This window comes from Paenibacillus sp. F024 (assembly GCF_057814255.1).
Map to the genome: position 1 here is coordinate 1 of NZ_JBVASZ010000022.1, position 57671 is coordinate 57671.

A 57671-nucleotide genomic window follows, 5' to 3' on the forward strand; every position below is an offset into this window, starting at 1 on the left:
GACGCTTTTGTAAATCGCATGCGCATGAATGACGAACATCGGAAAGCCGTATGAGGGAAAACTTCACGTACGGTTTGATGAGGAGGGGCTGAAAAAAAAAAAAAAAAATTCAGTCCTTTACTCTAGAAGTGAATGGTTTAAATAAGCAGCAGAACCAATGCCAAAAAGAGAAAAAAGCTCAACGTATATAGAAGGTTCCATGCTGCGATACGAAACGTGCCTTGACGGATAATAATGGAGAACATATTCAATGTTCCGCTAAAAGGACCGATGGAAAACGTCATAACGGTACCTCCGACCAAAGCAATGGCCAAGTGCTCGGCCGAAATGCCCAATGCCAAGGGATTCATCGATTCCGCCAAAAGGGTGATCGCTGTGATGGGATGCATTCCCATAAAACCGAATCCGAGTGTGATCAAAGGGAGGATGAGCAAAAAAATGTCGGATCCGACCCCGTGATTGAACTGCAGCAAATACTCGGTTACGTAATGATTGTATCCGGAATATTGAAGCGCTTGAACGAAAAAACCGGTGCTGAGAAAAATAGCGAACTGATCCGCCATACCGGGCATTTTATGGATGATGTAAGATTTGCTTTCTCTCAAAAAAGCATTCCCCTGCTTTAAAGCCAAAGCCCAAAAGAGTGCACAGGGAAAAGCCAGAATCGATGTTGTCACTACAAGCCCCAGCGACCATATGCCGGTTAGTCCCACGTTAACGGAAATGAGCAGAAGGATCACAAGCACGATCTGCAATATTTTGGCGATAGGCTTTTGAGTAAACGGTTGATGGGAGGCTGTTTTAGGCTCTTGAGCCGAAGCCATTTCGGATAGGGTCTGGTTGTGTTCGTTCGACGGATTTTCCAGCGGCTTGCTTCCCGAACGCCGCTCACTTAACCAGAAAACCAACCAATTGAGGAATAGCCCCAAAAGGCCAATGATGAACAGCTTGTAGAAGATACTGGACCAGGGAACCTTCGTCGTTTCCAAAGCGATGGCAACTCCGCCGGAGAATGGGGACCAGGCAACGGAGACTACAAAACCGTTAATGATGGCCAAGCACAAAAATTTATTGGTATTTTTCAATCCGATCTTTTCCACTGCACCTTTAATACTATAGTACATGATAGGAATCGTAGCCAAATTCAAAATACTGCTGAGTAAAAACGAAATGGAACTAATGGTACGGTGTAATTGAGTGACGCTTCGCGTTTTTTTATTTAAGATCTGCTCAATGGACTCGTCGTAACGGCCTAATTTCAACGGAATGGCGAGAAACGGAAGCATGGCTAACAAAGAAAGCAAGTAGAGCATATCTCCGTAAAATAATATGTAGTTATACGGATCGATTCCTTTTTGCAATGCAAGCCAAGACCCTGTTACCAAAAACAAAAGCACAAAAATGTTGGAGGGTAAACTGGAAGTAGGGATCGATAACAAAATCGCAATGATGGACAAAATGGAAAGCATCGGGGCTAGCTGCTGCCAGTCCCCGATCTTATATAGTAAAAAGAATAAAACAGATAGGGTGAAGACAATAGAACGGGCGATTTGACTATAGCGTGATATGGTTCCCACCTCTATTGATGATGAAGATTTCTTGCCGGAAGGCGATAGAACGAACGGGCGTTGTCATAAAAAATCTTTTGCTTTAACGCCTCCGGGAATTTGGACGGGAACGTCAGGTCCGGCGCATCATAATCCCAGTGCGGGTAATCCGTAGCGAACATCAGCATCTCTTCCGAGCCCAAATGCTCGATCACCTGAAGCAGATATTCGGCTGTCGGCGGCTCCTCCATCGGCTGTGTCGTAAAGCGCATATGCCCGCGGATATACTCCGACGGCTTTCGCGTTAAGAAAGGCACCTCCTCGCGCAAGCGTTTCCAATGCTTATCCAGCCGCCACATCAGCGAAGGCACCCAAGCAAACCCGCCTTCGAGCATCACCGTTTGCAGATTCGGGAAGCGTTCAAATACCCCTTCGCATACCATGCTGATCACCTGGCATTGAAACGCCTGCGCCATGTTGGTATGGTCCTCGATGTAGTACGAAGGAAAGCCGGAGGAGGTTGTCGCGTTCCCGCCTAATCCCCCGAAATGAACGGCGATCGGCAGGCCGTGGTTTTCCGCAGCCTCATAGATCTTCCAATATTTCCGCCGGCCCATCGGTTCCCGGGTACGGGGCATCATCAGGACCTGGACAAAGCCGGGATGGCCGGCGACCCGGTTGATTTCTTCCACAGACAGCTCGGCATTCTCGTACGGGATGACAATGGAAGCGCGCAGCCGAGGCTCCTCATCGAGCCATTCGGCGATCTGCCAGTCGTTGACCGCCCGGGCCAGCGCCATCCACCCACCCAGTAGCGCGAAGAGCCGCGGCGCCGTATTCATCGTTAAGCTGCTCCCCGACCCGGTACAGGCAGTTGAGAATGCCATACTCCAAATTCAAGGGATCCAGCAGCTGCTCCCGCATGAAGCTGAGGTCGGAGCCGGGGATCTGGCCGTTAGGGGGCCAGGAGTCCGCCCGCGTTCCACCGGGATTGCCCTTGGGATAAGGAATATGGTTGGCGAATCCATGGTAGCTGCGCAGGCCGACCATGTCCATATACGTTCTCCATCGCGGAGAAAGATACGGCTTCAGCGCTTCGTTGGAGGGAACCTCATTGTGAATATCGCAGTCGATGAATCGGGTTCCGGTTTTTCGTTTAGACTCCTTCACCACAGCATTGAACATCGTCATGCTTCTTCCTCCTTACGGTTCATACTCACTGGACAGCATTAGAAATAGTTCATTGTTATTATATACAATATTATGTATACCTGTATACAACCAAACACATATTTTAGTTTTTTTGTATTGTGCTTTTCATCCACCGGCTCAAGATGGAGGCAGATTATTTTTGGGTAAATGCGTTAATCAAACTTTCCTTTGAGATGGCTATATGATTTTTCAAGACGGTTACAGCTTGTTCCGTATTTCCTTGCTTGATGAGCGTAATTATTTCCTTGTGCTCGTTCTCACGTTCGACAGCCGGCTCTAAAGTCAAAAAATATACGCGAAAACGGGAAATTGTATCATGAAGGGAATCAATGAACCGCTGAACCCGCTGGTTTTCCAGGGCAGATATAATCGAGAGATGGAAATCGGTGTTCATTTCTCCCCTCTTTTGCAGATCCCCCAGTTTACGATACTCTTCAGCCCGCTCGATCGCTTCCTCCATTTTCGGGATCAAGGGATGGTTTGCTGTCATTCTTCGCAAAGCTTCCGCTTCGATGATGGAGCGAACTTCATATACTTCGTGGATATCCTGAAGCGTAGGCATCGTGACAATCACTTTTCTTCCAGGCAAAAACGTGACCAGATTTTCCGTCTCCAGAATCCGGATCGCTTCACGGACAGGCGTACGGCTGACGGAGAGTTTGTCGGCAATTTGGTTTTCGCTTAGAAGCTGTCCCGGCTTTAGCGTACCGTTCAGGATTGCCGTCTTAAGTTTTTGATATACAACTTCGCGAAGAGGAGTGTAAGATGAGGAATAATCCAAGGGCTCCAGAGTGAAGTCGGTTGTAATGAGAGTGATTTGGTTATCCATAGTTATTACCTCTTCCTATAACAAATTGTGTTAAATATTTTACACTACGCAATACGATTGCACAACTTGCATATGATCTTACAATCATCGTTGACAAGGATAGAAGGCTAAGCTATATTCATGTATACAAGTATACTATGTTGTTGAGGTGATGCATATATATGGATCAAACGAAATAAGCATAGATGGGGAACAGGGAATTTTCAACATGCTGCCAAATGGAATGAATTTAGGTTTTCGGCGCAGGAGGAGGATCACTTCAATTGTGAGAGAGTTTAACAAAGAAAGGAGTAAATCCAAGACTAACTCATGAAAGCATTTGCTGTGGTGTCCATGAACTGTAGATCTAGGTGATCTCGGCCATCAAAGGAAAAATCCTTTCGATTATTGAAAACGCTTACTGCCAATTATTTGTTTGAATAGTATCATGGAGAATAACAATAACTGGTTAAAGGGGCATACAGTATGGCAAAACCTATAGAAAATCAGACATTGGAGCTGCAGCCGAAAGGCGGAGGCTTTTTGGAAACGCTGAAGAGCCTAGGACCTGGATTGGTTGTTGCATTTGCTTGGCTTGGAACAGGAGACTTGGTGGATTCATCCGTATCCGGAGCTAATTACGGATATGATTTGATGTGGGTGCTTTGCCTTGCGTTATTTTGTCGTTATTTCTTTGTTAACGCACTGGCAAAGTATCAATTGTGTAATCGTCATGGTGATGAAACGATCTTTCATGGTTTTTACCGCGTGTGGAAAGGATTTCCGCTTTTATTGGGCATCTCGGGTTATCTGATGGGTTTCGTTTATGTATCCTATATGATTCGCGGAGCAGGAGTAGCTTTATATCACATTTTTGGCGAGGTAGGCAATAGTTTTCTTTGGTCTCTGGCCGGAGTAGCTCTGGCGGTTTATGTGACTACCCGGCAGCGCCAATTGAAAGCGCTTGAATTGGTGGCGCGGACGGCTTGCGTCGTGATTATTCTAACTTTTATATTTGCCATATTTGAAACCGGTATTAATTTCGGAGCCCTCTTTGAAGGTCTCACCTTCGGTATACCTGCCAATAATGATGCGTTCGGAGCACTGCTTATTGCCGTCTCGATTATTGGGGCTGTCGGCGGCTCGGCGGCAAATCTCTTATATCCGTATTTAATGAGCGAAAAAGGGTGGAAAGGACCCCAGCAGCGCAAATTACAAATTATCGATCTCCTTACCGGAATTCTCGCGATCATGGTGATCAATTTGTCTATCTGGATTGTTGCTGCCGAAACCATGTACGGCCAAGGGCAGCTCATTCATAACGAGGTCGACCTCGCTTCCATGATGGCCCAAGCCGTGGGCCCGGTTGGACCTCTGCTGCTGTGGATTACCGTATTTTTCGTCTGCTTCACCTCTTATCCCACATTTTCTTTCGGATTTACCAAGCTGCTGCTGCATGGTGTTCATCTCTCGACAAAAAGGGGTGAGAAATATAAAAAACCGGAGGAGGATCCTAAGTTTAAGTGGTTTTCGGTTGGGGGACTTCTTCTCGTGCCGCTTATTTTCTCCATGCCATTCGCTCCCAATTTAGTCACTCTTACGATTGTAGGCAACAGCTTGGCTGTCATTACCGCGCCGGTCATTATCTTGGGAATTATTTTTATGACGTCCCGCAAAAGCATGATGTTACCCGATTATGTGAATAAATGGTGGGAAAATCTCATTCTTGGTATTGTTGGATGTATTGGCTTATGGGCAACTTACAGTTTGTTAAAGGTGTTAATCGAGAAGTTGGGTTAAGTACAGAAAGTGAGCCCATTTTCTGCCTGATGACAGATGGAAAAAACCGCAAAGACCTGTATACAAGTATACTTAAGGCCGTATATATTGATAGTAGACAATGATGATTCTCAAAAGCGAAGGAGCGTGCGTTTACGATGGATGAGCTCATGACGCAGAAACAAGCCGCTAACTCAATCCAAACAGGGATTATCGATTGTGACGTTCACAATGCGGTCCCTTCCATACAAGCCCTGTTCCCGCACTTGACCGATCGTTGGCGCGATTATATCGTGGAGCACGGAATCAAAAGCCTGGAGCCCAATTATTATCCCATGGGTGTGTCCCTTTCGGCCAGACCGGGCTCAGAGCTGCCTTCCGGCAACCCGCCCGGTTCGGATTTGGAGACGCTGCGCCGTCAGGTACTGGATCCGTGGAATGTACAGTATGCTATTCTCAACTGCCTTTACGGAGTACAGATGATTCACAATGAGGATTGGGCGGCAGCGATGGCCTCGGCGGTCAACGATTGGCAGATCGCCGAATGGCTGGATAAGGAGCCGCGGCTGCGCGCCTCGATGGTTGTCGCCAGTCAGAACCCGGAGCAGGCGGCAGAGGAAATTCACCGTTTGGGCAGACACCCGGGCTTCGTGCAGGTGCTTTTGCTGGTTCGCTCCGAAATGCTATACGGCAAAAAGCATTTTTGGCCGATCTACGAGGCGGCTCAGCAGTACGGGCTGCCGATAGGCATTCATGCCGGCGGAGTGACAGGCTACCCGACGATGCCGGTCGGTTGGCCTTCTTATTACCTTGAGGATTATGTCAGCTATTCGCAGGCCTTCCAATCGCAGATTGTCAGCCTGATCACCGAAGGTGTGTTTCAGCGGTTTCCTGACTTGCGGATTGTGCTCTTGGAAAGCGGGTTTACCTGGATGCCTGCGCTGATGTGGCGGCTTGACAAGAACTGGAAGGGCCTGCGTCGGGAGGTGCCGTGGGTGGACCGCTTGCCTTCGGAAATCATCCGTGAGCATTTCCGTCTGACGCTCCAGCCGCTGGACGAAGCGCCGGTGCCCGAGCATCTGCTGCAAACCATGGCCCAACTGCGTTCCGATGACATGCTGCTGTTTTCCACCGATTATCCGCACTGGCACTTCGATACGAAGGAAGAGGCGCTGCCGGCCAAGCTTCCGCCGGGACTGGCGAAGAAGATTTTGGCGGAAAACGCCCGTACGTTGTACCGTTTCTAATGCTGTCCAGTGAGTATGAAACGTAAGGAGGAAGAAGCATGACGATGTTCAATGCTGTGGTGAAGGAGTCCAAACGCAAAACCGGAGCCCGATTCATCGACTGCGATATTCACAATGAGGTTCCCTCCAACGAAGCGCTGAAGCCGTACCTGCCCCTGCGTTGGAGAAATTATATGGACATGGTCGGTTTGCGCGGATACCATGGTTTCGCCAACCATATTCCTTATCCCAAGGGCAATCCGGGAGCAATGCGGTCGGACTCCTGGCCCCCTAACGGCCAGATCCCCGGCTCCGACCTCAGCTTCATGCGGGAGCAGCTGCTGGATCCCTTGAATTTGGAGTATGGCATTCTCAACTGCCTCTACCGGGTAGGGGAGCAGCTTAGCGATGAATACGGCGCCGCGCTGGCCCGGGCGGTCAACGACTGGCAGATCGCCGAATGGCTCGATAAGGAGCCTCGGCTGCGCGCTTCCATTGTCATCCCGTACGAGAATGCCGAGCTGTCTGTGGAAGAAATCAACCGGGTCGCCGGCCATCCCGGCTTTGTCCAGGTCATGATGATGCCCCGTACCCGGGAACCGATGGGCCGGCGGAAATATTGGAAGATCTATGAGGCTGCGGAAAACCACGGCCTGCCGATCGCCGTTCATTTCGGGGGATTAGGCGGGAACGCGACAACCTCCTCCGGCTTTCCTTCGTACTACATCGAGGACCATACCAACATGGCGCAGGCGTTTCAATGCCAGGTGATCAGCATGGTATGCGAAGGGGTATTTGAACGCTTCCCGAACCTGCAAACGGTGATGCTCGAAGGCGGGTTTGCTTGGGTGCCTTCGCTGATGTGGCGGCTGGATAAGCATTGGAAGCGTCTGCGAGATGAAGTGCCTTTCATAACGCGCAAGCCATCGGAGTATATCCGCGGGCATATGCGCTTTACGACACAGCCGATGGAGGAGCCGCCGACGGCAGAATACCTGCTTCAGGTGATCGAGCATTTGGGCTCGGAAGAGATGCTGATGTTCGCCACGGATTATCCGCACTGGGATTATGATGCGCCGGATATGACGTTCCCGCCCAAATTCCCGGAGGCGTTAAAGCAAAAGATTTTTTATGACAACGCCCGCTCGTTCTATCGACTTCCGGCTAAGGAGGAACGTAACGATGCAAACTAAAGTACAAAAATATGTAGTCGCAACGGTAGATGAAATCCCTCCTGGAGAACGAAAAATCGTGAATGCTGGAGGACGGTCGATCGGTGTATTCAATGTAAACGGCGAATTTTTCGCTTTGAGAAACCGCTGTCCGCATGGAGGCGCACCGCTTTGTGAAGGGGTTTTGAGCGGATTTGTTCAATCCCGGGGCCGAGGCGACTACACCTATGCCCGAAAAGGAGAAATTATCCGCTGTCCGTGGCACCAATGGGAGTTCGACGTCAAAACCGGCCAATCCTGGTTCGATCCGGTAAAAACCCGGGTCCGTACTTATGAGGCCAAGGTAGAGGCGGGATGCTCGCTGACAGGTCATGCCGGAACTGAAATGCAGGAAGGGCCTTATATAGCGGAGACCTTCTCGGTTTCCCTGGAAAAAGATTATATCGTTATTGAAATCGAGTCTTAAGCGATGAAGGAAACAACTTGGGGAATTAACCGGTTGTTTCCTTCACTTATGAAAAGAAGCTATCGAATATTGGCGGCGTAGGAAAACCGCTTGCCCTTCAGTCTGCCGCAGGTTACTATAATAAAGAAACAAAATCCAATTTGGCGGTTGAAGGGGGAAAAGCGAATGGAGTCTATCGTTTTCAACCAGATCGAACTACATCGAAGCCGTACCTTAGCACTCATTACAGAATTGACCGAAAATCGGGCGGATATTGTCCCCCAGGGATTTAACAACAATATACGCTGGCATCTGGGGCACATTTTGACCACTCAAGAGAGGTTTGCTTACCGTTTGATTGAAGAGCCGCTCGGATTACCTGAGGATTTGATGAATTTGTTCCTCAACGGTACGAAGCCGGCAGACTGGCAGACCACCCCTCCGGATTTGCCGTCCCTGATCAAGCTTTTGCAGGAACAGCCGGGCCAAATCCAGAATCGTCTGCAAGGAAGGCTGGAGAAAGAAATCACGGTTCCATTTAAAGACTTCAAGCGGCTTGATGAAGTGCTTTTGTTTGGAACATGCCATGAAGCGATGCATGCAGGCTATATCATGGCTTTGAAAAAAGCGGTGGCCGCTCAAATGTAACAGATGACCAAAGCCCGGGAGAGCAGCAGCTCTGTCGGGCTTTTGCTGTGCGATGACATTTCCGGGTCCTGCAAGAGGCAGGCCTAATATCCTCTGCCGGAATGGAGAACATTGCTCATTTCGTTAGTTCTGCTTTGTACAAACTTGTTCACATTTGCCAGAAAATCCGCAGTGAACCGTTGATATCGTTGATCGCCCCCGGCAGCGCTGTGCGGGGTAATGATGACATTATCCAAATTCCAGAACGGACTCGTCTCAGGCAGCTTGCCTAAGGTGAATTCTTCAACAAATACGTCTAAAGCAGCTCCGGCAATTTTGCCCTGACGGAGAACCTCAAGCAGAGCTTCCTCGTTGATAAGAGCCCCTCTGGAAATATTGATAAGAAACGCGGACGGTTTCATCAGGTCGAATTGTTCGCGGTTGAGCAGCATGTGGGTTAGGGGAGTAAGCGGCAGCGTCATCACGATATAGTCGCTGACTTCAATGAGCTCATTCACTTTCCCGGCAGGCCGCACATGGTCGAAAGGGGGAACCTGCCTTCCTGTAGTATTCAGGCCGACTACGGTCATACCGAATGCCTTTGCGCGAATGGCTGCTGCGGTCCCGACATCTCCGGTGCCCAGTAGTCCGAGCGTCTTGCCGGAGAGGTTGACCATGCCTCCCGGATCTCTCCATATTTTTTCTCTCTGCTGTTCCATACAGGTTCGGCTCTTTCGGGAAAGCATCAGCATTTTGCAGAGAATGTCTTCTGCGATGGCGACGCCCATCACGCCACGAGCATTCGTCACCAGTATTGAGCGCTCCTCCAATCTTTCAATCGGCAGCCGTTCGATTCCGACAGAAGTGACCTGAACCCATTTTAATTCCCGGCAACGCGCGAGGAGCTCCGGCTGTAGCGTACGCTGATTTACCAACAGGATATCCGCATCAACGATATCCGTGCAATGCGCGAGCTCCTGTTCCATCTTTTGGACAACCTCGACATTCATCGCATAGAGATGCTCCAGCTCCGCTTGCTCCAATGGGTAAGTCGTAACTAATTTCATAAGGTATCCTCCTCCGAAAGAAAGGGAATGAATGACGAGTTAAAAAAAGACTGGACAAAAGTTGATTGACGGTTATATACTTTACTCAGCTAATGAATACGTATTCATGGATTATGATACCACATCAAGAGAGATTTTCAACTCCTATTATGTCAGGAGGGAATGAAAATGTAACCGTTTGCCTGGATGACTTTAAAGATTATTCCTGTAGTATATGTCAATATTTTTATAGCACCTACTTTACAAAGTATGGAGGTTTTTTCGTATGACAACAGGTAAAAAAATCTTAAGCGTCGCCGTTGCTATGACCTTGTTTAGCTCCCTAACCATTGCGTGTTCTCAATCCAAATCAGCGCCTGCAGGGACTTCCGCCAATGGCCAGGAAGCGCAAAAAGTAAATTACCCGACCAAACCGATTGAAATGACGATCGGCTTTGCTGCCGGCGGTCAGGCGGATATTGGAACCCGGCTAGTTGTAAACGCTGCCAATAAGCATCTTCCCAACGGCCAAACGATCGTTGTCTCCAACAAGACGGGGGCTAGCGGATCCATTCAGTTAGCGGAAATATTCCAGTCCAAGCCGGACGGTTACAAGATTGGTTCCGTAACGACAGGCAACCTCATTATTCAACCCAATTTCGGCAATACACCTTATAAGTCCGGCGATTTTGAGCCGATCTCTCTTTTAAATTCAGCCCCCAATATGTTAGTGGTTCAAAACGATGCACCATGGAAAACCTTTGACGAGTGGCTTGCTTATGTCAAGGCGAATCCGGATAAATTCACCTACGGAACGGCAGGCTCGGGAGATACGAAGCATGTCGCTATGGAAACATTAAATGTTACATTTGGAGTGAAGACCAAGCAGGTCGGATTCGACGGCTCTGCGCAATCCATTACGGCACTCCTCGGCGGACATGTCATGGGCTCCATCATTTCGCCACAGGAGGCTAAGCCTCATACCGATGCCGGCAAGCTTCGCGTGTTGGCGAATCTGGGGTCTACAAAGACGGATTTTTATCCGGATGCTCCTTTCTTGAAAGAATCCGGCAGCGGTTTTCCGGGATTTGATACATGGACGGGAATATTGGCCCCCAAAAATACGCCAAAAGAAATCATAACGATCTTGGATGATGCATTCAAAAAGGCCATGCAGGAGCAGAGCGTGATCGATGAATTCAAGAAAATGGGCACGGTTCCGACTTACGCCGGACCTGAAGACTTCAAGAAAGTGATTGAAGAAGCATCGAAAACAAGTGCTGAGATCATGAAGAAGGCGGGACTTATAAAATAACGCAAGCCATTTCGCGGATTCGGTTCAACCTCGAATGCGGGCTTATAGGTTGACCTTGTCGAAGCTCATGTGATGGAAAGCGGGGAATAAAATGAGCAAACAATATGCAGGAGTATGGGGCGGAGCTTTTTTTGCAGTATTTGGAATCGTCATTTTTGTTCAGTCTTTTTCCTATACCTATTCGAGCATGATGGGCCCGGGACCGGGAATGTTCCCGTTATGGTTAAGCGGAATGTTAATTGTACTCTCCATATGGAGCATCCTTCAATCGATCACCAAAGAGAAAACGACACTGGCGGAAATCTTGCCTAAAGGAAGAGAATTAAGGAAATTGGTCATTATTTTTGCCACCTTGGCCGGTTTCATTCTTGTGGTATCGTTTTTAGGTTTTGTTATTGCGGGGACCCTTTTTCTCTTTGCTCTGCTGGCCCGTGAATATAAGTGGTATATCAGTTTAGGCATTTCATTAGGATCATCCATTGTATTGTTTGTGGTATTCAATGTGATATTGGGCGTTCCGCTGCCAATGAACAGCTTAGGCTTTTAAGACAAAAGGGGGAAGGAAATGGAAACATTTCTCCAACTGCTGCAGGGATTTGAGACGGCTGCCACCTGGTCAAACCTGCTGTATTGCCTATTGGGAGTTACCGTAGGAATGCTGGTCGGCGTAATGCCCGGGCTGGGTCCGACGGCGGGGACGGCGATTTTGCTGCCCATTACGTTTGGAATGGAGCCGGTGCCTGCCATTATATTGCTGTCGGGTATTTTTTACGGCTCGATGTATGGGGGGACGGTAACCTCGGTCTTAATTAATACTCCCGGAGAAGCCGCCTCAGTGATTACATGTATTGACGGTCATCAAATGGCAAAGCAGGGCAGAGCCGGTACAGCCTTGGGAATTGCGGCGATCGGTTCATTTATCGGAGGGACCATCGCCATTATCGCACTTAGCTTTATCGGTCCTCCGCTTGCCCAATATGCATTAAGCTTCGGACCGCCCGAGTTCTTCGCACTTATGATGATGGGACTCATGATGTTAGTAGGATTGATGGGGAAATCATTAATACGTGGCTTGGTGGCGGCCGTTTTTGGATTGATTTTGTCTTTGATCGGCATGGATCCGGTTTCCGGAACGATCCGTTTTTCCTTTGGTCATCTGGAATTGATGAACGGATTGGATTTTGTCGTCGTGGCTATGGGACTGTTCGGGATTTCCGAAATACTGATCAGCGCTGAGAATGCGGCCAATGCGGGCAAAATACCGAAAATCAAGGGGTTGCTGCCGGCTAGAGACGAATGGAAGCCTGCGATGAAGTCTATCTCAAGAGGAACCGGCATAGGACTTTTCCTTGGATTGATCCCGGGGGCGAATGCGGTGATTGCCTCTCTCCTCTCGTATTCGGCTGAAAAGAAATTCGCGAAGGACCCGTCCCGATTCGGGAAAGGGGCCATTGAAGGGGTTGCCGGACCGGAAACGGCCAACAACGCCTACAGCGGTGCGGCGCTGATTCCGCTGTTTACCTTGGGCCTGCCGAGCTCCCCTACGGTAGCTGTGCTGCTGGGTGCATTTATTATGCACGGATTAACGCCGGGACCGACGCTTTTTCAAAGCAGCGGAGACTTTGTATGGGCCGTCATTGCCAGCATGTTTATCGGGAATTTGATTCTTCTGATTATGAATCTTCCGTTAGCGGGATTTTGGGGCAAAATCGCATTAGTCCCGTATCAGCTTTTATTTCCTTTCATTCTCGTCGTTTCGATGATCGGAGCTTACAGCGTGAACAACGATTTGTGGAACGTCGGCGTCATGCTGACCTTCGGGATCATCGGATACTTTATGAAAAAGTTGGACTACCCGCTGGCTCCTGCGGTACTGACCTTTGTTCTGGGTAAAGAAATCGAATCCTCGTTGCTAAGGTCCTTGAAAATCTCTGAAAACGGATTTTTAATCTTTTTCGAAAGGCCGATTTCCGCAGCTCTGATTTTGGTCACCTTAGTCATTCTGGCTTTTAGTATCATTACGGAGATCAGGAAAAAGAGATCCATGCTTGCAAGCGATGTTGAGATTTGAGGTTCAGCTCGGGCGAAAGAAGAAAAGCCGGGTCTTTCGCCCTTTGAATGAATACGTATTCATATCTATATAAACAAAATTCGATAAGGAGTGTTCAGAAATGGAATTATTCGGTAAATATGATGTGGTTGTTGTCGGCGCCGGAGTCACAGGGATTGTCGCCTCCATTAAGGCAGCGCGTCAAGGCGTAAAAACGCTGCTGGTAGAAGGCAGCGGAGTTTTAGGGGGGCTCGTAACGGGAGGCCGACTGACGAAACCTACGGGGTTGATTGAAGGCGGTGTTTTTAAAGAGCTTCTTAACCGTGCTGCGGCATATAAAGGGGCGGACGATCAAGTCCGAAGCTCCTATTGGGGGAAATATACGGGAGTATTCGATGCTGAGGTCATGCAGCGTGTGATCATAGAAACAATCGAGGAGGCCGGTGTTGAGGTTCTCCTTCATGCGGCGGTTACGGACGTCGTGCGTGAAGGGAACAAGGTGAAGGGAATTCATATTCGCACCAAATCGGGAAATCAGCTGATCCTGGCTGACGTAGTGATTGATTCCTCCGGAGACGGAGATGTGGCGGAGCTGGCAGGGGCTGAATTTATGCTCGGCCGGCCGCAGGACGGACTTACCCAGCCGATTACCTCTTATTTTAGAGTACTGAACGTAGATATTCCTGCCGTAGCCCAGGACTTTAAAGAAAACATGGATGATATGTGGGAGCTGGTCGTTCCGGAAAAAGAGGGGGCAACCAACGAAGACTATGCCTTGGTCTTTTTTGCCACCGGCTTAACGAAACGAATCGAAAAAGCCATAGAAGACGGCTTCAACTGGATTGTTCCCAAGGACCATATGACCCTTAAAGGTGCGCTTATTCCGGGTGAATTAAGCATCAACGTGACCCGGGTGCATGGCAACGGATTAGACGCGCGTGACCTGACTCGGGCCGAAATCGAAATCCGCAAACAGGCATACAGTGTGTTTGATTTCTTGAAAAAATACGTACGGGGCTTCGACAACGCGATTTTCCTTGAAGTGGCTCCTAAATTGGGCATAAGAGAAACGCGCAGAATCGTTGGCGACTATATTTTGACGGAACATGATGTAAGAAATGAAGCGCGGTTCGAAGATGCGATCGGTCTTTGCAACAGCCCGGTTGACGTTCATGAGCCTGGTGGTGTTAGGGCGATTATGGATAACGTCGGAAGAGGGTATGGCATCCCGTTCCGCTGCCTTGTTCCGAAAGGCATTGAGGGGCTGATCGTTGCCGGCCGCTGCATTTCGGTAGACGAGATCGCCTTTGGCTCCACACGAAATGTTCCTGCTTGCACACTGACAGGAGAGGCGGCGGCTATAGCGGCGGCGTATGCAGCCAAAAACGGTGTCCTGCCGCGCGAAGTTCCGGTGGAAGAAATTCAACGCGAAATATCCCGGAATCATATTCCGTTGGGAACTCCGGAGCAAATCCCGAATCACAGTTAATATAAGCTTCTTGTATGTAAACCGCTCATTCCAACGAGCGGTTTTTCATAAGAAGCGAGCAGTCGGAACCTGTCGAAATGAATAGACAATTCGATGGACAAGAGATATACTTTCAAGTATTAATACGTATTCATTTCTGATCGGCAGGGGGAAGATGAAAGGCTAATGGTATCATCAAAAGACGTTGCAAAGGTTGCTGGTGTTTCCCAATCTACCGTTTCACGTGTACTCAATAATCCTGAAAGCGTTAAACCGGAAACACGCGATGCCGTTATGCGTGCAATGGCGGAATTGAATTATCAGCCGAACCTGATCGCACGCAGTCTTGTCACCAACAGCACAAGAACGATCGCATTGATCACGGGAACCCTCTATAACGGTTTCTATGTCGAGACGACCACCTCGATTGTCCATTTGGCCACCAACCGAGGGTATAAGACGATGGTTTATTTTGAAGAGGCGATGACCTTGGGCGATGTGATGAATTCGATTAGAGGCAACACGGTAGATGGCATTTTGATGTCATCCATTAGGCTGGACGACCCCATATTTGAGGAGATGGAGAGGTCCGGAGTTCCTTATATGCTGTTTAACCGACGTCCCCGAAACGGGGGGAATTATGTCGTTCTGGATAATGAAGCGGCGGGGCAAATGATTACCCGTCATATCCTTGATTTGGGTCACAAAAAAGTGGCCTATATTTCTGGGGATATCAATGTTTCGACACATTATGAGCGGAAAATCGGGTTCGAAAAGGTCATGGACGAGGCGGGGATTCCGGTTGAGCCGCGGATGGTCCATATCATTGACACGAAACCGTTGGAGGTCGAAAAGGCTACGCTTAAGCTCATGCACATGAATGATAGGCCAACAGCAATCATATGCGGATCGACTGCGATTGCGTTTTCCTGTATGGACGCCATATTATCCATGGGGCTGCGGATCCCCGAGGATATAAGCCTGGCAGGCATGGACCACATCAGTATGGCTGCTCATCATGCCATTCAATTAACGACAGTGGGTAATCTTCGATTTGCTATGGGTGAAATTGCAGCCGAAAACCTGATTGAAATGATCGAACAAAAGGGAATGCCGAAGCAGCCGATCCAGATTGTGCTTCAGCCGGAACTGAATATACGTAAAACGACAGGCAGACCGCCCAAGTGAATAATATAATATAGGAAGTGAAACCATCCACTTCCATAATAATGGAGGCGCAGACCGTGGCGAAATATTTGAAAACCGGTAAAAGCAAAGAAGAGCAGATCAAGGCTCAAGCCCAAGTCGTTGAGACGGTGCAAAAAATCATTGATGAAGTTGCGGTCAACGGTGACGCGGCGGTTCGGGAGCTATCTTTGAAATTGGATCAATGGTCTCCGGCCAGCTTTCGCTTATCCGAGTCGGATATCGGGGAAATCATGAAAAAGGTTCCGGAGCAAACCATACATGATATTACCTTCGCTCAGACTCAAATCCGCCGGTTTGCCGAGGAGCAGCTGGCTTCCATGAAAGACATTGAAGTGGAAACGATTCCAGGAGTGATCTTAGGCCATAAGAATATTCCCGTCAACAGTGCGGGCTGTTATGTCCCGGGCGGCCGTTATCCTTTGGTTGCATCGGCACATATGAGTATTTTGACGGCCAAGGTTGCCGGAGTCCAACGTGTTATTGCTTGCACTCCTCCAATCAACGGCGAAATTCCTGCGGACACGGTGGCCGCCATGGTGTTGGCCGGTGCAGATGAAATCTACATTATCGGAGGGGTTCAGGCCATGGCGGCCATGGCGCTGGGGACGGAAACCATAGCTCCTGTCGATATGCTGGTTGGTCCCGGGAATGCTTATGTGGCGGAAGCCAAAAGACAGCTTTTTGGACATGTCGGAATAGACCTGCTGGCCGGACCGACGGAAATCTTAGTGATAGCGGATGAGACAGCCGATGCGGAAATGGTGGCATGCGACATCCTGGGTCAAGCGGAACACGGTCCTACTTCTCCGGGAGCTGTTATCACCACATCGGAAACACTGGCCAAGGAAACGCTTAAGGAAATTGAAAGGCAATTAGCCGTCCTTCCAACGGCGGATGTTGCACGAGTCGCTTGGGAGGATCATGGAATCATTATTCTGGTGGAAAATGAAGAAGAAGCCCTGCATGAGGCGGATAAATTAGCCTATGAGCATGTGGAGGTTCTCACCAATAACCCGGATTATTTTTTGAAAAATATGACGAATTACGGTGCACTTTTTCTTGGGCCGGAGACAAATGTGGCCTATGGTGATAAAGTAATAGGTACCAATCATACACTTCCCACCAAAGCGGCGGCACGCTACACCGGAGGACTTTGGGTAGGGAAATTTTTGAAGACCTGCACTTATCAAAAATGTACCCCGGAAGCCAGTGTATACATTGGAGAATATGCCGCCCGGCTGTGTCATTTAGAAAACTTTATGGGACATAAAGAACAGGCGCTTTTACGGGTGCGTCGCTATCAGCAAGCGGTTAGCAAGGAAGAAACCGGCGTAATGTAAAAGAAGCCGTCCGTAAAGCTTCAAATGCTGGAGCCGATGCGGCCGGGTTTGGGAGGAATCATACGATGCCATTGCCAAAGCTTGTGAAGATTAAACAAACCTTCGAAGGTCCGGAGATTGCAGACATTGAGGCGGAAGTCAAAAAACAGCTGGATTTGATCCGTTTATCCGATCGGGTTGAACCGGGAATGAAAGTGGCGATTACCGCCGGAAGCCGGGGGATCGCCAACATTGCGCTGATGATTCGGACGATCGTAAGGGAATTGAGAAGCTTGGGGGCCCAGCCGCGCATTGTTCCGACAATGGGCAGTCATGGCGGAGCTACCGCAGAAGGACAAGTTGAGGTTCTCCACAGCCTGGGGATTACGGAAGAGTATTGTGAAGCTCCAATTTTGTCCTCGATGGAGGTCGCCCGAATCGGAGAGACCCCCGGAGGGATGCCGGTTCATGCCGACCGGAATATCTTGGCCAGCGATGGAGTCATCCTGTTGGGCCGGATCAAAGTTCATACGGATTTCAAGTCCTCCCGGTGGATGGAGAGCGGTCTCATGAAAATGGCGGCTATTGGAATAGGCAAACATAAGCAGGCGCTGCTACTGCATACTCAGGGGATTCATGGCATTCGCGACATCATGCCTGAGGTCGGTCAGGTCGTGCTGGATCAAGTCAATGTATGGTTTGGCATCGGCGTCGTTGAGAACGCCTTCGACCAGACGGCTATCATCGAAGCCATTCCGACCGATCGGATTGCAGTACGGGAAAGCGAGCTGCTGAAGATTTCCAAAGGTCTGATGCCTAAGCTGCCTGTAGAGGATATCGATGTATTGGTTGTCGACGAGATAGGAAAAAACTACAGCGGCACAGGAATGGACACCAATATCATCGGCCGCATCCGAATTTTGGGGGAGCAGGAACCTTCGAGCCCGCGGATTAAATACATTATCGCCAGCGACCTAAGCGAGCCCTCTCACGGAAATGCGCTCGGAATCGGTCTTGCCGACCTTACTACGCGCCGTCTTTTCCATAAAATCGATCTGAAGGCCATGAATGAAAATGTGATCACAAGCTCCTTTTTGCATCGGGCGATGATTCCGATTGTGCTTGATAATGACAGGGAAGCACTGGCTGCAGCGTTAAGATCGACTTGGGGAGTCAATCCTCTTCAAGCGAGGATCGTCCGGGTGCCGAACACGCTTCATTTAAAATATGCTTATGTATCCGAGAGCCTGCTGCCGGAAATCAGTGAACTGCCGCACATCGAGGTGATCAGTGGGCCTCAAGAGATGGCGTTTGACGATGAGGGGTATTTCCCAAAGGATGATTTTGATCATTAAATCATTTGCCGGATATTTCGTATAAAGACTTAAAATCATCGCTGTATGTGAGGGAATGTTCAAGAAAACCCGCCCGCATACGGCGATTTTTTGTTTTGAGGCCGCAGGATTTGATGGGAAAGAATCAAGGTACAAGTGAAGCCGCTTCATTGACTGTCGTGAGAAGCCGTGTTAGGCTTAAAGTAATGATTAGTCAAAATATCGAATGACGTTTATTATACTGAAGGAAGTGAACCCATGGAGCAAAAATATGCCGTACCGGCTCTGGATCGGGCGCATGCGGTGCTGACGCTGCTGACCGAGGAGCCTAATAAATGGAAGCTTTCGGATCTGTCCAAGCATTTGGGCATCAGCAAGAGTACGCTGTACTCTCTTCTTCTGACGATGGAACGCCTGCATTGGATCCATCGGGACCGCAATGAAACGTATGCTCTCGGAAGTGCCGTGGGCGATTTCGGGAGCGCTTATTTCCGACAGTACGACCTTGTGGAGGAATTCCGGCGAACCGCCGAGCCGGTGATGCGCAAGCTTCAAGAATCCGTGCAGCTGGCCCGTTTGGATGGCGGCGATGTTTTGTATCTGGCCAAAATAGAAGCACCGTCGCCGGTACAGATGGTATCCGGGCCGGGTGTCCGTTTTCCGGCCCATGCCACAGGACTTGGCAAAGCCTTGATGATGGATATGGACGATGACCAGGTGCGCCGAATATTTCCGCAGGAAACGCTGCATAAGGTTACGGTGCATACGATTGGATCCCGGGAGGCCTTCCTGCAGGAGCTGGAAACGGTCCGGCGCAGCGGTTACGCTATGGACATTCAGGAAGGCGTAATGGGGTTTTGCTGTGTGGCCGCGTCGGTTCGCCGTCGAAGCGGGGAGATTGTTGCTGCGATCAGCTGTTCCATGCCCATCCATCATTGGGAGGGAAAAAGGGAAGAGGCGATGCGTGAAATTCGCGCCTTGGCAGAGCGCTTGTCAACAAGCATGTGAGGATTCCAATAGACCGATGCCGCTCCCCTCGTTCCGCCCCTTTTCCGGGGATGGGAACGGGGATGATTGCGGTTTATTTTTTAGCCAGAATATCATTGACATAAATCTAAAACTGTGGGAAGATATGGTCAAGGCAAAATACAGAACACTGTTCAAAATAATGAACAAGAAAGGCGGATGCTGATGAAGCTGGTTCGATTTACCTTACCCGACGAAACGGAGATTCGAAAAGGAATAATTGAAAACGATTGCGTACGTGAATATACGGGTGATACGTTCACGAGCAGGACGCTTACAGGGAACACTTTTCCGTTGAGTGATATACGGTTGAAAGCCCCGCTTATGCCCGGCCATATCATCGGCATCGGCAAAAATTTTGTAGGAGACGGGGCAGAAAAGCCGCCCGTTCCGGATATGCCGATCCTGTTCTTCAAGCCTTTGACCACGGTGGTCGGTCCCGAAGATCCGGTGGTGCTGCCGCAAGGAACGGAGAAGATCAAGTTCGAAGCGGAGCTTGCGGTCGTGATCGGGAAAGAGGCGAAGAACATAACCCCCGAGCAGGCCGACGAAGTGATCTTCGGATATACGGTGGCCAACGATTTCGGCGCCGTCAATTATTTTCATCCGGAGGGACACTGGACGATCGGCAAATCCTTCGATACGTTCTGTCCGCTCGGACCGGTCATTGAAACGGAATTCGATTATCGCTCTGCCCGCATTCAAGCGGAAGTGAACGGTATTGTCAAACAGAACGGCCCGATGGAGCGCATCATCATGCCGATCGATAGAATGCTTGCCTATATCAGCAGCTTTATGACCTTAAGGCCCGGAGATGTGATCCTGACGGGAACTCCGGATGGAGCGGACATGGTCGGTGACGGCGATGTCGTGGATTGTAAAATTGAAGGGGTAGGCAGTTTGAGGAATCAAGTGAGAACTCATCAATAAAATGGATAGTAAAGGAGAATGATCATGGAACAATATGTGAAAGTAGGAAATCTGCAGGTTGCTCCGGTTCTTTATCACTTTATAAATTCCGAAGTTCTACCCGGCAGCGGGGTGGACCAAGAACGGTTTTGGTCCGGTTTTGAAGCCTTGATAACGGACTTGTCACCCAAAAACAAGGCTTTATTGAACAAACGTGATGAAATCCAACAGTTAATCAACGAATGGCATAAGGCTCATAAAGCAGGGTTTGATTTTGAAAAATATAAAGCATTTCTTCAAGAAATCGGGTATCTGGAAGCGGAAGCGGAAGATTTTCAGATTACCACGCAGAAGGTCGACAATGAAATTGCCCGTCAGGCAGGCCCTCAGCTAGTTGTGCCGGTCAATAATGCCCGCTATGCGCTGAATGCCGCAAATGCACGCTGGGGCAGCTTGTATGACGCTTTGTACGGAACGGATGCGATAGATGATGAAGGAGGAGCTCAGCGTACAGCGGATTACAACCCGGTTCGCGGAGAGAAGGTCATTGCGTACGCCAGGGATTTTCTCGATCAGGCGGCGCCTTTGGCAGAATCTTCCCATCGGGAAGCTATTAAGTATTCGATCGTTGACGGGCGGTTGACCGTTACGCTTGGCAATGGAGAGACAACCGGACTCAAGGACGCTTCCAAGCTTGCGGGGTATCAGGGAGCTGCTGAAGATCCTTCAGCCGTTCTGCTGCAAAATAACGGGCTTCATTTTGAAATTCAAATCGATCGCAATCATTCGATTGGCCAAAACGATCAGGCCGGCGTGAAGGATATTCTTATGGAAGCGGCGATAACGACCATCATGGATTGTGAGGATTCGGTTACCGCTGTAGATGCGGAGGACAAGGTACTGGTGTACGGCAACTGGTTAGGGCTGATGAAAGGGAGCTTGTCAGCCACCTTCCCGAAGGGGAATACATCCATTACACGGAAGCTTAACCCCGACCGGTCTTACACGTCTCCTGCCGGAGAGGAATTTACCCTGCACGGGCGATCCCTGTTGTTTGTACGTAACGTGGGCCACTTGATGACCATTGACGCCATTCTGGATCATCAAGGACAGGAAATTCCGGAAGGCATTTTGGATGCAGTGGTAACGGGTCTTATCGGCAAGCATGATCTGTTAAGGAACAGCCCGTATCAAAATTCACTCCAAGGCTCGATCTATATTGTTAAACCGAAAATGCATGGATCCGAAGAAGTTGCTTTTGCCAACGAGCTCTTTAATCGCGTGGAGGATTTGCTTGGTCTGGAACGCCATACGATGAAAATCGGGGTGATGGATGAGGAACGCCGTACCTCTCTAAACCTGAAAGCTTGTATCCGTCAAGTGAAGGACCGCGTTGTGTTTATCAATACCGGATTCCTGGACCGCACGGGTGACGAAATGCACACCTCGATGGAAGCGGGACCCATGATCCGGAAAAACGCGATGAAATCGTCACGCTGGCTGCAAAGCTATGAGCAGTCGAATGTGAGCATCGGATTGGCTTGCGGATTGCAGGGCCGTGCCCAGATTGGCAAAGGAATGTGGGCTATGCCGGACCTGATGAAGGAAATGCTGAAGCAAAAAATCGGCCAGCTGCAGGCCGGCTGCAATACGGCCTGGGTGCCTTCGCCCACAGCGGCAACCCTGCATGCCCTTCATTACCATCAAGTGAATGTAAAGGATGTTCAAAATCAACTGAAAGAAACAGTTCATAATTACCGTGATGATATATTGGACATTCCGGTAGCCGAAAATCCTCAATGGAGCCCTGAAGAAATTCAACAGGAGCTGGACAACAATGCGCAGGGGATTTTGGGCTATGTGGTTCGCTGGGTAGAGCAGGGGATCGGCTGCTCCAAGGTGCCGGATATCAATAACGTGGGACTGATGGAGGATCGCGCCACCCTGCGCATTTCCAGCCAGCACATGGCCAACTGGCTGCACCACGGAATTTGTACGGAGGAACAGATCGTAGAGACCATGCAGCGTATGGCTAAAGTAGTGGACGAGCAGAATGCCGGAGATCCCGCATACCGTCCTATGGCCGCCAACTTCGAACAATCCGTGGCCTATCAAGCTGCCTGCGAGCTGGTGTTCAAAGGCTATGACCAGCCTAGCGGCTATACGGAGCCGATTCTGCACCGCCGCCGCAAAGAGTTTAAAGCCAAGGCTGCTGTGCAGAACGCATAATTTGCCTTAGGGTAAAAAAATATTGATGGGTAAACCTAATCCCGATCGTTCATGTTACGAACGATCGGGATTTGTTGTTTGTATCGGTGGGGGCGAATCTATGTTCATACGATGCTTGTTAGATCCATGTTTAATATAAGTAGCGGATGGTTAAAGTATGATTGGGCATGTCACCTAGCCGAAATAATCGAAAGGAGCTGATCATCATGGCAAAGGTAGCCTTTTTGCTGGGGCCGCAATTTGAGGACAGCGAGATGCAAAAGCCGTATGAAGCCGTTCGTGAGGCTGGACACGAAGCCGTTATCATCGGTCTGAAATCCGGTGAACAATTGGAAGGAAAGAAGAAGCAGGTATCTTACAAGACCGAAATGGCTATTAAAGATACCGATCCGGGCAGCTTTGATGCGGTTGTAATTCCGGGAGGCTCTTCACCGGAGGCACTTCGGATGGATTCGGATATTCAGTCGTTTGTCCAGCAGATGGACAAGCAAGGTAAGCCGATCGCGGCAATCTGTCATGGGCCGCAAATTCTGATTAGCGCGGGACTGACCCAGAATCGAACGCTGACCTCCTATCCGCCTCTTCAGGATGACTTGAAAAATGCGGGAGCGACGTTCAAGAATGAAGAGGTTGTGGTGGACCGCAATTTCATCACCTCGCGTACACCTAAGGATGAGCCTGCCTTTATCCGAGAGACGCTGAAAGCGTTGGAAAGCCGCTGATTCGTTGGCATGTAAACCTCGCATATGTAATCAGCACAAAAAACGCTTATCCTCTAAACGTTTGTTTAGGCGATAGGCGTTTTTTTGTCCAGCGCAATATCATCACCGGGTGATGGATTACATAATGTATCATGACATCTTGGCCCTGGACCGCAAAGCGGAGATCGCTTGGATGCGGCTTCTCTTTCTTTAGGCTTCCTGCAATGAAGCCGTCAATAGTTCCATAAACCGGGCGGCGATGAGTGACGGAGAGGTATCGCGTCGCGCGGCGATCCCGACGGTACGCGGCGGGATCGGCTCGACCGGCTTTAAATCGAACAGTGTGCCTGCATCCACTTCTTTGCGGACAAAAGAACGGGTGACGAAAGCGGCGCCGTAGCCGCGTTGGGCCAGCTCGACCAGCATTTCCATGCTGTTGAGTTCTATGTCTGCCTCTACCTTAAAGCCTTGTTCCTGCAGCCACTGCTCCACGAATTGTCTGGTGCTGCTTTCCGAAGACAACAGGAGAAGCGGGATTTTCGCTATTTGCCCGGTTGAAACCGGATGCTCAGCCAGCATACGGTAGGCATTCCCTACGACAAAGCAGTCCTGGATGTCCAGCAGCGGTTTCACATCCAGGTCGGGATCATCCATCGGAAGGTGAACCAGCCCCAGTTCAATCTGCCCATCCTTTAATCTTCTTCCGATATCGGCGGTTTTGCCCTGGGAAAGACGAATACGGACTCCGGGATAATCGGCACGGAACCGATCAAGTGAAGGCAGCAGCAGATGCTTGATAAATGGTCCGCTTGCCCCTATGCGCAGCTCGCCGGCCGTAAGGCGCTTTAGGGACTGAATCCGTTTCTCCCCGGCGTCAAGCAGAGCAAAAGACTGCTCTACATATTCGAACAGAGCACGGCCTTCAGATGTTAAATTTACCCCTTTAGAGAGTCGATCGAAAAGCTTGATCCCGAGTATCTCCTCCAATTGCTTGATCGCATAACTAACCGTAGGCTGGGTAATATGAAGCTCTTGTGCGGCTTTGGTCAAATTGCCAAGCTTGGCGGTATACAAAAATATGCGATACCACTCCATCGTTATCGTTTTGATATAGAACACCTCTATGACATGATGTTGAATTTATGATTTCATTTATTTCATGAGTGAAATTATAATGAAATCTATCGAGAGTGTCAAAAGGATGGAAACGATCAGGAGGTAAAAGCGATGGCAGGAAGCTCGTTTGGTGAATTTCTGAAAATCACCACATTTGGAGAATCTCATGGAGAGTCGATCGGGGTTATTATAGACGGGGTTACGCCCGGAGTGGAAATCGATGAGCAGTATATCCAGGTTCAAATGGATAGAAGAAAGCCGGGGCAGTCCTCGGTGACGACTCCCCGCAAAGAATATGATAAAGTATATATTCAATCCGGGGTTTATGAAGGCAAGACAACCGGAACCCCGCTTTTTATCACGTTATACAATAAAGACATGAGGCCCGAGGCTTATAGCGATATTCAGCATTCCTTCCGGCCGGGACATGCCGATTTTACGTATTTAAAAAAATACGGCATCCGGGATCATCGGGGAAGCGGCAGAGCATCGGGCAGGGAAACGGCCGGCAGAGTGGCCGCGGGCGCCGTGGCGCGCAAGCTGCTTGAGTCAAGGGGCGTTAGCGTTGTAGCCTACACGAAAGCCATCGGCGGGATCGAATGCGCCACCTTTATTGAGGAACAAATCGAGCGCAATGCGGTCAGAGCCTGCGACCCGGAAGCGGCGGTTAAAATGATTGAGAAGATTGAAGCTTTGGCGGCGGTCGGGGACAGCTGCGGCGGCATTGTGGAATGCAGAATTCGAGGCGTCATCCCCGGATTGGGAGAGCCGGTGTTTGACAAAATCGATGCGGATCTTGCCAAGGCCCTGCTATCTATAGGCGCAGTGAAGGGGATCGAATTCGGAGCCGGATTTGAGGCCGCCGGCATGTTGGGCAGCGAGCACAACGATCAGATGAACGCGTCCGGTTTCTTAAGCAACCACTCAGGCGGCATTCTCGGAGGAATCAGCACGGGCGAAGAGATCGTCTTCAGGATCGCTGTAAAGCCGACTTCATCGATATCCGTTCCCCAGCAAACCATTCGCACCAACGGAGAAGAACAAGTCATTGTAACCAAGGGAAGACATGACCCGTGCATCTGCCCAAGAATTGTACCGGTCGTCGAAGCTATGGCCTGCCTCGTCATCGAAGACCATTTTAAACGTCATGCGGCTTTGCATCACTAAAATTACAGCTGCCAAACAAAAAAAGGGATGTCCCTCAGCCGCTTTCATGGCTTTGGGGCAGCCCTTATTTTCCTTCCAGTGACCTATTCACTGGTTTTTTCGCATCCCTAAAATAAATGCCCTCGCCTAATATTTTTGCCGAAAACACTCCGAACACAAGTGACCACACCGGGGCGGCAATTCCCAAAAAAGATACGTTCGATACGGCGATCGCAAACGCAAATACGGTGGAGTAACGATAGGAGGACTCCGAAAAAGCGGCTTGCAGGCTGTTCATGAGTACGCCTAGTAGGGTGAAGCCAGCGACAATAGTTATAAAAGAAGGCGGAAGCGCCTCAATTAAAGCAACGGCTCCCCAGGCCAAAAGACCAAACAAGAGCACAAGCACTGAAGAAACGACTGCCCCCCAATAACGTTGATGTTTGGGACCGGCCTCGTCTTGACTACATATGGCGCTCATCATCCCTCCAACGACGGCGGCATGCCCTCCGACAAAGCCGACAAAGCCGGAAGCTAATCCGGTAAAGACCAGGATCCGGTTGGCGGGCGGCTCGAAGCCGTTTTTTCTTAATGCGGCGAGAGCCACGGCAATATCATTGCTTAAGATAAGGACGGCAACCGGAATCGTAATCGAGATAAACGCATTCACGCTAAAGTCGGGCATCACAAGTTGAGGCCATATGAATGCCGCATCTCCCATCGGTGTATATGAGCCGCTAATCCAAAGTCCGATAACAGCGAATACCAATACACCGATAACCGGCGGGATCTTTTTGGATATTTTGGGCATGACCAAAAATCCTAACAAAGCAAAGCCTCCGATCATCGGAGCTTCCTTGAGAGCGGGCACCATTTTTACGATGTAGGTCAAGACCAACCCCGCTAGCATAGCCTCTAGCATCGGCTTTGGAATGTAACGAAGCCATTTTTCAAATAGCCCGGTAAAACCGATGATGGCAATCATGATTCCGGCCATGATGTAGCTGCCTGCCAGCTCGGACATGGAAAATCCGGCAACCGCCGAGCTGAGGAAAGCGGCCGCTGTGATCGAATGGGCTCCTGCGGTAGGAATTTTGTACGTCAGAGACAGCACGAGATTCAATAATCCCCCCAAAACATAAACGGCGAAGATCCAAGAAATGAGCACGGGCCTGCTGAAGCCTGCGGCGTTCGCCGCATCGATTACTAGAATAACCGGGCCGGTGCAGGCTAAAAGAGCGGTTATGATACCGCTGATAATATTTTGCGAATTCAAGTAAGGCACCTCCGGCATAAACTACGTTCTATTATAATCCTATTGAGCCCAATTTGCATTTATTTGTCAATAAAGGTCGGTGAAAGATCCGGGCATTAGATTATGCCGCTAATAACGGTCTGGCCTGTCTGAATGGACTCCGATAGGAGTTTTTTCTATAATGTTATTAATGTTAATTCATACATAGATAATAGAATAGAACTGAGGGATAACCCATTGGTAGATTTTTTACTCATCATTAAATATGGACTGTTGGGCCTGCTGCAGGGTATCACGGAGCCGATTCCCATATCCTCCAGCGGTCATTTATTGATTGCGCAGCATCTGTTCGGCTTGAAAATTGAAGGTTTGAGTTTTGCGGTCTTTGTTAATTTTGCATCGCTGCTTGCGATTTTGGTTATTTACAAAGAAGATATGCGCAGACTGGCGGTAAACGGATGGAGATATCTTAAGGACCGCAGTCCGGATGCCAAGGCTGACTTTATGTTCATTATGTATTTAATCCTCGCAACCATTCCGGCAGGTGTCCTGGGTGTATTGTTGGGTGATTACATATCGGAGCTGCTGGAAGGCGTGAAGGTTATTGGCGCCACACTTCTGATAACCGGTGTTGCTTTGTGGCTGATCCGTAATCTGAGAGGACGGAAGCAGGATGCGGATTTGACCTGGAAGGACGCATTGATCGTCGGATTGGCACAAGCCGTAGCATTGATTCCGGGCATTAGTCGTTCGGGAGCCACGATCGTTGCCGCGATGGGCATTGGCATGAAACAGGAGACCGCATTGCGCTTTTCATTTTTCCTATATATCCCGGTCAGCATAGGAAGTATGGTGTTGGAGGGAGGGGAGCTGTTGTCCGATCCTCAGTTTAACCAGTTGATTGTGGCTTATATTGTAGCGTTTGTGGTGACATTTATTGCTTCTTATTACTCGTTAAGATGGTTTATGGGCATTATGGCTCGAGGGAATTTGAAGATGTTTTCTATCTATTGCTTCATTGCAGGTACTGCCGTGCTTATATTTCTCTAATGTTTCGGTTAAAAACAGCAGACCAGCGAGGTTTCATCGCCGGTCTGCTGCTTTTATTAAGGCTTCATCCGCCTTATTTGTATCCGTTGATTAACCGATTTTAATTTTATCCATATCGTGTATACAAATAAGTAATATGCCGAATCGGCGAGATAATGGCGGCTCATGAACAAATCTTAAGGTTATATCCTTTTTCTGAGACGTATTCTTTATTCGACAGGACTTGAAGAACAGGAGTATGATCATGGGTGACGGTTCATTTATTGTAAGGTGAGGAGACGAAGCGGTTCATGATTCGATCATATCTACTCCTGCTTTTTTGCGTTACATGCTGGGGAAGCAATTTTGTCATCGGTTCCATATTGGTGAATGAATTTCCCCCTTTGCTTCTTGCGGCACTACGTTTGACCATGACGTCTGTATTTCTCATCACGTACGCCTGGAGCGCAAAAAAACTGAAGTACCTGAATCCGCGGGATTACTTGCTGCTCATTCCGTTGGGCTTTTTCGGCACGCTGCTCAATCAAGCAGCTTTTTTTACTGGGCTTGAAACGGTCAATGCTACAACGGCATCTCTAATTTTATCTCTTGCTCCGGTGACGACGGCATTGCTGGCTTCCGTGTTTTTGAAAGAAATCATTACGGGGCGTATGATCTTGGGGTCTATGGTTGCGATTCTGGGTATTTTTTTTGTAGTGGGTAAATCCGACGGGCTGAATATTTCGATAGGCATCATCTATATCCTGGTGGCTATGCTTACTTTTGCCGTCTCCATCATCCTGATGCGTAAATTGACAGAGCGGATCGACCCATTTGTTGCTACCGTATATTCAACAGTGATCGGTTCGAGTATGGTGATCCCGGTGGCGGTAATCAAGGAGCCCCTAAACCACGTCAGCCCTCATCTGTGGGCTTGGGCACTGCTCGTGGTGACGGCTATTGTGATGCAGGGCTTGTGCGGTTTAATTTGGAACATGCAGCTAAAGCGAGTGGGAGCGGGCAAAGCGTCCATCTTTTTGAATTTGCAGCCCTTTGTGGCGATGATCGTCGGTTTTATACTTTTGGGGACGCCGGTGACTGCGATACAAATCTTTGGATCGATCTTCATTGTTGGGGGTGTGGTGCTGGCCACCGCCTATAAAAAAGGTAAGGCGGAAAGGATGAACCATCCGATGTCTACGCCTGCATCCGCTTCTCTCCCCAAAAGCTCATAATTACCCCTAGATAAACTTAAGCATAGTCAAAGAGCCGTTGTGCAGCTTGACTATGCTTATTTTATTGCCGGGGCTTTGTATGGGTGGTTCGAATATAGGCTGCCCAGTACAGGCCGGAAACAAAAATCGTTCCGCCAACGGCATTTCCGAGGAATACAGGAATGAAATTCATTAGCCAATCTCCCCAACTGGCGTATCCTTCAAAAATCGCTGCTGGAATAATAAACATATTGGCTACGACGTGCTGAAAGCCCGAAGCTACAAAAGCCATGATCGGAAACCAGATGGCCAGAATTTTTCCGGCGATATCGTCGGCGGTATAAGAAAGCCATACAGCCAATCCGACCAGCCAGTTGCAGCCGATGCCTGAGATCAGCGCTTGGATGAAGGGTTCGTGGAATTTAGCTTCAGCTATGGCCACCGTTTTGGCCAAAAATGCTCCCTCCGCCGTCAATCCGACGACATGTCCAAAAAAATAGGCTACAAAAACCGCCCCGACAAAATTGCTGATGCTAATCCAAAACCAGTTTTTCAAAAGATCGGCTGTCGATATTTTCCCGGCCAGCATGGCCATGGTCCCGGACATCATGTTACCGGTCAGCAGCTCTCCGCCGCCAATAATAATAAGAATCAGCCCCAACGGAAAAACCGTCGCTCCCAAAAAAACGGCAAAGCTTCCCCATTCCTTAGGAACATTACCGCTTACGCGGATATCCAGCAAGAAACCTAAAGCAATAAACGCGCCCGCTAAAAATCCTAGAGTGAGTACCGTTGAAAGAGGTAAATTCACTTTTCTCTGGCCCGCTTCAACGCTTAATTCGGCGACCCGCTGCGGAGTATTGAAAGCCATCTTGGTGCCTCCCATTAAGTTTATTACTACTACTTTCTCCAAATGTGGAATGAATATGTAGTGTTAAGCCGGATGGGGTGGGGCGCACTCACTTCAAAATATTAATCTAACCTGGCTTTAACATTTCTTAAATATGTTTATGATATACTGTGAACCGTTGTTGAATGGCAAATGATGGTCTAGGGTGGGGTTTGTACGTGATTGGTCTTTTGCATTTTTTGTTTGTCTTATTTCCTATTTTCACTTACCAGTTTATTTTCCTGGATAAGTTTTACGTTGGCGACTTTAGAGTAAGGCAGTATGCAATGGGATTTCTCGGAGGCGTTTCCGGAATATTGTGTATGACGTACCCCTTGTATATTTCCGATGGATTTTTTTTAGATATGCGTTGGATTTTGTTTATAATTGTCATTTTATATACGGGATTACGAGGATATGCAATTACTGTTTTAATGATCATGGTCTATCGCTTTTATTTAGGAGGCGATGGATTTTTTAATGCGCTCATTGTGATTTTTTTAATGTCTGCTGCAGTGTTTTTCTTTAGAAGGAGATATCTGATTTCGAATCGGCACCAAAAAATAATATGGGGCGCGGGGTTGAGCCTGTATGCCTATATGCTTGTGATCGGCCTGATTTATTTTAGTCTGAATCGACTAGGCCTAAAGGAAGAGCTTCATGATTTTTACAGCTGGGAGCTGCTTTTAGGGACGGCCTTGTTCTCAACGCTGACGATGGTTATCGCCATTTATTTGACGGAATCGGTATATGAAAATTTTGTATTAAGGGGAGAAGTGCAAAACGCTGAAAAATTAAGTTTAATCAGCGAAATGGCCGCTTCCATCGCCCATGAGGTTCGCAACCCGCTGACCGTGGTTAAGGGATTCCTTCAATTATCCAAGCCATCGGTTGATCCAAAGGTTCAAGGGTATTTAAGCTTGGCACTGGCGGAGCTCCAAAGAGCTGAAGGTATCATTAACGACTATTTGAATTTCGCCAAGCCTCATCGGGATAAGCTGGAGGTCTTTGAAGTAACGGCAACGCTGCAAAATGTCCTGAATATCATGTATTCGTTCGGATTAATGTATGCCGTGGAATTAAAGGAACAGAGTGAACCGAATCTTTGGATTCGGGGTGAGAAGGACAAATTCAAACAAGCTCTTTTGAATATTGTGAAGAATGCGATCGAGGCCATGCCGGAGGGCGGAGAAGTCCGGGTTAAGACATTTAGCCGGGCTAATATGGCTGTTATCGTCGTTTGTGACGAGGGAGAAGGAATGAGCAGAGACAAGCTGGAGCGTCTTGGTAATCCCTTTTATTCGACGAAGGAGAAGGGAACAGGATTGGGCGTGGTGGTTACGCGCCGCTTGATCGAAACGATGGGAGGGACCATCAATTTCTACAGCGAATTGGGAAAAGGGACTACGGTACAAATCAACCTGCCTTTGGCGCAATAAACACAGGGAAGAAGCCGGCGGACAATCCGAAGGCTTCTTTTCCCTTCAAGAGGTTTTATTCTTCGTGCTCTATTAAAAGGTCTAAAGGCACATGTTGTTCGTTTTCAGGCTGGTCGAGAGGATAAATTCTGGCCGTTTCATTCTGCTCGTCTACATGCTGTATATAAATGGGAACCCCCTGATAGGTGACATTAGCCATTACAGGCGACGCTGCAATCTCACTGGCTCGAAATTTGTTCATAACCTTAACCTCCATTCGTTTGTTTAATGAATATAATGTGTTCTATAGATGAAATGTTTATTCTTCTAGGTTTTGCAGCCGCCTGTCTTCAATCGTAGATAGCTTCATAAATTACTTAATAGGATGCGGCTATTAGGTTTATTGAATATTAATCTTAGACGAATGGTTTTTATTGGGATTATATTGAGAAGAAATTGAACTTATAGAGAGGAATCCCGGCATGTTTCAGACGGTTATATCCACCTTGTTTCAAGTCATTGTGCCGCTTTCGATCCCTGTCATTGTGGGAGCGCTGCTTGGACGCTACAGAAATTTGGACACGAAGCCTTTATTGACTCTGTATTTATATTTTTTAAGTCCAGCCCTGATTTTAGACACATTGAACCGTGCTGATCTTTCTTTTGACGACATATACAAGACACTGGCTTTTTGCATTCTCTATCTGCTGCTGATGTGGACGGTTGCCAATGGCTTAGGCAAAATGTTGAAATGGTCTTCTCCTGAAATTGCGGGGCTAACTTTGGTTTCCACATTAACGAATGCCGTGAATTACGGTCTTCCGCTTGTATTGCTGGCCTTTGGAGCGCTAGGTTTGGAAAAAGCATCGATTTACGTCATTATTCAAATGATCATCGTGAATACCATAGGTGTTTATTTTGCTGCCCGTTCCCGGTTTTCTGCGAAAAATGCGGTAAAATCCGTATTTTCGCTCCCTTCCATTTATGCAGCGATTTTGGCTGTCCTGCTCCGGATGCTGGACATCCATTTGCCGGCTGGAATTGAAAAAGGAGTATCGCTGGTCGCTGCCGCTTATTCTCCGGTGGTCTTGGTTATCTTAGGGGCTCAAATGGTAAGCGTGAAAAGCACTGAGCTGGATCGCAGGCTGGAGACTGCGTTCAGGGTGGGGATGGTCGTACGATTGTGTGCGGCTCCGCTTATGGCCTGCATTGCTTTGTATGTCCTGAATATTGAAGGGATCTTATTTTCCGTTTTGTTTCTTCTGGCTTCGATGCCCGTCGCCGTCAATGCGGTCATTTTGGCGGAGAGATTTAACGCATCACCCAAGTTTGTTTCGAAGTGTATTTTATGGACGACCCTTGCCTCCTTTATAGTTCTGCCTATTCTTATTGCACTTGTAAAATAAACTTGCATTTTTATCTCTATGTATATGATAATAGATAGTCAGCATTTTTGAGGAAGGTGGTTAATCTTAAGTATGGCAACGTCGACTTCTGAGGCACAGACACAAGAAATGAAGGAAATCCAGATTTGGAAGTGTAAAGATAGTGAATGTAATGCCTGGATCCGTGATGAATATGTAACGGAAGCTGCTCCGAGCTGTCCGCTATGTAATAGCCAGATGGAACAAGCTAAAAAACAGGTTCCGACGGCCGTAAAAAAAATGAGAAAAACGTTTATTATGGGAAGAAGAAGATTCTAGCATTTTCATAATAAAAAAGAAGAAGCCCAATGGCCTGCTGCCCCATTGGGCTTCTTCTTTTTATGGCTGCAGCTGCCGCACATGAATAGCCATGGCAAAACCGTCCGATATTATCATTGTCCCGAAATATCATGTTCTATATGAATGCAGAAAACCATGTTTCATGTGCAGAAAGATGGTAAAATGATTATGTTTTTCAATTCATACCTAAATCAGAGGATGGATAGAAATGTTTCTTAAAAAAGGAATGACTCTGCGATTTATTATCAGTACCTTAGTCATTTTGGCTGTCCTGCTAACCATCATCACAAGTGCTTTTTCGGCGCTTCAAGTGATCAGGGAATCTTTGAGCTCCAGTTATCTGATCAGCAATTACCATTATGCGAAAAAGCTCTCCTTAACTACGCAAAACATGCTGGAATCCATGCAGGACAGCATGAAAGTACTGGCCGGCAAAGCGGACCTTCAACCGATCGGCGAGCTGCAGGATGAATTGGATCTGTTTATGGAATCCCGAAGGGATTTATTTAATACGATGGTCATTGCTGATGTTAACGGGGTGGTTCAAGCTTTTAGTCCGGTGTCACCCGGAATCACGCAAGGCTATCAGCTTAAATCAGAAGCCTCGAAAAAAGCGAATGAACTAAAACGTCCTATGATCTCTGAGCCTTATCGCGGGGCTACAGGACACCTGATGATTTTAATCACGGTTCCTATATCTAATCATTCCGGAACCTATTTAGGTTACGTGGGCGGAACGATTTATTTGGATGAAAAGAATGCGTTGAGCCAATTATTGAATGACCATTATTTTAATAACGGTTCATATGCTTATGTCGTAGACCAATCCGGGCGTCTGCTCTTTCATCCCGATCCAAGCCGGTTAGACGAGAACGTGAGTGACAATCCGACGATTCAAAAGGCTTTGGCAGGTCAGAGCGGCTATGAGCAAATCATAAACATTCAAGGCAGGCCTTTTTTCGCAGGATATGCCTACGAGCCGCTGAGCGGATGGGGAATTTTCACCCAAACACCTGTGTCTGTCATTAAACAACCAACGCAGGAGCTGTTGATGCAAATGATCTACCAGGCGCTTCCGTTTTTTATTCTCATATTATTGGCTGCCTGGGTAGTCGCTTACCGAATTGCCAAGCCGCTGCATACACTGGCAAGATTCTCAAAGGAATTCGGCTTTCGTAAAGGTGAGATCCCCGAACCTATACTCCATATGAGATCGGGAATTTATGAAGTTCAGCATCTTCATCGGGGTACGATGACAGCCATGAAGAAAATAAAGAGTCATATCAGAGATTTAAATATTGAGATCCAAACGGATGGGCTAACCGGTCTGGCCAACCGCAGAACATTCGATTTGGTTGTGAATGAATGGATCTCTGAAGGGACCCCTTTCACCATGATGCTGCTGGATATAGATCATTTCAAACAAGTTAATGATGCGTATGGCCATTTAACCGGAGATGAAGTGCTGCAGTTCTTGTCACAGACGATGCTTGAGTTGTGCAGGGAAGGGGATTTGTGCTTCCGTTACGGAGGAGAGGAGTTTGCCATCCTGGTTTCTTACGGAAGCATGTCTGAAGTAAAATGCATCGGAGAGCGGCTCAGGACGACTCTAATGTCAAAGAAAAGTCCTACGGGTGAATATATTACGTTTTCCTCGGGAATAGCCACTTATCCTTTGCATGGCCGGTCTTTAAAAGAGCTGGTATCTGCTGCGGACATGGCGTTATACCAATCCAAACGAAGGGGAAGAAATCAAAGCACGATTTATTCGATGGAATAAGTATATAGTTTCTTCAGTTACTTGATAAAAGTAAGTTATATATTTATAATAATTCATAACAACTAGCTTTCGATCAGCAGATTATGTTGACAAAAAAGGAGGCATCCATCCATGAACGATAATGGTCACGTATTTCAACGAGATATTCGACGAGTTTGGACTGCGAAGAAAAACCGGATCAGCTCGACTCATCAGAACAGCTTTATTCTGGAGCCGGGTCATTGGGAAGAATTTGATCCGTTCCTTATGCTTGCCGAAGACTGGTTTCAAAGAGGCTCTTTCGACGTGCATCCTCACAGGGGGATCGAAACCGTGACCTATGTGATGAAAGGAAGGCTTGAACATTACGACAACAAAACCGCCGATACGGATGAACTGCTCCCCGGCGACGCACAGTGGATGACGGCCGGACGGGGTGTGATTCATAAGGAGGATCCTGCCGTGGGAGAAACCGTTCACTCCCTCCAGCTGTGGGTGAATTTGCCCAGCGGGGATAAAATGATGGAGCCGCGCTACCAGAATCTCCGGAGCGCGGATATGCCATTGCGGGTGGAGAAAGGATCGACGATCCGCGTATTCTCGGGCTCCTCAGGCGGTATAGCGTCATCTACAAAAAACGTTGTGCCCATCACTATGGTGGAATTGAAGGTAGAAGCGGAAGCAACCGTAAAGCAGGATTTGCCCGGCTCCTACAACGGGTTTTTATATATCTTGGAAGGTGAAGGGGTGTTCGGACGGGAACGCACGAGAGCCGGTGAGGGCCAGGTCTTATGGCTTGGTTCAGCGGAGAACAACCGGAAAAGCGAGGTCGAGATTACAGCTGTAACCAAGCTCCGTGCTTTACTGTATGCAGGACAACCGCTGAACGAGCCTGTCGTCGCCTACGGCCCGTTCGTCATGAACACTCAGGAGCAGATCCGACAAGCCTATGAGGATTTCAGGGACGGCAAATTTGTTTAAAGCACGGCATCCAGTTTTCGATAATGTTCAGTTGTTTGCGTAGCGGACAAAGTCGTCTATAATGAAACAAGTAAGGTAAATCCGAACCAAGCCTCATAGCGTGAAGACAACATGATTTGCCTGACTCAATATTGAGAGGAGAAATGTTATATGCTTTATGAGCTGCGTATTTATCATATTCATCCGGGAAGAATGCAGGCGATCAACGATCGGTTCTCCAATCACACTCTGGGTATCTTCGCCAAGCACGGGATGAAGGTTGCCGATTTTTGGGAGGATATCGACGCAGAGCACAATCGGCTTTATTATGTCTTGGAATTTGCGGATATGGAAGCGCGCGAGGAGGCATTTAAGGCCTTCCAGAGCGATCCCGAATGGCAGAAGGTCAAAAGCGACTCGGAGAAAGACGGCCCGATCGTAGAAAAGATCGAAAGCATTTTCCTTAAGAGGGCGCCTTATTTTTCGAAATAAGCTGCGGCTTTTCATTATATTTAGGAAACGGACATAAGTATATGATCCGCCCTGCTTTTAAAGAGATGGCTTTGGCATATCTTTAGCGCAGGGCGGATTTTTTGTCAGCATGACTTCATCTTCCGATTTGACTATAATAAAGTAAGGAGGCTGATAAAATGACTCAAACCGTAGGGTTTATATATGCTCATCCGGACGATGAAACGTTTTTGAGCGCTTGTCTGATCAGACAGCTGGCGGATCAAGGGCATCGTCCGGTTCTTCTGCTTGCCACGAAAGGGGATGCCGGTAAAAAGAACGGGCACGTAAGCCATTTAAGCAATGAGGAGTTGGCCAAGGTCAGGGTCAAAGAAATGGAGAAGGCTGCGGAAATTCTGGGATTGTCCATCGTTGAGCATTTAGGGTTTCCCGACGGCAAAACGAATACCGTGGACGAAAACCTATTTATTGACGGTATAGTCAGCTTCGTGAATAAATACGAACCATCAATGCTGTTCACCTTTCCGGGAGATGGCGGAAACTTCCACCCGGATCATATGACCATATCCAAAATGACAACGTCCGCGGTATTAAGCGGAAGATGTCCGTCAGTGGGCAAGCTTTATTATTCCATGTCCAATACGTTAATGGAGCAGGGTCACAAGCCCTCGATAGTTGTAAATACGGAAAAACAGTGGCCCATGAAGGCTGATGCGCTAAGAGCGCACCAGTCCCAGATTTTTGCCATTGAAAGATACTTCGGCAAACTGGATTCATTTCCGGAAAACCGTCGATACGAATCGTTTGTGCTAGCTTGGGAGAAAGGAAGGTCGGATCATGCGGGGCTTGTGGAAGGATGATTATAAGATCACTTCGGATTATACCGACTTCAGGGCCCAATGTCGTTTGTCCTCTTTATTGGCTTTAATGCAAAGAGCGGCAGATGCCCATGTGGAGGTTATGGGAGTGCCTTGGCAGGAGATGAAGGACAGCGGCATGGGCTGGATGCTGATTACCTTAGACATCGAGTTCAAGCGGATGCCCCGGATCTTGGACACCATTTCCATTCAAACCTGGAACAGGGGAACAAAAGGGGTGTTATGGTTACGGGATTACCGTGTGCATGCTGCGGATGGAAGCTTGATTTTACAAGCCAGATCCGTATGGGCCCTTGTCGATGTGGCAAAGAGAAAAATCCTTCGTCCTTCAGCGTTTCCGTATGAGCTGGATGTTCACGCGGAGGAATCTGTAGGCGATGTGCCCGAGAAAGTGCAGGTTCCGCCGGAGGTGCCGCTTAACGAGGCTTACCGGATGCAGGTGCGCTACAGTGGAATCGATGCTAACGGACATTTAAACAACGCCAAATACGCAGATATTTGTTTGGATGCTCTTCGCGAAGAAGAAATACACCAGCTCTCTCTGCGAAATTTTCGGATTACATATCATCGTGAAGCGCGAATCGGGGACGAAATGCTGGTGTTAAGGTCGGCTCAGTGCGAAGGAAGAACCATTTATTTTAGAGGGGAATCCAAGGAAGGAAAGCCTATTTTTGAGGCCAGTTTAGACGTCGATCCTCATGACAATCATTACGCTCTATAGTAACGTAAAATGAACCGCCCCACGCTGGTGTTAGACAGGATTAACCGGTAGGGGGCGGTTCATTTCATCTATACACTGCTTTTTGTTGACCCCGGGGGAGTCATAGCGGCGCTGGTCTGCGGGACGGATGATCCTTTGGGGTGGTAGGTTCCAATGACGATGCCCAAAGTGGTCAGCACGAAGGCGAGCCCATGAATCCAGTGGATCTGCTCGCTCAGAAACAGGACGGCGCAAATCATGCTGGCAAAGGGCATCCCGTTAATAAACATAGCTGTTTTATTAGCGCCGATCATTTTGATCCCGTGATTCCAGCCCAGCGAACCAAGGGAAGTGGCCACCCAGGAAGATAGCAGCAGAACAAACCAGCCCATAGCCGAAAACTGGACGTATTCATGTGCGGACGTCCCGTATTGGATAAAGGCGCACACATTCAGCATGACTCCGCCAATAAGCGTTGAGTACGTAGTGATGACAAGAATAGGCATATTCGTGGCAGCCAGTACTTTTATAAATAACACGCCGATAACATAAGCGAGCATGGAGATGAACATGATCAGGTCACCATGTCCGGATACCGAGAGAGAAGAACCTGCAGATCCAAAAAGAAGAACAATCAGAACGCCTGTAAAACCGGCCGCAATCCCAAGAAGCAGCCGAAAATTCATTTTCTCGCCTGCAAATATCGCTGCAAGAAGAGCGGTCGTGAGCGGATTCAACCCGAGAATGAGCGATGCGTTCGTTGCGGTTGTGGCCAAAAGACCGAAAGTAAGAAAGATTTGATGAAAGAATATGGAGGTGGTTCCGATAATCACCAGCAGCAGCCACTGCTTGGGAGTCGGGCGATACCAGCCGTATTTATGCCACACAAACGGAATTAAAAATATACCCGCAAGCGGGATTCGGATGGCAGACAGAAGAAAGGGCGGAACTGTCTCCGCCAAATATTTGATCATTACGACATTGAGTCCCCAAAACATGACGACCAAGGCCAATATGAGATATATCCATTTGTTTTTGTTCACTGATGAGGCATCTCCCATGTTGAATTCAAATAAAAAAAGGCTGCGGTCGCATCACGCCGCATTCCTTTGTCCTTACTTTATTAAAGCACAGTTTCGCTGAAAAGGGAATATTTGAAAGAAAAATAGGGCTCCGTTTACCCTGAAAAAACAATTGACAAAAAATTGAAGTCAGAATATATTGATAATATCGTTAATCGATAATCTATAAAACTCTTTTTGAAAGCGCTTAACAAAAGGTGGTGGTTTGTATTTTAACATATCCTACATAAGGTTTGATGTAAAAACATGTCGGTGACGGATGATTAAAATTATGTGAGGTCAGAAGGGGTGTAACCATTGAAAAAATCGATTCGCGCAATACTGGGCATGTGTTTGGCGGCAAGTATGATTATTGTATCTGCATGTGGAAGCAGCAGCGGGGATAATAACGGAGGCAATGCATCCGGTGGTCAAGGCGGAGTTATAAAAATCGGTATGGTTGCCGACCTGACAGGTAAATCTGCACTCACCGGCGAGTTTAAAAAACGCGGCGCTCAAATTGCGTTAGACGAGATTAACGGAGCCGGCGGTGTAAAAGGCAAAAAGATTGAGCTGGTAATTGAGGATGACCGCGGTTCGAACGACGGTACGGTTTCTGCTTTTCAAAAGTTAATAGCCGATCCGGATATCGTAGCGGTCATCGGTCCGATTACGAGCACCAATGCACTTTCCATTAATGAAATCACCAAAAAAACCGGCATTCCCGTCATGATCGGAGGAACGAATGTCAGTCTGACCACCGATTTGAAGAATAAATGGTTTTTCCGCTTCAGACCAAGCGACGCTTATTCCGCCAAGACCATTGCGGATTTTTCCACAGGCAAATTAGGCAAAAAGAATGTCGCTATTGTTTATGATACCGATGCTTTCGGTACAGCCGGCAAAGACATGCTCATCACCGAATATAAGAACAAGGGAATTACGCCGGTACTTGTTGAAGGCTATACGGCAAATACCAAGGACTTTACTCCGGTGCTTGAAAATATCCGGAAGTCCGGCGCGGATGTGATCAACGGCTTTATGACGGCTTCCGCGGATGTGGCCCAATTGGTGGTACAGATGAGACAGCTTGGCATTAATGCTGAATTTGTTTCTTCCGCAGCGGGTGCCCAGACGACAACCATCAAATTGGCCGGCGACAAATTGGACGGTATTTACGGCGTGAACGATTTTGCGCTTGATCAAACCGAGGAGACCAAAAAGTTCGTTGAAAACTTCAAAAAGCAATATACGGATGCGCCGGACCTATTTTCGGGCTGGGTATATGATGCCCTGCATGTGTTAGCCAAAGTTATGGCGGAAAAGGGGACCTCTCCCGATCAGATTCGCGAAGGTATTTTAGCCGTTAAGGGACATAAAGGGGTCGAAGGGGAGTATAACTTTGACCAGAACGGGGATGGCCTGCACTCCTACACGGTCGTTCAAGTCGTGAAGGGTCAAATTGTTACCGTAAAATAAAGTAATTCAGAAGGTTGAATTCGGCAGGCCGTCCGTGCTGCCGAATTCAACCGTACATGAGGAAGGGGAAGTGTATGGAACTGTTGAATATGCCCCTACAGCTTCTGGTCAGCGGGATGGCGATAGGAAGCATTTATGCGCTTGTGGCATTGGGATTTGTTTTGATCTATGTCTCCGTGAATGTGGTCAACTTTGCTCAAGGCGAGTTTACTATGATGGGGGCGTTTATCGCTTTTACTCTTGTGGTCTCGCTCAATTTGCCGATATGGGTAGGATTGATTCTGGGAACGCTTATCGTCGGTGTCATCGGGTATTTGTTTCAGCTTTCCGTATACCGGCCTTTCGCCAAGCGTAATAAAGCGTTTTTGGCGGTCATGATCAGTACGCTCGGAGCTTCCATGATCCTCCAAAACATTTTCCTGCTCGGTTATGGTGCGGTACCGCTGAAGCTGCCGCCTCTTTTTGCCAGGGATACGATCAATATCGGAGATATCGTCGTTTCCGTTCAATACTTGGCTATACTTTGCTGTGCAATTATTCTGTTGATTCTGCAGTATTTATTATTTGAAAAAACACGACTGGGCAAAATGATGCAGGCTACCGCACAGGACCCGAATACCGCGAAGCTGATGGGGATCAAGGTTTCCTATATGCAAGCGCTGACCTTCATCTATAGTGCGGCATTGGGGGGAGCGGCAGGCATTCTCGTTGCCCCGGTGTTTATGATCAGCCATACGATGGGAGCGATCATCGGCTTGAAGGCTTTTGCTGCTGCGATCGTCGGCGGATTAGGCGATGTCAAAGGAGCCATTATCGGCGGCTTGATGATTGGGGTGGCCGAAACCTTTGCTGCGGCCTATATTTCCGGACCATATAAAGACGGCTTTGCGTTCTTGTTCCTGATTCTTTTCCTGGTCTTCAGACCCTATGGGATCTTCGGAGAAAAAGTCGGAACAAAAGCATAATACCCTGATGCCATTCCATAGTAGGGAGTGTTTCTATGCAAACCAAAACTATACAAACCCAAACGATCCAAGGCGGCAAGAGCATGGACAAAGAATTAAAAAGCTTAAAGCCGACTCAGCCTGTTTTTATCGTTGCGGGTTTATTGCTTGTCGTTCTGGCCTTTATCCTCCCGTTTTTACTGCCTGGGGGACGCCTGGGCAACTACTATATGACGGAAATTCTGAGAACCACCGTATTTTGCTTCGCTACTCTGGGTCTTACGGTAGGGATGGGATATGCGGGACAAATCTCGCTGGCGCAAGCGGCGTTTTTCGGATTGGGCGCCTATTCTCTGGCTTCGACGACGGTGCTGTTCGGGTTGCCTTATTGGGTCGGGGTCGTATTGGCTTTAGTAATTCCGATCGTGACGGGCTTATTCTTGGGGGCGATCTCGCTTCGACTGGTCACCCACTACCTGGCGTTAGTTACAATAGGCTTTCAAATCATCATTCAGCTTGTCCTTCATAACTGGAAAGGGGTTACCGGCGGTGCGGATGGAGTAAGCGGCATTCCGCGTCCATTCGGTATAGAAGATGCAAAGTTTTTCTACTGGTTCTGCTTGGCTATTTTATTGGTGTGTATCTTCTTCGTGTACCGGTTGAAAAATTCAAGACTGGGGCGGGCTCTATTCGCGCTGCGGGAAGATGAACTTGCGGCATCGGTCGCAGGCGTCGATCTGTTCAAAACGAAAATGCTGGCATTTGCCGTTTGTTCCACCTTGGGCGGGATCGGGGGTTCCTTGTATGCATCGGGTTACGGGTATATCAGTCCGGATGTATTTATTTTTGAACAGTCGGTCACGTTTTTCGCCATGCTGATTACCGGAGGAGCGGATTCCATTATCGGCGCGCTGGTAGGCACTATACTGCTAACCTGGCTGCCGGAGTGGCTGAGGTCTTTCAAGGAATTTTATTTGGCGATTTATGGCGGTTTGATTATCGTGTTCCTGATTTTCCTGCCCAACGGGATTTGGGGAGTGGCAAGCGGTCTTTATGATAAGGTGATCAAAAAGAAAGGCCACGGCGGCACGCAGGAGAAGTCCGGCGGAATCAAGTTTGTCGAAGGAAAGCACCTGACTTATCTGGAGGAAGCCAATGCCGTAAATCCGTCGAAGGAAGATCAGGTCATTTTTGAGGTGAAAGGCCTGAAGAAGCATTTTGGCGGCGTTAAGGCGGTCGACGGTGTGGATTTCAAGGTGAAAAAAGGCGATATCCATGTTCTGATCGGACCGAACGGCTCAGGAAAAACGACCGTGATCAATGTATTAAGCGGGATTTACACAGCAACCGAAGGACGTATCCAATATCGCGATAAAGACATCACCAATCACAAGCCGCACATTATTGTGCAAATGGGAGCTGCAAGAACGTTTCAAAATATCCGCTTATTTCCCGAGCTTTCCGTTATCGATAACGTTATGATCGGACAGCATACCAGAACCAAAGCGAATTTGTTGAACGTGATGTTCAATTCCAAATCAACTCGGGAGGAAGAAAGAAAAATCAGGGCCAGAGCGGAAGAAGCACTCGCTTTTGTGGGATTTGAAAACTTTTTTGAGAAAGTGAAGAATCTCTCATACGGACAACAAAGGCTGGTCGAGATTGCCAGAGCTCTGGCAACGGAGCCGGATTTGCTTCTGTTGGATGAACCGGCGGCGGGGATGAATCCGGAGGAAACGCAAGAGCTGATCAAGCTGATCAAGCGAATGAACGAGCTCGGCATCACGATGCTGCTGATTGAACACGACATGCATTTAGTAACCCAAGTGGCGGATTATATTACGGTATTGGATTTTGGTAAAAAAATCAGTGAAGGATCCGTAGAGCAGGTATTGAATGATCCGGAAGTGATCAAAGCTTATCTCGGGGAGGAATTTGTGCGTGCTGAGGCTTAACGGGATCGAAACAAGATATGGTGAGATTGTCGCTCTCCGCAATGTTTCTCTTGAGATCAAGGAAGGAGAAATCGTGGCTCTGCTCGGCATGAACGGAGCCGGTAAATCCACTACGCTCAAAACGATCTCGGGACTGATTCGTCCGAAAACAGGAACGATCGAATTTATGGGCCAAAAGATTGATCATATCGCACCTGAGGAAATTGTTCGCCAGGGACTGATTCATGTGCCGGAGGGAAGAAAAATTTTCCCCGGGCTGACCGTAAAGGAGAACTTAATCTTAGGAGCGACAAGCAGGAAGATTCCTATGAACAAAGTAAATCAGGATATCGAGGAGGTTGTCCAAATCTTTCCCGATCTCATCCCGCTAATGGATCGTCTGGGATGGTCGCTTTCCGGAGGACAGCAGCAGATGTGTGCGATCGGAAGAGGACTGATGGCAAAGCCCAAACTGCTGATGCTGGATGAGCCGTCGCTTGGGCTGGCTCCGGTTATCGTGCAGCATATGTTTCAAGCCATTAAGACCATTAACCAAAGCGGCACGACTGTGCTATTGGTGGAACAGAATGCGAGACAAAGCTTGGCCATCTCTCACCGTGGATATGTGTTAGAGGCAGGTAGAATCGTCGCTAACGATGATGCTTCTAAGCTGCTTGACGAGATTCAGAAAGCCTATTTGGGAGCGCATTAATTTGAAAAATACAGCAAAAAATCATCTTTACGGACAGCCGTAGTTTTGATATGATAAACACATTATAGATTATCGATAATCGATAAAAATAAACAAAAGGTCGTGAACTGATGAATCTCGTGATGGATTCCTTCGAATTTGGTCTGCATACTCAAATTTACTACGGTGTTAATAAAATTAACGAGCTGCCGAGTATCATCCGTAAGTACAATTACAAAAAAGTATTAATTTGTACGGATAAAGGGATCGTGCAATCCGGTAATTTGAAGCGTGTGGAAAGCTTGCTCAGCAGTGCGGGAATTGAATTCTTCACATTCACTGATGTGGAGCCGGATCCTACGGTTGAGATCGTACAGCATGTGAAAAATCTGTACATCGAAAACGGTTGCGATGCGCTCATCGGTATGGGTGGGGGGAGCTCGATCGATACGGCCAAAGGGGTTTCCGTTGCCGTCGCAAATTCCGGAGATCTGACTCAATATGAAGGAAAAGACAAGATTCCAAACAAGGGTCCTGAGATCATCACCATTCCGACAACGGCAGGCACCGGTTCAGAAGTGACGCATGCCACGGTACTAAAAGATAATAAACGCCATTATAAAATGGGAATTTTAAGTCAAAACCTGCATGCAAAAGCGGCTATTCTTGATCCTCAATTATTGACTACCGTGCCAAGAGGTGTTGCAGCGATTACAGGTATGGATGCGTTAAGCCATGCCATTGAATCATATACCTCTAATCAGGCACAGCCGATCACCGAAGCGTTCGGACTGTATGCTATCCGGTTGATCGGGCGGCACCTGCGCCCATTCGTAGCACGCAGGGTGGACCTGAACGCCGCATCGCATATGATGCTCGCGTCTACGATTGCCGGTGCAGCATTCATTTGGGGAAGAATAGCAGCGGTTCACGCAATTTCTCATCCGCTCGGAGGACGTTTGGGAGTTGCGCACGGTTTAGCCAATTCCTTGCTGCTTCCGGTCGTTATGAGATACAACGTAAGCACCAATTACGAAAAGTTCAGAGATATTGCAATCGCGCTTGGCGAGAATGTGGAAGGCTTAAGCTTACGCGAGGCTGCAGAACGTTCCATTACTGCTGTTGAACAGTTGATTCAAGATTTGGAAATCCCTACGACCTTAACCGCTCTTAGTCTGCATCCCTCCGATGAAGAATTGGATGTGATCGCTAAGGAAGCGTTTGAATCAGGAATGACGAGTGCCAATCCAAAGGATTGTACGACGGCCGACTTGCGGAAAATGCTTGAAAAAATCAGATAAGGGGAATCCACAATGGGAAACGCACAGCAAACCGCTATACAAGTTAAAAATTATATCGGTGGACGTTGGGTAGCATCCGAGAGCGGAGAAACCATCCAGAGAGAAAACCCTGCGCATACGGATCAAATCGTTGCCATAATAACCAATTCAACGAAGGAAGAAACGATTCAAGCTGTGGAGTCGGCACACATGGCCTTCCAAAGCTGGTCTAAAGTACCCGCCACGAAAAGAGCGGAGACGATCTACAAATTTATCGATGTACTGGAAAAAAGAAGGCAGGAAGTGGCCGAGCTGCTTACCCGGGAAATGGGAAAGCCAATCAAGGAAGCCCAAGGTGAAATTACGAAAGCGATCAATGAGGCGCGATATTCCGCCGGGGAAGCGCTTCGTCTGACGGGAGAGACGCTTCCAAGCGAACGTCCGGGGATTCAAGTCAGGACGATCCGCGTTCCCAAGGGTGTCATTGCTGCCATTTCTCCTTGGAACTTTCCTTTGGTTACCCCGCTTCGTAAAATCGTTCCGGCACTGGCTGCCGGAAATGCCGTTGTCTTTAAGCCGGCAACGGTTACGGCGGCTATGGGTGCGAAAATCATTGAATTGTTCGAAGAAGCGGGACTTCCCGCAGGTGTTCTGAACCTGATTGTCGGTTCAGGCCGAAGCGTCGGCAATACGCTCGTCTCGCACCCGCTGGTCAAAGGGGTTACCTTTACCGGATCAACGGCTGTCGGTTCAGGGATCTACAAGCTGGCTGCGGAACGTCTCATAGAAGTGCAGCTGGAGATGGGGGGCAAGAATGCCGGCATTATTTACGACTATCCGGATGTGAATGGAGCCGTCGATCAGATCCTGGCCGCAGCCTTCGCGGCAAGCGGACAGCGGTGCACCTCGATCAGCCGGATCGTCGTACAAAGATCCAGGGCCGAAGAGGTCACTCTGGCGTTAACAGAAAAGCTTGCCCATTATGTCATAGGGGGCGGCATATCCGACAAAGTGAATATGGGGCCGCTGGTCAGCCAGGACCAATTGGATACGGTGGAACAATATGTGCGTATCGGACTGGAGGAGGGCGCAACTTTGGCAGCCGGGGGCAAGAAGCCGGCCGGCGTGAGCGGAGGCTACTATTATGAGCCGACGGTTTTTACGAATGTAACGCCGGACATGAGAATTGCCCAGGAAGAAATCTTTGGTCCCGTTCTGGTCGTGATCCCGGTTGACAGCTTTGAGGAAGCCATTCAAGTGGCCAATAACAGTGAATACGGGCTGGCGGTGTCCTGCTTTACGCATCATATGCCGTATGCGGAGCAGGCTGTGGAGGAAATCGAAACCGGTATGATTCACATTAATAATGGAACGATCAGCGAATCGCATGTTCCCTTTGGGGGACTTAAGCATTCCGCCGTCGGCCCGTACTCCATCGGTTCAACCGGAAAGGATTTCTTAACGGCACTCAAAGTCGTTTATTCAAGCTCAAAATAGATTCGGAAGATGAGTCACACATTTACTATTTTTTGGGAGAGTTGATCTATGGGCTACGAATTAACAGCAGAGCAGCTCGAATGGCAGTCGGTTGCGCGGGACTTTGCTTCGCGCAAGCTGACCCCGGCGAAGCATTGGCTGGAGGGCGAGGATTTCTGGATAAACGCGGAGATGCTTTCCGAGCACGGATTTCTGGGCGTTACTTTACCTGAAGAGTACGGTGGGATGAATCTGGACTTGTTCAGTGCCATGCTGATGATCGAGGAGCTGTGCAAGGTATGTCCCACCAGCGGGCGGATGGTGTACCACACAGGTCCCGGTATCGCCAATTTTATTAATCATCTGGGGACTCCGGAGCAGAAGAGTAAATATTTACCGAAAATTGCAGCAGGTAAATACTATGTCGCTTTAGGTATGAGTGAGCCGGATGCGGGGAGTGCGGCGACCGATCTGAAAACGACGGCTGTGGAAAGCGGCGATTATTACAAGCTGAACGGCTCGAAAATCTTTGTCAGCGAAGGGCATCTTGCGAATGCGTTTGTCGTCTACGCCCGGTTCGGCAATTCGGGCAATCCGTCCGATATCGGAGCCATTCTGGTGGAACGCGGTACGCCAGGATTTTCCGTAGGCGTCGCTGAGGAGAATATGAGCGGTGAATTCCAAACCGCACTGTATTTTGATGAGGCGCTCGTTCCAAAAGAAAACGTATTGGTTACCAAAAATGCATTTAAAGCCTTAATGGGCGTGTATAACGGCGTTCGTCTCGGATATGCGGCCCAAACGCTGGGCATTACCCAAGCAGCATTCGATCGTACCTGCCAGTACGTGAAAGAACGCAAGCAGTTTGGCAAAGAGATTTGCGAGTTTCAGGGTGTGCAGTGGATGATTGCCGACATGTACCTGCAGCTGGAAGCGGCCCGAACCTTGCTCTATAAAGCGGCTGCTGAAGTCCTTGACAGTAAAATCGATAAGACGTCGGTAAGCATTGCCAAAGTCTATGTGGCCGAAGCCGCGAAAAAAATTACGGATGATTGCCTCCAGCTGCATGGAGGATACGGTTTTTCAAGGGAATATCCGCTGGAATGGTACTACCGTTGTGTTCGGGCGGCTTCGATTGCCGGTGGAACGCTGCAGGTTCACAAGACTATGCTTGCCGCAACCGTACTCGAGAAAAAATTCGATCAGCGAAAGTAGAAATCAATCTCATGGGGAGATGGCAGAATGATAGATCAAAGCACGACTTCGTTAATCGAACAATTGGCACAATTTGATGCGGCGATTGTTTCCGATTGTTTGGCGGGCAATGAACACGCCATGACGGCAAACATTAAGCCTCTGGATCGTCAATTCAAATTATGCGGTCCGGCCCTGACCATAAAGTGCCACCCCGGTGATAACTTGATGCTGCACCTGGCAGTTGCCCAAGCCAATCCGGGAGATGTACTGGTTGCGACAACGAATCAACACTATGAAGCGGGCTATTGGGGAGAAATTTTAACGATTGCAGCTATGGAACGTAACATTAAAGGGCTCGTTATCGACGGCAGTGTCCGGGATATTGAACAAATTATCGATCTCGGATTCCCGGTATTCACCCATTCGGTATCGATCAAAAAAGCGGAGAAGAAAAATAAAGGCAAGCTGAATGCTCCGATCGTTGCAGGAGGTACGATTGTCCGTCCGGGAGATATTATTCTAGCCGATGCAAGCGGAGTAGCCGTTGTTCCCTCAGAACGGTTGGAAGAGATTGTACGGGCGGCTCAAGAGAAGGTCGAGTTTGAAAAACAGGTCATCGAGCAATTGAAGCAAGGAATGCTCACGGCTGATTTATTCGACCTGCGCAAGTATGATATCTAAAAAGAAGGAGGGGGGAGGAAAACATGTCTGCAAGCCAAAAAAGCTCTGCGAGCCGTTCTAAAGTCATGACGGCCGAAGAAGCCGCAGCGAACATCCCCAATGATTCGACGATTGCCATCGGGGGCCTGATTTCGATTCTTTGTCCGGAGAAAATGATCTCGGCCCTGAGTCATCGGTTTGATTCCTGCGGCAGTCCTTCCAATCTGACGGTCATTACCCCTGTTCGGGTCGGCTGGGATAAAGAGCGAACGACGGGATTGGATCATTTGGCAAAGCCCGGAATGCTAAAAAGGCTGATCAGCGGCAGCTTCAATGTCAAGGAAAGTCCTAGGATTACCGAAATGATTCGAAGCAATCAAATTGAGGCATACAGCTTTTCCATGGGGACGTTATTCCATCTGATCCGCAGCATGGCCGGCGGCAACAAAGGCATGTTCACGCAGGTCGGACTGCAAACCTATGTGGATCCCCGGATGGAAGGGGGGAGGCTGAACGAAAGAACGACGGAGAACCTGAATGAGGTGATTCAGGTGGCCGGAGAAGAGTATCTTTATTACCGTCCGCAGCCGATCCATGCTGCGATCATCCGCGGAACGACGGCAGATGAGGACGGCAACGTATCATTGGAGCATGAACCGGTAACGTTGGCCGGACTGGAGATGGCCATGGCGGCCAAGGCGAATGGGGGCTACGTCATCGTTCAGGCTAAGAGGCTTACGGCCAAAGGCACGATGCACCCGCGTTCGATTGCCGTTCCTGGTATTTTAGTCGATGCCGTCGTCATCGATCCTGAGCAAAAGCAAAGTCTGCTCGATTATAATCCGAGCTGGACGGGAGAAGTCAGAGCTCCGATCGATGACATTGCCGAGCCGCTTCCCTTGGATACCAAGAAGATTATTTTGCGCAGGGCCACAGAAGAATTGGCTTCTGGTTCCGTCGTCAATCTTGGGGTGGGTATTCCGGTTTCTCTGCCGCAATTACTAATAGAAGAACAATTTTTCGATCAGGTTACGTTTTCTTTGGAGCACGGCGCAGTCGGCGGGATTCCGATGGGTGAAGAGGTGTTCGGAGCCCACATCAATCCCACGGCTATACTGACTTCCCCGCAGGCTTTTGATTATTATCACAGCGGAAGCTTATCGGCCAGTCTGCTTGGTTTCGCGCAAATTGACGGAGCCGGCAATGTGAACGTCAGCAAGTTTAACGGCATTTTCCGCGGTTCCGGCGGTTTTATCGATATCGTTCACCGTACAAAGAAAATATTGTTTTGCGGCACGCTCACAAGCGGGGGATTGGAAATCCAAATTCGTGACGGGAAGCTGAACATCTTGAAGGAAGGAAGACATAAAAAGTTTATCCCGCAGGTGGAGCATTTGACGTTCAATGCCCATGCCGCCAGAGAAAAAGGGCAAGCGCCTTTGTACATTACGGAGAGAGCCGTATTTCGATTAGGAGAAGACGGGTTGGTGCTTACCGAATTCGCGCCGGGAATCGATATAGAGAAGGAAATTTTACCTTATATCGATTTTAAAGTAACCATTGACCCGGAAGTCCGCCCGATGTCTTCCCATATTTTTGAGTAAGGAGACCTAAATCATGTCCAAACAAAGGATTGCAAAGCAAATCATTGCGGACGTACTTGTGATCGGAGGCGGCGGAGCGGCAGCCCGTGCGGCGCTTTCGGCGAAACAGGCCGGAGCCGATGTGCGGATGGCGGTAAAGTCCAAATGGTTAAAGAGCGGATCAACGGCTACGGCTTTCTCTGAATTGCTTTCCATCGCTGCGGCAATCGGCCATGGGGATGAGCGGGACCATCCGGAAATTCATTATTCCGATACGATGGAATCCGGGGAAGGCTTCATTGATCCCGAGCTGGTGTGGGGATTGGCGCATGAAATGCCGGACCGGATTTATGACCTCATCGATCTGGGACTGGATTTTGATAAACAGCCGAACGGAAAATTGGTTCAGGGCATGAGCGACTATGCGACGTATCCCAGAACCTGCCGGGTGAACGGGGTTACTGCAAGACATATTCTTAACATTTTGGCTAAAAGAATAAAAGAGCTTGATGTACCCGTGGATGAGGATATGATGATTTTTGACATCTTGACAGATGACCATCAGAAGGTAACCGGGGCTTTGGGCTGGGATCAGGCGGCGCAAGAAATCGTGCTTTACCGGACACCGGCGGTCATCTTTGCTTGCGGCGGTTCCCACGGCATTTATAAATATGGCGTAGGTACGCCGGATATGACGGGCGACGGTTACGCGATGGCCTATCAATTAGGTCTGCCCTTGATCAATATGGAATTTGTGCAGATCGGCCCGGCTTCCTTGTTTCCGTCCATTACGCTGCTCTCCGGCCCGGTATGGAAAACGAATCCCGAGCTTACAAACGGAAACGGGGAATCGATTTTTAAAGATATCCTTCCGGAGGGCGTAACGGTGGAAGAGGTGTATAAGGAAAAAGTGTTTCCGTTCTCCGTATCCAACGTCTCATTTTATCTGGACACCTCGATTCAACGGGAATCAGAAAACCATCCGACCCCCAGAGGCGGGGTGTGGTATACCAAAAAGCCGGGAACCGATGAATTGATTGAATCGAAAATGCCCAAAACCAAACGCGTTCTTAAGAGCAAGGGTACGGATTTGGATAAGGATACATTTGAAATCGGATTAATCTCCCAGTGCAACAACGGGGGAGTTCAGATTTTGAATATGAATTGTGAGACGGCGGTGGCGGGACTATACGTTGCCGGAGAGACGGCAGGCGGTTTGCGAGGACCGGACCGGCCGGGGGGCAACTCGCTGGCGGAAGGACAGGTGTTCGGCCACAGAGCGGGTACAGCTTCTGCACATTATGCCAAACAGCAGACAGCGAAGCCGGATCCGCAGCTTCAAGCCGCGGCCCGGATGGACGGCTACCATGCTTGGCTGCAGAAGAGCGCTCATGGAACGAAAAGCCTGCAGGAAGCCGTGGATGCCGTGAAAGACATGATGCACAAAAATTGTCTGGTTATACGAAATGAGCAGAGGCTGTCGGAAGCATGGGATTTTTTGTCCAGTCTGGAGAAGGACCTGTTAAACGGTGTTTATCAAATCGATGACAGCCGGTTCGCTAAAGCGAAGGAATTACATCATATGCTCATTACGGCAAAAATCATCGTGTTGTCCGCTAGAGAACGAAAGGAAAGCCGGAGCTGTCATTACCGAGAAGACTATCCTAAGAAAAACGATAACGATTGGAAGAGAAGTATTCGTGTTCAATGCAGCAAAGGGAAGATGACAACGGATTTTTATATTTGGCCAACCCAGAAAATCCGGCAAGGGTGATGATCCATGTATGTTCAAATCCATTCGGTTGCTGAGGGGATTGCCAGCATCTCGCTGTCCAATCCCAAAATGAATGTATTGTCCAATCAGGTAAAAAGAGAAATCAAAGATGTGTTTTCGCAAATTTCCAAGCATCCGGACGTACGCGTGATTCTATTTGAGACGGAAGGACCGCATTTTTGCTGTGGCGCCGATTTGAAGGAGTTTCCGGAGCGTATTGAGAACAAGTCCGCCGGCAAAGCCTGGGATGAGGGTCATCTTATGCTGAAATCGATCATGAACGCTCCGCAGCCGACCATCGCTTGCATTCAAGGAAATGCCCTGGGTGGAGGCGCTGAATTGGCCATGGCATTCGATTTCAGGATTTTTGCAGAGAATGCCCAAATCGGGTTTCCTGAAGTCACAAGAGGGGTGTTTCCCGGAAATGGCGGACTGGAACGGATGATGGACATTGCCGGGGCCGGGAATGCCATGAAGCTGATGGTAACCGGCAGCGTGATTCAGGCGACAGAAGCGAAAAGCATGGGCATGGCTACGGAAGTCGTGCCTGCGAACCAATTGCCTGAAGCGGCTGAAGAACTCGCCGGACGGCTGGCTTCCCTTCCTGCCACCGCGGTACAAGCCGCGAAACGAGCGGTAAACCAGTATATTGATTCAAGGAACGATTTTGATCGATTTGGACGAGAGCTTTTTCGTCAGGTTCATGAATCGGATGATGTAAGAGAAGGCATCAATGCTTTTTTTGAAAAACGCAAGCCGGTATTTAAGCATCGTTAATCAGAGAGTATGGGGAGGGAGTCCGTTTGAACATTTGGGTATGTTTGAAGCAAACCTTTGATACGGAAGAGAAGATCAAGCTGGAAAACGGGAATATCGTGGAAGATCAAGCGAATTGGATCATAAATCCATATGATGAGTATGCGGTAGAGGAAGCCGTGAGGCTGCGTGAACAATTCGGAGGAGAGGTTACCGTGGTCACGATCGGTCCGGAGCGTGTGGAAACCGCCCTGCGGCATGCTTTGGCCATGGGGGCCGACAAGGCCGTAAGGATCAGTGGAGTGGAGGGTGACGAATATGTCATCTCCCAGACGTTGACTCATTATTTAAAAGATAAGGACATCGATATCATTTTGACGGGAAATCAATCGATTGATAACGGAGCCGGTCAGGTGGGGGTTCGTCTGGCGGAAGAATTAAAGATCCCTCATGTGACGTCCGTTATTAAGTTAACGATCGAATCGAACCAGGTTCATATGGAGAGAGACGTAGAGGGAGACGTATATAAAATCGAAGGCAGGCTTCCGCTGCTCATTACTTGTCAGCAGGGTCTTAACGATCCTCGATACCCGTCTCTGCCCAATATCATGAAGGCAAAGAAAAAGCCGATCGATACGATCCGCTCAGAGGAGCTCAGCGGATTGGACAGAACTGCAAAGACGGAAACGGTGGGCCGTTACCTGCCGCCCAAAAGGCAGGCTTGCCGGTTCATCGGTCAGAATGAACCGAATGGCGCAGCTGCTGCCTTGGTGAACATCTTATTTGAAAAAACATCCATCTTTTAGAGAGGAAGAAGAGCGATGAACAGAAAAGTGTTGGTTCTTACGGAAATGAAAGGCTCTGTACTCCGTCAGGTATCTTTAGAGGCGCTGTCCATCGGCAAAAAAATAGCCGGTGACGGGAGCTTGATCGCGGCTGTGTTCGGAAGTCAGGCCTCCGGGTATGCTGAGGTGCTGGGGCAGCATGGCGCGGATCAGGTGCTGATGTTTTCCGATTCTCAGTTTGACGGATATCATTCCGATATTTACTATCATGCTTTTCAGAAAGTGATTCAAGAAACGAATCCGGATGTCGTTATCGCGGGTCATACCGTGAATATGAAGGACGTAGCTCCGAGGATCGCTACCCGTTTCGGGTTGGGTTTGATCACAGATTGCACGAATGTGGAGTTTGATAGCCAGGATCCGGTCTTTGTACGCCCAATCTATGCAGGGAAAGCCTTCGAGAAGAAACGATTTACCACAGAGAACATGTTCGTCACGATACGTCCGAACAACTTTAAGGCGGAGACCTCGCCGACGGTACCGGAAGTCATTTCATGTGAGGCGGATAAAGTAGATTTACAAACCGTGATTCGCGACATTGTGTTGAAGTCTACGGGAGCGATTGATTTAGCCGAAGCGAAAATCGTCATTTCCGGGGGACGGGGCGTGAAGAGTAAAGAAGGATTTGGTCCGCTGAATGAGCTGGCGTCCGTTCTCGGTGGAGCGACCGGAGCTTCCAGAGGCGCTTGTGACGAAGGCTACTGCGATTATGGGATGCAGATCGGCCAAACGGGAAAGGTGATTACACCCGATCTCTATATCGCATGCGGGATTTCAGGGGCGATACAGCATGTAGCCGGGATGTCGAACTCCAAAGTCATCATCGCGATTAATAAGGACCCGGAGGCTCCAATTTTTCAGATTGCGGATTACGGGATCGTTGGAGATTTGTTTGAGATCGTTCCTCTGCTGACAGAAGAGTTCCGAAAAAGATTGGCAAACTAAATCAACGACTCCTACCTTAATGTCAATCTCATTAGCAACCCGGGCTGCTTGGAGCGTATTCATGATCTATGAATTTATTAACTGGAAAAACTCCTGTTAATTAGGGCTTCAGTTCATTGGAGACATAAATTAAATGGAAAATCTACTGCAAAATATTCATATATCATTCGTTTTCTAAGGTAGCGGTTGATGCAGCGGGAGGATTTCCAGGTAATCCGGCCCTAACGGGCAGCTCGTTCAAAATACATGGAGGATTTCCCGTTAAATGCAATCGAAGGATCATTGCATCATAACATTTCTTTCCATTCGTTCTATTAGCCGATCTGAGTATAGGGTACCCTGATCTGGCCGCAGCATTTGAATTCACGCGGGAATACGGTAAAATATAGTCGATTGGATGCGCTGCTTGGGAATGGGACAGCTCATCCATAACCGGTATCCCGTGTAAAGGATGTGTCTATGATAAAAAAGAAAGTAGTTTACAAATCACTTGCCGAACAGGTGTATGAGTCCATCAAAGAATCCATTATCCGTTCCGAGCTGAAATCCGGAGACCGGATTGTCGAGCTGGAGCTTGCCAAAACCTTCGGTGTCAGTCAAAGTACGGTGCGTGAAGCCTTAGGGCTGCTTCGCAGGGATGAGCTTGTCGTTACTCATGGGAATAAAGGAACCTATGTTTCGAATTTTTCAAAAAAAGATATCGAGGAAATTTACAGCTTTCGGGAAGTGATCGAAGTATTTGCCATTCGCAGGGCGATAGAGAGAATTACGGATGAGGATGTCGCCGCCTTGGAGGAAATTTATAATGCGATGGTCGAGGCGGGCCAAACGGACGATATCGACAAAATGAGATTGAATGACGTGGCTTTTCACAGCATTATATATAAGATTGCCGAGCATTCCTTCATGTATCAAGTGTGGGAGGATATTACAAATAAGATGAGCAGGGTCTGGTATTTTACCGGACAGTTTTATTTCCATGATTTACAGGAGCTTGCCGAGATGCACAAGCCGATCCTGGAGGCATTCAAAATGAGAAACAAAGAAGAAGCCTGCGAGGCGTTCATGAAGCATTTGAATTACGTCAGACATCAGATCCTGAATCCGTCAAAAAACGCTTAAGCTTGGTTGAACACAAGGAAAACACCATTTTGGAGATACCGGATCATGAGGAGAGATTACGATGTGGGCTCCCATTCATTTTTTTTCGTTTTTAGTGATCACCGGACTAGCGCTTTATTTAGCCTTTAAGGCTGTTTATGTACGGTACAGCTATATTCGTTTAGGCAAGCCCGCATCCATTCCATTGGTTAGCAAAGAACGGCTGAAGGATTTTTTTGCCGAGGTTTTCGGTCAAAGGAAGCTGTTAAAAGACCGGAAAAGCGGATGGATGCATGTCATTATCTTTTATGGCTTTATTATACTGCAGTTGGGCGCTGTCGATTTAATTTACAAAGGGCTTTCCGGGAAGCCGCTGCCTATTCCAGGATATGACGTATTTTCCCTTTTTCAGGAGATCAGCGTACTGCTGGTCCTATTGGCTGCCGGCTATGCAGGATACCGGAGATATATGGAGAAGGTGAAGCGGCTCAAAAAAGGCTGGAAGCCCAGCATTGTGCTTCTGTTCATCTTTTCACTGATGCTTTCCATTCTATTTACGCTATCGTTTGAGCGGGTATTGTTACAGCATGGGTTTTCATGGTATGCGCCGGTCTCATCCTCCCTTTCTCTTCTATTTGAGGGGATGTCTCCGCAGCCGGCTCAGGCTTTATTCTTCACCTTCTGGTGGATTCATCTGCTAATCCTGCTCTCCTTTGCGATTTATGTCCCGCAATCCAAGCATTTTCATATTCTTACGGCTCCGGTCAATATCTGGTTAAAAAGAAGAGAGCCGGCAGGCAGATTGAAAGCGCTTGATCTGGAGGACGAATCGGCCGAATCGTTCGGTGTAGCGAACGTTGAAGAATTTACCCAAAAGCAAATGCTGGATTTCTATGCTTGCGTAGAATGCGGAAGATGCACCAACGTTTGTCCGGCTTCGAATACCGGAAAGTCTCTTTCTCCCATGCATATGATTGTAAAGCTGCGGGATCATTTGACGGAGAAAGGACAGCATTTGACCTCCAAGTCGCCATGGGTTCCCGGCTTTGTGTTTGGTTACGAGGGGACACATTCGTTCCAATCTCCAGATCACTCCGGTGCATTGGCAGAGAATACCGTTACCGATATCGCCCCGACGATGCAGATGCAGAAGCTGGGCTGGACGATTACGGACAAAAAAATTGAAGATGTCCAATTAATAGGCGATGTCATGACTGAAGAAGAAGTTTGGGAATGCACCACCTGCAGAAATTGCGAGGACCAATGTCCGGTAGGTAACGAGCACGTGGATAAAATCATCGATCTGCGCCGTCAGCTTGTCCTGATGCAGGGAAGCATACCCTCGGGCGGACAGCGCGCGCTTCAGAATATTGAAAGGCAAGGAAATCCGTGGGGATTCAGTAAAAAGGATCGGTTTCAATGGAAAGAGGAGGCAGTCGATTTACACGTACCGACCGTGAAGGAAAATCCCGATTTTGAAGTGCTTTATTTTGTCGGATCGATGGGCTCTTATGATATTCGAAACAATAAAGTGACCCGTTCGCTGGTTCAGCTGTTAAACAAAGCGAATGTCCGTTTTGCAGTTCTTGGCGAAGAGGAGAAAAACTCGGGGGATACCGCGCGGAGGCTTGGCAATGAATTTTTATTCCAGGAGCTCTGTAAAGAAAATATAGAGATATTTAAAAAATATGATGTAAAAAAAATAGTGACGGCTTGTCCTCATACCTATAACACGTTGAAAAACGAATACCCTGAATTCGGACTGGAAGCGGAGGTTTATCACCATACGGAACTGCTGGAGCAGCTGGTCAAAGAAAAGAAGCTGATTCCTGTCAGGGAAGCCAAGGAAAGGATTACGTACCACGATTCGTGTTATTTGGGTCGCTATAATGATGTATATGAACAACCGCGAAACATTCTGAGAGCCATACCTGGAGTAGAACTGGTTGAAATGGAAAGAACAA

The 57671-nt window shown here is 48.4% G+C and carries 52 protein-coding genes (1 of these 52 running past the window's edge); 42 read left to right on the forward strand and 10 right to left on the reverse strand.

The annotated features are described in order from the left end of the window. Nucleotides 1-137: 137 nt before the first annotated feature. The 4 genes from ACZYR9_RS19560 to ACZYR9_RS19575 form a co-directional block, all read right to left on the reverse strand. Nucleotides 138-1469, reverse strand: coding sequence for a hypothetical protein (locus ACZYR9_RS19560; protein WP_488980144.1), 1332 nt, complete (start codon nt 1467-1469; stop codon nt 138-140). Nucleotides 1470-1579: 110 nt separating this feature from the next. Continuing rightward, on the reverse strand, nt 1580-2389 hold the full coding sequence (locus tag ACZYR9_RS19565) for an amidohydrolase family protein (protein WP_488980145.1): 810 nt from the start codon (nt 2387-2389) through the stop codon (nt 1580-1582). Next, a complete protein-coding gene (locus ACZYR9_RS19570; RefSeq protein ID WP_488980146.1) occupies nt 2295-2738 on the reverse strand; it encodes a hypothetical protein in 444 nt (147 codons plus the stop codon). The genes ACZYR9_RS19565 and ACZYR9_RS19570 overlap by 95 nt, the downstream gene beginning before the upstream one ends. Nucleotides 2739-2892: 154 nt before the next feature. After that, the gene (locus tag ACZYR9_RS19575; protein WP_488980147.1) at nt 2893-3588 is read right to left on the reverse strand and encodes a GntR family transcriptional regulator; all 696 of its coding nucleotides are present in this window, start codon (nt 3586-3588) and stop codon (nt 2893-2895) included. Nucleotides 3589-4053: 465 nt separating this feature from the next. Between ACZYR9_RS19575 and ACZYR9_RS19580 the strand changes: the two genes are divergently transcribed. The 5 genes from ACZYR9_RS19580 to ACZYR9_RS19600 all read left to right on the forward strand — a co-directional run bounded on the left by ACZYR9_RS19580 (nt 4054) and on the right by ACZYR9_RS19600 (nt 8837). Further along, the gene (locus tag ACZYR9_RS19580; protein ID WP_488980148.1) at nt 4054-5367 is read left to right on the forward strand and encodes an Nramp family divalent metal transporter; all 1314 of its coding nucleotides are present in this window, start codon (nt 4054-4056) and stop codon (nt 5365-5367) included. Nucleotides 5368-5504: 137 nt separating this feature from the next. After that, a complete protein-coding gene (locus tag ACZYR9_RS19585; protein ID WP_488980149.1) occupies nt 5505-6593 on the forward strand; it encodes an amidohydrolase family protein in 1089 nt (362 codons plus the stop codon). 38 nt (nt 6594-6631) lie between these two features. Beyond that, nucleotides 6632-7765 carry an amidohydrolase family protein gene (locus ACZYR9_RS19590; protein ID WP_488980150.1) on the forward strand — a complete coding sequence of 378 codons (1134 nt, stop codon included), beginning with the start codon at nt 6632-6634 and terminating at the stop codon, nt 7763-7765. Beyond that, nucleotides 7755-8210, forward strand: a complete 456-nt coding sequence (locus ACZYR9_RS19595) for a Rieske (2Fe-2S) protein (protein ID WP_488980151.1) — start codon at nt 7755-7757, stop codon at nt 8208-8210. The genes ACZYR9_RS19590 and ACZYR9_RS19595 overlap by 11 nt, the downstream gene beginning before the upstream one ends. A gap of 165 nt (nt 8211-8375) precedes the next feature. Continuing rightward, on the forward strand, nt 8376-8837 hold the full coding sequence (locus ACZYR9_RS19600) for a DinB family protein (RefSeq protein WP_488980152.1): 462 nt from the start codon (nt 8376-8378) through the stop codon (nt 8835-8837). An 83-nt stretch (nt 8838-8920) separates the two neighbouring features. Here ACZYR9_RS19600 and ACZYR9_RS19605 read toward each other — a convergent pair whose 3' ends face one another. Beyond that, complete coding sequence (locus tag ACZYR9_RS19605; RefSeq protein WP_488980153.1) at nt 8921-9883, reverse strand: D-2-hydroxyacid dehydrogenase; 963 nt, start codon at nt 9881-9883, stop codon at nt 8921-8923. A 265-nt stretch (nt 9884-10148) separates the two neighbouring features. Between ACZYR9_RS19605 and ACZYR9_RS19610 the strand changes: the two genes are divergently transcribed. From ACZYR9_RS19610 to ACZYR9_RS19660, 11 genes are all read left to right on the forward strand, one after another. Continuing rightward, nucleotides 10149-11177, forward strand: a complete 1029-nt coding sequence (locus ACZYR9_RS19610) for a Bug family tripartite tricarboxylate transporter substrate binding protein (RefSeq protein WP_488980154.1) — start codon at nt 10149-10151, stop codon at nt 11175-11177. 91 nt (nt 11178-11268) lie between these two features. Next, nucleotides 11269-11724, forward strand: a complete 456-nt coding sequence (locus ACZYR9_RS19615) for a tripartite tricarboxylate transporter TctB family protein (RefSeq protein WP_488980155.1) — start codon at nt 11269-11271, stop codon at nt 11722-11724. A gap of 18 nt (nt 11725-11742) precedes the next feature. After that, nucleotides 11743-13248, forward strand: a complete 1506-nt coding sequence (locus ACZYR9_RS19620; RefSeq protein WP_488980156.1) for a tripartite tricarboxylate transporter permease — start codon at nt 11743-11745, stop codon at nt 13246-13248. A gap of 100 nt (nt 13249-13348) precedes the next feature. Further along, nucleotides 13349-14716: an FAD-dependent oxidoreductase gene (locus ACZYR9_RS19625; RefSeq protein WP_488980157.1), complete on the forward strand. Its 1368-nt coding sequence runs from the start codon at nt 13349-13351 to the stop codon at nt 14714-14716. Nucleotides 14717-14881: 165 nt separating this feature from the next. After that, nucleotides 14882-15883, forward strand: coding sequence for a LacI family DNA-binding transcriptional regulator (locus ACZYR9_RS19630; protein WP_488980158.1), 1002 nt, complete (start codon nt 14882-14884; stop codon nt 15881-15883). 56 nt (nt 15884-15939) lie between these two features. Then, entirely contained in the window at nt 15940-17244 is a 1305-nt protein-coding gene (hisD, locus tag ACZYR9_RS19635) for a histidinol dehydrogenase (protein WP_488980159.1), read from the forward strand. 65 nt (nt 17245-17309) lie between these two features. After that, on the forward strand, nt 17310-18578 hold the full coding sequence (locus ACZYR9_RS19640) for a nickel pincer cofactor-dependent isomerase, group 22 (protein WP_488980160.1): 1269 nt from the start codon (nt 17310-17312) through the stop codon (nt 18576-18578). Between the two features lie 237 nt (nt 18579-18815). Further along, a complete protein-coding gene (locus ACZYR9_RS19645) occupies nt 18816-19565 on the forward strand; it encodes an IclR family transcriptional regulator (RefSeq protein WP_488980161.1) in 750 nt (249 codons plus the stop codon). 183 nt (nt 19566-19748) lie between these two features. Beyond that, nucleotides 19749-20513 carry a fumarylacetoacetate hydrolase family protein gene (locus ACZYR9_RS19650; RefSeq protein WP_488980162.1) on the forward strand — a complete coding sequence of 255 codons (765 nt, stop codon included), beginning with the start codon at nt 19749-19751 and terminating at the stop codon, nt 20511-20513. 24 nt (nt 20514-20537) lie between these two features. Next, nucleotides 20538-22721 (forward strand): malate synthase G, encoded by a 2184-nt coding sequence (locus ACZYR9_RS19655; protein ID WP_488980163.1) that lies wholly within the window; start codon nt 20538-20540, stop codon nt 22719-22721. 206 nt (nt 22722-22927) lie between these two features. Next, nucleotides 22928-23443 (forward strand): type 1 glutamine amidotransferase domain-containing protein, encoded by a 516-nt coding sequence (locus ACZYR9_RS19660; protein ID WP_488980164.1) that lies wholly within the window; start codon nt 22928-22930, stop codon nt 23441-23443. Nucleotides 23444-23632: 189 nt separating this feature from the next. Here ACZYR9_RS19660 and ACZYR9_RS19665 read toward each other — a convergent pair whose 3' ends face one another. Further along, nucleotides 23633-24541: a LysR family transcriptional regulator gene (locus ACZYR9_RS19665; protein WP_488980165.1), complete on the reverse strand. Its 909-nt coding sequence runs from the start codon at nt 24539-24541 to the stop codon at nt 23633-23635. Between the two features lie 108 nt (nt 24542-24649). Here ACZYR9_RS19665 and aroC point away from each other — a divergent pair, with 108 nt between their 5' ends. Further along, nucleotides 24650-25705, forward strand: a complete 1056-nt coding sequence (gene aroC, locus ACZYR9_RS19670) for a chorismate synthase (RefSeq protein WP_488980166.1) — start codon at nt 24650-24652, stop codon at nt 25703-25705. A gap of 64 nt (nt 25706-25769) precedes the next feature. Here aroC and ACZYR9_RS19675 read toward each other — a convergent pair whose 3' ends face one another. After that, nucleotides 25770-26960: a benzoate/H(+) symporter BenE family transporter gene (locus tag ACZYR9_RS19675; protein WP_488980167.1), complete on the reverse strand. Its 1191-nt coding sequence runs from the start codon at nt 26958-26960 to the stop codon at nt 25770-25772. Between the two features lie 216 nt (nt 26961-27176). Between ACZYR9_RS19675 and ACZYR9_RS19680 the strand changes: the two genes are divergently transcribed. Beyond that, the gene (locus tag ACZYR9_RS19680; RefSeq protein ID WP_488980168.1) at nt 27177-27989 is read left to right on the forward strand and encodes an undecaprenyl-diphosphate phosphatase; all 813 of its coding nucleotides are present in this window, start codon (nt 27177-27179) and stop codon (nt 27987-27989) included. 290 nt (nt 27990-28279) lie between these two features. Continuing rightward, a complete protein-coding gene (locus ACZYR9_RS19685; protein WP_488980169.1) occupies nt 28280-29203 on the forward strand; it encodes a DMT family transporter in 924 nt (307 codons plus the stop codon). 61 nt (nt 29204-29264) lie between these two features. Here ACZYR9_RS19685 and ACZYR9_RS19690 read toward each other — a convergent pair whose 3' ends face one another. Then, complete coding sequence (locus ACZYR9_RS19690; RefSeq protein WP_488980170.1) at nt 29265-30053, reverse strand: formate/nitrite transporter family protein; 789 nt, start codon at nt 30051-30053, stop codon at nt 29265-29267. A gap of 599 nt (nt 30054-30652) precedes the next feature. On the opposite strand from ACZYR9_RS19690, the gene ACZYR9_RS19695 reads away from it, so the two are divergent. Continuing rightward, nucleotides 30653-31510, forward strand: coding sequence for an ATP-binding protein (locus ACZYR9_RS19695; RefSeq protein WP_488980171.1), 858 nt, complete (start codon nt 30653-30655; stop codon nt 31508-31510). 55 nt (nt 31511-31565) lie between these two features. Here ACZYR9_RS19695 and ACZYR9_RS19700 read toward each other — a convergent pair whose 3' ends face one another. Beyond that, entirely contained in the window at nt 31566-31751 is a 186-nt protein-coding gene (locus ACZYR9_RS19700; protein WP_488980172.1) for a small acid-soluble spore protein H, read from the reverse strand. 220 nt (nt 31752-31971) lie between these two features. Between ACZYR9_RS19700 and ACZYR9_RS19705 the strand changes: the two genes are divergently transcribed. The 7 genes from ACZYR9_RS19705 (at nt 31972) to ACZYR9_RS19735 (ending at nt 38002) form a co-directional block, all read left to right on the forward strand. Then, nucleotides 31972-32895, forward strand: coding sequence for an AEC family transporter (locus ACZYR9_RS19705; RefSeq protein WP_488980173.1), 924 nt, complete (start codon nt 31972-31974; stop codon nt 32893-32895). A 72-nt stretch (nt 32896-32967) separates the two neighbouring features. After that, entirely contained in the window at nt 32968-33192 is a 225-nt protein-coding gene (locus ACZYR9_RS19710; RefSeq protein WP_488980174.1) for a cold-inducible protein YdjO-related protein, read from the forward strand. 229 nt (nt 33193-33421) lie between these two features. Then, nucleotides 33422-34993: a sensor domain-containing diguanylate cyclase gene (locus ACZYR9_RS19715; protein WP_488980175.1), complete on the forward strand. Its 1572-nt coding sequence runs from the start codon at nt 33422-33424 to the stop codon at nt 34991-34993. 111 nt (nt 34994-35104) lie between these two features. Continuing rightward, entirely contained in the window at nt 35105-35953 is an 849-nt protein-coding gene (locus tag ACZYR9_RS19720; protein WP_488980176.1) for a pirin family protein, read from the forward strand. A 150-nt stretch (nt 35954-36103) separates the two neighbouring features. Continuing rightward, nucleotides 36104-36424, forward strand: coding sequence for an NIPSNAP family protein (locus ACZYR9_RS19725; protein WP_488980177.1), 321 nt, complete (start codon nt 36104-36106; stop codon nt 36422-36424). Nucleotides 36425-36582: 158 nt separating this feature from the next. Next, nucleotides 36583-37263, forward strand: a complete 681-nt coding sequence (locus tag ACZYR9_RS19730; protein ID WP_488980178.1) for a PIG-L deacetylase family protein — start codon at nt 36583-36585, stop codon at nt 37261-37263. Then, the gene (locus ACZYR9_RS19735) at nt 37241-38002 is read left to right on the forward strand and encodes an acyl-[acyl-carrier-protein] thioesterase (RefSeq protein WP_488980179.1); all 762 of its coding nucleotides are present in this window, start codon (nt 37241-37243) and stop codon (nt 38000-38002) included. Before ACZYR9_RS19730 ends, ACZYR9_RS19735 begins: the two co-directional genes overlap by 23 nt. Nucleotides 38003-38070: 68 nt before the next feature. On the opposite strand, the gene ACZYR9_RS19740 is transcribed toward ACZYR9_RS19735, so the two are convergent. Further along, nucleotides 38071-39024, reverse strand: coding sequence for a DMT family transporter (locus tag ACZYR9_RS19740; RefSeq protein ID WP_488980180.1), 954 nt, complete (start codon nt 39022-39024; stop codon nt 38071-38073). Between the two features lie 336 nt (nt 39025-39360). Here ACZYR9_RS19740 and ACZYR9_RS19745 point away from each other — a divergent pair, with 336 nt between their 5' ends. The 15 genes from ACZYR9_RS19745 to ACZYR9_RS19815 all read left to right on the forward strand — a co-directional run. Then, nucleotides 39361-40521, forward strand: a complete 1161-nt coding sequence (locus tag ACZYR9_RS19745; protein ID WP_488980181.1) for an ABC transporter substrate-binding protein — start codon at nt 39361-39363, stop codon at nt 40519-40521. Between the two features lie 74 nt (nt 40522-40595). Further along, nucleotides 40596-41486, forward strand: coding sequence for a branched-chain amino acid ABC transporter permease (locus tag ACZYR9_RS19750; RefSeq protein WP_488980182.1), 891 nt, complete (start codon nt 40596-40598; stop codon nt 41484-41486). Nucleotides 41487-41521: 35 nt separating this feature from the next. Beyond that, nucleotides 41522-43420 (forward strand): branched-chain amino acid ABC transporter ATP-binding protein/permease, encoded by a 1899-nt coding sequence (locus ACZYR9_RS19755; protein WP_488980183.1) that lies wholly within the window; start codon nt 41522-41524, stop codon nt 43418-43420. Then, nucleotides 43407-44111, forward strand: a complete 705-nt coding sequence (locus ACZYR9_RS19760) for an ABC transporter ATP-binding protein (protein ID WP_488980184.1) — start codon at nt 43407-43409, stop codon at nt 44109-44111. Before ACZYR9_RS19755 ends, ACZYR9_RS19760 begins: the two co-directional genes overlap by 14 nt. 110 nt (nt 44112-44221) lie before the next feature. After that, nucleotides 44222-45391 (forward strand): iron-containing alcohol dehydrogenase, encoded by a 1170-nt coding sequence (locus ACZYR9_RS19765; RefSeq protein ID WP_488980185.1) that lies wholly within the window; start codon nt 44222-44224, stop codon nt 45389-45391. 12 nt (nt 45392-45403) lie between these two features. After that, nucleotides 45404-46867, forward strand: a complete 1464-nt coding sequence (locus ACZYR9_RS19770; RefSeq protein ID WP_488980186.1) for an aldehyde dehydrogenase family protein — start codon at nt 45404-45406, stop codon at nt 46865-46867. A gap of 48 nt (nt 46868-46915) precedes the next feature. Further along, nucleotides 46916-48061 carry an acyl-CoA dehydrogenase family protein gene (locus tag ACZYR9_RS19775; protein ID WP_488980187.1) on the forward strand — a complete coding sequence of 382 codons (1146 nt, stop codon included), beginning with the start codon at nt 46916-46918 and terminating at the stop codon, nt 48059-48061. A 27-nt stretch (nt 48062-48088) separates the two neighbouring features. Next, nucleotides 48089-48724 (forward strand): 4-carboxy-4-hydroxy-2-oxoadipate aldolase/oxaloacetate decarboxylase, encoded by a 636-nt coding sequence (locus ACZYR9_RS19780; RefSeq protein ID WP_488980188.1) that lies wholly within the window; start codon nt 48089-48091, stop codon nt 48722-48724. 23 nt (nt 48725-48747) lie between these two features. Next, nucleotides 48748-50307, forward strand: coding sequence for an acyl CoA:acetate/3-ketoacid CoA transferase (locus ACZYR9_RS19785; RefSeq protein ID WP_488980189.1), 1560 nt, complete (start codon nt 48748-48750; stop codon nt 50305-50307). Nucleotides 50308-50320: 13 nt separating this feature from the next. Continuing rightward, nucleotides 50321-52060: an FAD-binding protein gene (locus ACZYR9_RS19790; RefSeq protein ID WP_488980190.1), complete on the forward strand. Its 1740-nt coding sequence runs from the start codon at nt 50321-50323 to the stop codon at nt 52058-52060. Between the two features lie 6 nt (nt 52061-52066). Continuing rightward, complete coding sequence (locus ACZYR9_RS19795; protein ID WP_488980191.1) at nt 52067-52837, forward strand: enoyl-CoA hydratase/isomerase family protein; 771 nt, start codon at nt 52067-52069, stop codon at nt 52835-52837. Nucleotides 52838-52863: 26 nt separating this feature from the next. Then, nucleotides 52864-53622, forward strand: coding sequence for an electron transfer flavoprotein subunit beta/FixA family protein (locus tag ACZYR9_RS19800; protein ID WP_488980192.1), 759 nt, complete (start codon nt 52864-52866; stop codon nt 53620-53622). Nucleotides 53623-53637: 15 nt separating this feature from the next. After that, nucleotides 53638-54606 (forward strand): electron transfer flavoprotein subunit alpha/FixB family protein, encoded by a 969-nt coding sequence (locus ACZYR9_RS19805; RefSeq protein ID WP_488980193.1) that lies wholly within the window; start codon nt 53638-53640, stop codon nt 54604-54606. A gap of 459 nt (nt 54607-55065) precedes the next feature. Further along, nucleotides 55066-55728 carry a GntR family transcriptional regulator gene (locus ACZYR9_RS19810; RefSeq protein WP_488980194.1) on the forward strand — a complete coding sequence of 221 codons (663 nt, stop codon included), beginning with the start codon at nt 55066-55068 and terminating at the stop codon, nt 55726-55728. 61 nt (nt 55729-55789) lie between these two features. After that, a protein-coding gene (locus ACZYR9_RS19815; protein ID WP_488980195.1) for a (Fe-S)-binding protein crosses the window boundary here: on the forward strand, nt 55790-57671 show its 5' portion. Its footprint extends 236 nt past the window's final position; only the first 1882 of its 2118 coding nucleotides appear in the window; the start codon lies at nt 55790-55792; its stop codon lies off the right edge, out of view.

Bases quoted from the DNA above. Each gene is read 5' to 3' on its own strand.
- ACZYR9_RS19560 (WP_488980144.1), bottom strand. From the start codon at position 1,469: ATGCTTTCCATTTTGTCCATCATTGCGATTTTGTTATCGATCCCTACT.
- ACZYR9_RS19565 (WP_488980145.1), bottom strand. From the start codon at position 2,389: ATGAATACGGCGCCGCGGCTCTTCGCGCTACTGGGTGGGTGGATGGCG.
- ACZYR9_RS19570 (WP_488980146.1), bottom strand. From the start codon at position 2,738: ATGACGATGTTCAATGCTGTGGTGAAGGAGTCTAAACGAAAAACCGGA.
- ACZYR9_RS19575 (WP_488980147.1), bottom strand. From the start codon at position 3,588: ATGGATAACCAAATCACTCTCATTACAACCGACTTCACTCTGGAGCCC.
- ACZYR9_RS19580 (WP_488980148.1), top strand. From the start codon at position 4,054: ATGGCAAAACCTATAGAAAATCAGACATTGGAGCTGCAGCCGAAAGGC.
- ACZYR9_RS19585 (WP_488980149.1), top strand. From the start codon at position 5,505: ATGGATGAGCTCATGACGCAGAAACAAGCCGCTAACTCAATCCAAACA.
- ACZYR9_RS19590 (WP_488980150.1), top strand. From the start codon at position 6,632: ATGACGATGTTCAATGCTGTGGTGAAGGAGTCCAAACGCAAAACCGGA.
- ACZYR9_RS19595 (WP_488980151.1), top strand. From the start codon at position 7,755: ATGCAAACTAAAGTACAAAAATATGTAGTCGCAACGGTAGATGAAATC.
- ACZYR9_RS19600 (WP_488980152.1), top strand. From the start codon at position 8,376: ATGGAGTCTATCGTTTTCAACCAGATCGAACTACATCGAAGCCGTACC.
- ACZYR9_RS19605 (WP_488980153.1), bottom strand. From the start codon at position 9,883: ATGAAATTAGTTACGACTTACCCATTGGAGCAAGCGGAGCTGGAGCAT.
- ACZYR9_RS19610 (WP_488980154.1), top strand. From the start codon at position 10,149: ATGACAACAGGTAAAAAAATCTTAAGCGTCGCCGTTGCTATGACCTTG.
- ACZYR9_RS19615 (WP_488980155.1), top strand. From the start codon at position 11,269: ATGAGCAAACAATATGCAGGAGTATGGGGCGGAGCTTTTTTTGCAGTA.
- ACZYR9_RS19620 (WP_488980156.1), top strand. From the start codon at position 11,743: ATGGAAACATTTCTCCAACTGCTGCAGGGATTTGAGACGGCTGCCACC.
- ACZYR9_RS19625 (WP_488980157.1), top strand. From the start codon at position 13,349: ATGGAATTATTCGGTAAATATGATGTGGTTGTTGTCGGCGCCGGAGTC.
- ACZYR9_RS19630 (WP_488980158.1), top strand. From the start codon at position 14,882: ATGGTATCATCAAAAGACGTTGCAAAGGTTGCTGGTGTTTCCCAATCT.
- ACZYR9_RS19640 (WP_488980160.1), top strand. From the start codon at position 17,310: ATGCCATTGCCAAAGCTTGTGAAGATTAAACAAACCTTCGAAGGTCCG.
- ACZYR9_RS19645 (WP_488980161.1), top strand. From the start codon at position 18,816: ATGGAGCAAAAATATGCCGTACCGGCTCTGGATCGGGCGCATGCGGTG.
- ACZYR9_RS19650 (WP_488980162.1), top strand. From the start codon at position 19,749: ATGAAGCTGGTTCGATTTACCTTACCCGACGAAACGGAGATTCGAAAA.
- ACZYR9_RS19655 (WP_488980163.1), top strand. From the start codon at position 20,538: ATGGAACAATATGTGAAAGTAGGAAATCTGCAGGTTGCTCCGGTTCTT.
- ACZYR9_RS19660 (WP_488980164.1), top strand. From the start codon at position 22,928: ATGGCAAAGGTAGCCTTTTTGCTGGGGCCGCAATTTGAGGACAGCGAG.
- aroC (WP_488980166.1), top strand. From the start codon at position 24,650: ATGGCAGGAAGCTCGTTTGGTGAATTTCTGAAAATCACCACATTTGGA.
- ACZYR9_RS19685 (WP_488980169.1), top strand. From the start codon at position 28,280: ATGATTCGATCATATCTACTCCTGCTTTTTTGCGTTACATGCTGGGGA.
- ACZYR9_RS19690 (WP_488980170.1), bottom strand. From the start codon at position 30,053: ATGGCTTTCAATACTCCGCAGCGGGTCGCCGAATTAAGCGTTGAAGCG.
- ACZYR9_RS19700 (WP_488980172.1), bottom strand. From the start codon at position 31,751: ATGAACAAATTTCGAGCCAGTGAGATTGCAGCGTCGCCTGTAATGGCT.
- ACZYR9_RS19705 (WP_488980173.1), top strand. From the start codon at position 31,972: ATGTTTCAGACGGTTATATCCACCTTGTTTCAAGTCATTGTGCCGCTT.
- ACZYR9_RS19710 (WP_488980174.1), top strand. From the start codon at position 32,968: ATGGCAACGTCGACTTCTGAGGCACAGACACAAGAAATGAAGGAAATC.
- ACZYR9_RS19715 (WP_488980175.1), top strand. From the start codon at position 33,422: ATGTTTCTTAAAAAAGGAATGACTCTGCGATTTATTATCAGTACCTTA.
- ACZYR9_RS19720 (WP_488980176.1), top strand. From the start codon at position 35,105: ATGAACGATAATGGTCACGTATTTCAACGAGATATTCGACGAGTTTGG.
- ACZYR9_RS19725 (WP_488980177.1), top strand. From the start codon at position 36,104: ATGCTTTATGAGCTGCGTATTTATCATATTCATCCGGGAAGAATGCAG.
- ACZYR9_RS19730 (WP_488980178.1), top strand. From the start codon at position 36,583: ATGACTCAAACCGTAGGGTTTATATATGCTCATCCGGACGATGAAACG.
- ACZYR9_RS19735 (WP_488980179.1), top strand. From the start codon at position 37,241: ATGCGGGGCTTGTGGAAGGATGATTATAAGATCACTTCGGATTATACC.
- ACZYR9_RS19750 (WP_488980182.1), top strand. From the start codon at position 40,596: ATGGAACTGTTGAATATGCCCCTACAGCTTCTGGTCAGCGGGATGGCG.
- ACZYR9_RS19755 (WP_488980183.1), top strand. From the start codon at position 41,522: ATGCAAACCAAAACTATACAAACCCAAACGATCCAAGGCGGCAAGAGC.
- ACZYR9_RS19765 (WP_488980185.1), top strand. From the start codon at position 44,222: ATGAATCTCGTGATGGATTCCTTCGAATTTGGTCTGCATACTCAAATT.
- ACZYR9_RS19770 (WP_488980186.1), top strand. From the start codon at position 45,404: ATGGGAAACGCACAGCAAACCGCTATACAAGTTAAAAATTATATCGGT.
- ACZYR9_RS19775 (WP_488980187.1), top strand. From the start codon at position 46,916: ATGGGCTACGAATTAACAGCAGAGCAGCTCGAATGGCAGTCGGTTGCG.
- ACZYR9_RS19780 (WP_488980188.1), top strand. From the start codon at position 48,089: ATGATAGATCAAAGCACGACTTCGTTAATCGAACAATTGGCACAATTT.
- ACZYR9_RS19785 (WP_488980189.1), top strand. From the start codon at position 48,748: ATGTCTGCAAGCCAAAAAAGCTCTGCGAGCCGTTCTAAAGTCATGACG.
- ACZYR9_RS19790 (WP_488980190.1), top strand. From the start codon at position 50,321: ATGTCCAAACAAAGGATTGCAAAGCAAATCATTGCGGACGTACTTGTG.
- ACZYR9_RS19795 (WP_488980191.1), top strand. From the start codon at position 52,067: ATGTATGTTCAAATCCATTCGGTTGCTGAGGGGATTGCCAGCATCTCG.
- ACZYR9_RS19805 (WP_488980193.1), top strand. From the start codon at position 53,638: ATGAACAGAAAAGTGTTGGTTCTTACGGAAATGAAAGGCTCTGTACTC.
- ACZYR9_RS19810 (WP_488980194.1), top strand. From the start codon at position 55,066: ATGATAAAAAAGAAAGTAGTTTACAAATCACTTGCCGAACAGGTGTAT.